Annotated in this window: 48 protein-coding genes and 1 pseudogene (1 of these 49 only partly in view); 18 read left to right on the forward strand and 31 right to left on the reverse strand. The window is 70.3% G+C overall.

Annotated features, from left to right (window positions below):
• Positions 1-126 precede the first annotated feature (126 nt).
• From AC07CM_RS36130 to AC07CM_RS36185, 12 genes and pseudogenes are all read right to left on the reverse strand, one after another.
• Positions 127-1,491 carry a carotenoid oxygenase family protein gene (locus AC07CM_RS36130; protein ID WP_478880718.1) on the reverse strand — a complete coding sequence of 455 codons (1,365 nt, stop codon included), beginning with the start codon at positions 1,489-1,491 and terminating at the stop codon, positions 127-129.
• Between the two features lie 34 nt (positions 1,492-1,525).
• Entirely contained in the window at positions 1,526-1,966 is a 441-nt protein-coding gene (locus tag AC07CM_RS36135; protein ID WP_478880719.1) for an SRPBCC family protein, read from the reverse strand.
• Positions 1,967-2,020: 54 nt separating this feature from the next.
• Positions 2,021-3,508, reverse strand: coding sequence for an MFS transporter (locus AC07CM_RS36140; RefSeq protein ID WP_478880720.1), 1,488 nt, complete (start codon positions 3,506-3,508; stop codon positions 2,021-2,023).
• A gap of 176 nt (positions 3,509-3,684) precedes the next feature.
• On the reverse strand, positions 3,685-5,676 hold the full coding sequence (locus AC07CM_RS36145; protein ID WP_478880721.1) for an AAA family ATPase: 1,992 nt from the start codon (positions 5,674-5,676) through the stop codon (positions 3,685-3,687).
• Positions 5,677-5,817: 141 nt separating this feature from the next.
• Positions 5,818-6,210: a nuclear transport factor 2 family protein gene (locus AC07CM_RS36150; protein WP_478880722.1), complete on the reverse strand. Its 393-nt coding sequence runs from the start codon at positions 6,208-6,210 to the stop codon at positions 5,818-5,820.
• 108 nt (positions 6,211-6,318) lie between these two features.
• Positions 6,319-7,710 (reverse strand): cytochrome P450, cyclodipeptide synthase-associated, encoded by a 1,392-nt coding sequence (locus tag AC07CM_RS36155; protein ID WP_478880723.1) that lies wholly within the window; start codon positions 7,708-7,710, stop codon positions 6,319-6,321.
• 100 nt (positions 7,711-7,810) lie between these two features.
• Positions 7,811-8,578: a SpoIIAA family protein gene (locus AC07CM_RS36160; protein ID WP_478880724.1), complete on the reverse strand. Its 768-nt coding sequence runs from the start codon at positions 8,576-8,578 to the stop codon at positions 7,811-7,813.
• 586 nt (positions 8,579-9,164) lie between these two features.
• On the reverse strand, positions 9,165-9,584 hold the full coding sequence (locus AC07CM_RS36165) for a CBS domain-containing protein (protein WP_478880725.1): 420 nt from the start codon (positions 9,582-9,584) through the stop codon (positions 9,165-9,167).
• A gap of 93 nt (positions 9,585-9,677) precedes the next feature.
• Entirely contained in the window at positions 9,678-9,965 is a 288-nt protein-coding gene (locus tag AC07CM_RS36170; protein ID WP_478880726.1) for a DUF1876 domain-containing protein, read from the reverse strand.
• Positions 9,966-10,647: 682 nt separating this feature from the next.
• Complete coding sequence (locus tag AC07CM_RS36175) at positions 10,648-10,944, reverse strand: hypothetical protein (protein WP_478880727.1); 297 nt, start codon at positions 10,942-10,944, stop codon at positions 10,648-10,650.
• Positions 10,941-11,387: a hypothetical protein gene (locus tag AC07CM_RS36180; protein ID WP_478880786.1), complete on the reverse strand. Its 447-nt coding sequence runs from the start codon at positions 11,385-11,387 to the stop codon at positions 10,941-10,943. Before AC07CM_RS36180 ends, AC07CM_RS36175 begins: the two co-directional genes overlap by 4 nt.
• Before the next feature lie 208 nt (positions 11,388-11,595).
• Positions 11,596-11,821 (reverse strand): annotated as a pseudogene (locus AC07CM_RS36185) (heavy metal translocating P-type ATPase); the annotation flags it as partial.
• Between the two features lie 406 nt (positions 11,822-12,227).
• Here AC07CM_RS36185 and AC07CM_RS36190 point away from each other — a divergent pair.
• Positions 12,228-14,564: a molybdopterin cofactor-binding domain-containing protein gene (locus AC07CM_RS36190; protein ID WP_478880728.1), complete on the forward strand. Its 2,337-nt coding sequence runs from the start codon at positions 12,228-12,230 to the stop codon at positions 14,562-14,564.
• Positions 14,565-14,572: 8 nt separating this feature from the next.
• Positions 14,573-15,049 (forward strand): (2Fe-2S)-binding protein, encoded by a 477-nt coding sequence (locus AC07CM_RS36195; protein ID WP_478880729.1) that lies wholly within the window; start codon positions 14,573-14,575, stop codon positions 15,047-15,049.
• Positions 15,050-15,107: 58 nt separating this feature from the next.
• Here the strand turns inward: AC07CM_RS36195 and AC07CM_RS36200 are convergent, their stop codons facing one another.
• Entirely contained in the window at positions 15,108-16,034 is a 927-nt protein-coding gene (locus AC07CM_RS36200) for a DUF2867 domain-containing protein (protein ID WP_478880730.1), read from the reverse strand.
• A gap of 53 nt (positions 16,035-16,087) precedes the next feature.
• Between AC07CM_RS36200 and AC07CM_RS36205 the strand changes: the two genes are divergently transcribed.
• Complete coding sequence (locus AC07CM_RS36205) at positions 16,088-16,711, forward strand: TetR/AcrR family transcriptional regulator (protein ID WP_478880731.1); 624 nt, start codon at positions 16,088-16,090, stop codon at positions 16,709-16,711.
• Here the strand turns inward: AC07CM_RS36205 and purU are convergent.
• Genes purU through glyA form a run of 6 tightly spaced genes read right to left on the reverse strand, consistent with a single transcriptional unit; the run spans position 16,704 to position 23,943 of the window.
• Positions 16,704-17,558 carry a formyltetrahydrofolate deformylase gene (gene purU / locus AC07CM_RS36210; RefSeq protein ID WP_478880732.1) on the reverse strand — a complete coding sequence of 285 codons (855 nt, stop codon included), beginning with the start codon at positions 17,556-17,558 and terminating at the stop codon, positions 16,704-16,706. The genes AC07CM_RS36205 and purU overlap by 8 nt on opposite strands.
• A 10-nt stretch (positions 17,559-17,568) precedes the next feature.
• Positions 17,569-18,180 carry a sarcosine oxidase subunit gamma gene (locus AC07CM_RS36215; protein ID WP_478880733.1) on the reverse strand — a complete coding sequence of 204 codons (612 nt, stop codon included), beginning with the start codon at positions 18,178-18,180 and terminating at the stop codon, positions 17,569-17,571.
• Positions 18,170-21,031: a 2Fe-2S iron-sulfur cluster-binding protein gene (locus tag AC07CM_RS36220; RefSeq protein ID WP_478880734.1), complete on the reverse strand. Its 2,862-nt coding sequence runs from the start codon at positions 21,029-21,031 to the stop codon at positions 18,170-18,172. The genes AC07CM_RS36215 and AC07CM_RS36220 overlap by 11 nt, the downstream gene beginning before the upstream one ends.
• Positions 21,028-21,354 (reverse strand): sarcosine oxidase subunit delta, encoded by a 327-nt coding sequence (locus tag AC07CM_RS36225; protein ID WP_478880735.1) that lies wholly within the window; start codon positions 21,352-21,354, stop codon positions 21,028-21,030. Before AC07CM_RS36225 ends, AC07CM_RS36220 begins: the two co-directional genes overlap by 4 nt.
• A 10-nt stretch (positions 21,355-21,364) precedes the next feature.
• Positions 21,365-22,612 carry a sarcosine oxidase subunit beta family protein gene (locus AC07CM_RS36230; protein WP_478880736.1) on the reverse strand — a complete coding sequence of 416 codons (1,248 nt, stop codon included), beginning with the start codon at positions 22,610-22,612 and terminating at the stop codon, positions 21,365-21,367.
• Positions 22,612-23,943 (reverse strand): serine hydroxymethyltransferase, encoded by a 1,332-nt coding sequence (gene glyA / locus AC07CM_RS36235; protein ID WP_478880737.1) that lies wholly within the window; start codon positions 23,941-23,943, stop codon positions 22,612-22,614. Before glyA ends, AC07CM_RS36230 begins: the two co-directional genes overlap by 1 nt.
• 100 nt (positions 23,944-24,043) lie before the next feature.
• Between glyA and AC07CM_RS36240 the strand changes: the two genes are divergently transcribed.
• Both AC07CM_RS36240 and AC07CM_RS36245 read left to right on the forward strand, forming a co-directional pair.
• Positions 24,044-24,697, forward strand: a complete 654-nt coding sequence (locus AC07CM_RS36240) for a GntR family transcriptional regulator (protein ID WP_478880738.1) — start codon at positions 24,044-24,046, stop codon at positions 24,695-24,697.
• A gap of 438 nt (positions 24,698-25,135) precedes the next feature.
• Positions 25,136-26,080, forward strand: coding sequence for a chitinase (locus AC07CM_RS36245; RefSeq protein ID WP_478880739.1), 945 nt, complete (start codon positions 25,136-25,138; stop codon positions 26,078-26,080).
• 112 nt (positions 26,081-26,192) lie between these two features.
• Here the strand turns inward: AC07CM_RS36245 and AC07CM_RS36250 are convergent, their stop codons facing one another.
• A complete protein-coding gene (locus tag AC07CM_RS36250; protein WP_478880740.1) occupies positions 26,193-26,630 on the reverse strand; it encodes a MarR family winged helix-turn-helix transcriptional regulator in 438 nt (145 codons plus the stop codon).
• Positions 26,631-26,761: 131 nt separating this feature from the next.
• Between AC07CM_RS36250 and AC07CM_RS36255 the strand changes: the two genes are divergently transcribed.
• Positions 26,762-28,279 (forward strand): MFS transporter, encoded by a 1,518-nt coding sequence (locus tag AC07CM_RS36255; RefSeq protein WP_478880741.1) that lies wholly within the window; start codon positions 26,762-26,764, stop codon positions 28,277-28,279.
• Between the two features lie 83 nt (positions 28,280-28,362).
• The gene (locus AC07CM_RS36260) at positions 28,363-29,160 is read left to right on the forward strand and encodes a maleylpyruvate isomerase family mycothiol-dependent enzyme (protein ID WP_478880742.1); all 798 of its coding nucleotides are present in this window, start codon (positions 28,363-28,365) and stop codon (positions 29,158-29,160) included.
• A gap of 87 nt (positions 29,161-29,247) precedes the next feature.
• On the opposite strand, the gene AC07CM_RS36265 is transcribed toward AC07CM_RS36260, so the two are convergent.
• Complete coding sequence (locus AC07CM_RS36265) at positions 29,248-29,727, reverse strand: SRPBCC family protein (RefSeq protein WP_478880743.1); 480 nt, start codon at positions 29,725-29,727, stop codon at positions 29,248-29,250.
• Between the two features lie 221 nt (positions 29,728-29,948).
• A complete protein-coding gene (locus tag AC07CM_RS36270) occupies positions 29,949-30,164 on the reverse strand; it encodes a hypothetical protein (protein WP_478880744.1) in 216 nt (71 codons plus the stop codon).
• Positions 30,165-30,351: 187 nt separating this feature from the next.
• Here AC07CM_RS36270 and AC07CM_RS36275 point away from each other — a divergent pair, with 187 nt between their 5' ends.
• Together AC07CM_RS36275 and AC07CM_RS36280 are read left to right on the forward strand one after the other, a co-directional pair.
• The gene (locus tag AC07CM_RS36275; RefSeq protein WP_478880745.1) at positions 30,352-31,128 is read left to right on the forward strand and encodes a hypothetical protein; all 777 of its coding nucleotides are present in this window, start codon (positions 30,352-30,354) and stop codon (positions 31,126-31,128) included.
• Between the two features lie 219 nt (positions 31,129-31,347).
• Positions 31,348-31,863, forward strand: coding sequence for a class I SAM-dependent methyltransferase (locus AC07CM_RS36280; protein WP_478880746.1), 516 nt, complete (start codon positions 31,348-31,350; stop codon positions 31,861-31,863).
• Between the two features lie 57 nt (positions 31,864-31,920).
• On the opposite strand, the gene AC07CM_RS36285 is transcribed toward AC07CM_RS36280, so the two are convergent.
• Positions 31,921-32,772 (reverse strand): class I SAM-dependent methyltransferase, encoded by an 852-nt coding sequence (locus AC07CM_RS36285; protein WP_478880747.1) that lies wholly within the window; start codon positions 32,770-32,772, stop codon positions 31,921-31,923.
• Between the two features lie 219 nt (positions 32,773-32,991).
• On the opposite strand from AC07CM_RS36285, the gene AC07CM_RS36290 reads away from it, so the two are divergent.
• Positions 32,992-33,813: an alpha/beta hydrolase family protein gene (locus AC07CM_RS36290; protein ID WP_478880748.1), complete on the forward strand. Its 822-nt coding sequence runs from the start codon at positions 32,992-32,994 to the stop codon at positions 33,811-33,813.
• Between the two features lie 119 nt (positions 33,814-33,932).
• Positions 33,933-34,550, forward strand: coding sequence for a TOPRIM nucleotidyl transferase/hydrolase domain-containing protein (locus tag AC07CM_RS36295; protein ID WP_478880749.1), 618 nt, complete (start codon positions 33,933-33,935; stop codon positions 34,548-34,550).
• A 93-nt stretch (positions 34,551-34,643) separates the two neighbouring features.
• Here the strand turns inward: AC07CM_RS36295 and AC07CM_RS36300 are convergent, their stop codons facing one another.
• Genes AC07CM_RS36300 through AC07CM_RS36310 form a run of 3 tightly spaced genes read right to left on the reverse strand, consistent with a single transcriptional unit; the run spans position 34,644 to position 39,635 of the window.
• A complete protein-coding gene (locus AC07CM_RS36300; protein ID WP_478880750.1) occupies positions 34,644-36,767 on the reverse strand; it encodes a SpoIIE family protein phosphatase in 2,124 nt (707 codons plus the stop codon).
• Positions 36,768-36,770: 3 nt separating this feature from the next.
• Positions 36,771-37,196, reverse strand: coding sequence for a hypothetical protein (locus AC07CM_RS36305; protein ID WP_478880751.1), 426 nt, complete (start codon positions 37,194-37,196; stop codon positions 36,771-36,773).
• Positions 37,197-37,238: 42 nt separating this feature from the next.
• Positions 37,239-39,635, reverse strand: a complete 2,397-nt coding sequence (locus AC07CM_RS36310) for a SpoIIE family protein phosphatase (RefSeq protein ID WP_478880752.1) — start codon at positions 39,633-39,635, stop codon at positions 37,239-37,241.
• A gap of 614 nt (positions 39,636-40,249) precedes the next feature.
• On the opposite strand from AC07CM_RS36310, the gene AC07CM_RS36315 reads away from it, so the two are divergent.
• The 3 genes from AC07CM_RS36315 (at position 40,250) to AC07CM_RS36325 (ending at position 43,294) form a co-directional block, all read left to right on the forward strand.
• On the forward strand, positions 40,250-41,701 hold the full coding sequence (locus AC07CM_RS36315) for a WGR domain-containing protein (RefSeq protein ID WP_478880753.1): 1,452 nt from the start codon (positions 40,250-40,252) through the stop codon (positions 41,699-41,701).
• Positions 41,702-41,842: 141 nt separating this feature from the next.
• Positions 41,843-42,487, forward strand: coding sequence for a dihydrofolate reductase family protein (locus AC07CM_RS36320; RefSeq protein ID WP_478880754.1), 645 nt, complete (start codon positions 41,843-41,845; stop codon positions 42,485-42,487).
• 18 nt (positions 42,488-42,505) lie between these two features.
• Complete coding sequence (locus AC07CM_RS36325) at positions 42,506-43,294, forward strand: YqjF family protein (protein ID WP_478880755.1); 789 nt, start codon at positions 42,506-42,508, stop codon at positions 43,292-43,294.
• A 50-nt stretch (positions 43,295-43,344) separates the two neighbouring features.
• Here AC07CM_RS36325 and AC07CM_RS36330 read toward each other — a convergent pair whose 3' ends face one another.
• Together AC07CM_RS36330 and AC07CM_RS36335 are read right to left on the reverse strand one after the other, a co-directional pair.
• Complete coding sequence (locus AC07CM_RS36330; protein ID WP_478880756.1) at positions 43,345-43,989, reverse strand: LysE family translocator; 645 nt, start codon at positions 43,987-43,989, stop codon at positions 43,345-43,347.
• A 267-nt stretch (positions 43,990-44,256) separates the two neighbouring features.
• Entirely contained in the window at positions 44,257-46,272 is a 2,016-nt protein-coding gene (locus AC07CM_RS36335) for a galactose-binding domain-containing protein (protein ID WP_478880783.1), read from the reverse strand.
• 351 nt (positions 46,273-46,623) lie between these two features.
• Between AC07CM_RS36335 and AC07CM_RS36340 the strand changes: the two genes are divergently transcribed.
• Both AC07CM_RS36340 and AC07CM_RS36345 read left to right on the forward strand, forming a co-directional pair.
• Positions 46,624-47,754 (forward strand): sulfite oxidase, encoded by a 1,131-nt coding sequence (locus AC07CM_RS36340; RefSeq protein ID WP_478880757.1) that lies wholly within the window; start codon positions 46,624-46,626, stop codon positions 47,752-47,754.
• 86 nt (positions 47,755-47,840) lie between these two features.
• Positions 47,841-50,888 carry an NACHT domain-containing protein gene (locus AC07CM_RS36345; protein ID WP_478880758.1) on the forward strand — a complete coding sequence of 1,016 codons (3,048 nt, stop codon included), beginning with the start codon at positions 47,841-47,843 and terminating at the stop codon, positions 50,886-50,888.
• Positions 50,889-50,895: 7 nt separating this feature from the next.
• Here the strand turns inward: AC07CM_RS36345 and AC07CM_RS36350 are convergent, their stop codons facing one another.
• The 3 genes from AC07CM_RS36350 to AC07CM_RS36360 form a co-directional block, all read right to left on the reverse strand.
• Complete coding sequence (locus tag AC07CM_RS36350) at positions 50,896-51,810, reverse strand: GNAT family N-acetyltransferase (protein WP_478880759.1); 915 nt, start codon at positions 51,808-51,810, stop codon at positions 50,896-50,898.
• A 68-nt stretch (positions 51,811-51,878) separates the two neighbouring features.
• Positions 51,879-52,472 carry a DUF4291 domain-containing protein gene (locus tag AC07CM_RS36355; RefSeq protein WP_478880760.1) on the reverse strand — a complete coding sequence of 198 codons (594 nt, stop codon included), beginning with the start codon at positions 52,470-52,472 and terminating at the stop codon, positions 51,879-51,881.
• A gap of 69 nt (positions 52,473-52,541) precedes the next feature.
• Positions 52,542-53,057: a putative immunity protein gene (locus tag AC07CM_RS36360; RefSeq protein WP_478880761.1), complete on the reverse strand. Its 516-nt coding sequence runs from the start codon at positions 53,055-53,057 to the stop codon at positions 52,542-52,544.
• Between the two features lie 899 nt (positions 53,058-53,956).
• On the opposite strand from AC07CM_RS36360, the gene AC07CM_RS36365 reads away from it, so the two are divergent.
• Both AC07CM_RS36365 and AC07CM_RS36370 read left to right on the forward strand, forming a co-directional pair.
• Positions 53,957-54,715: a DUF4344 domain-containing metallopeptidase gene (locus tag AC07CM_RS36365; protein WP_478880762.1), complete on the forward strand. Its 759-nt coding sequence runs from the start codon at positions 53,957-53,959 to the stop codon at positions 54,713-54,715.
• A 157-nt stretch (positions 54,716-54,872) separates the two neighbouring features.
• Positions 54,873-56,707 carry the 5' portion of an FUSC family protein gene (locus AC07CM_RS36370; protein WP_478880763.1) on the forward strand. It continues 298 nt past the right edge of the window, so 1,835 of the gene's 2,133 nt are visible here — the first part of the coding sequence; it begins with the start codon at positions 54,873-54,875; its stop codon lies off the right edge, out of view.

Raw genomic sequence — 56,707 nt, forward strand, 5'->3', positions numbered from 1 at the left:
ACCCGACCTTGGTTGCCGTCAAAAACAACCGAGTTCTCCGCCCTCCCCCTCGGGGGTGGTGTTTCTGGGGCCCCCCCCCCCCCCCGCCCTCCCCCCCCCCCCCCCCCCCCAGGGCGGCTGGTGTGGTCAGCCCCGGTTCCCGTCTGGGGTGCTGTCGGGGATCCAGGAGCCGTGGATTCCGGCGGTCACCCGGCGGGGCAGGTGGACGGTGGCGATCCGGTCGAGACCCGAGGCGTCGAGGACCAGCAGTTGGGAGGCGTCCTGCTTGAGGTCGGAGACGACGGTGAGCAGATAGCCGTCGTCCTCGCCGGTCGCGCCGGCGGCGGGTACGAAGACGGCTTCGCTCGGCATACGGGCGTCACCGGCCTGGTGAATACGGCGGGCGCCGGTGACACGGTCGTACTTGACCACGCCGTAGCCGCCGAAGCCGTTCTCGTCGGGGAAGGAGATGGCGTACTGGTAGCGGTGCTCGGCGCCCAGGTACTCCTCGTTGAGGGTCGGGAACTCCACCGGCAGGTCGTCGATGATCTGCTCGTCGACCGTTCCGGCCGCCGTGTCGATGACCCAACGGCGGGTGTAGGAGCGGGCGCCGGGCTCGGAGCCGCGCCCGGGTGCGCCGATCCACCAGTTCCAGGAGAGCCGGAATCCCTCACGGTCCACGGTCGGGCCTTCCAGGACGATGCGGCCCTGGCCGTCCTCGTACGCGTTGGCGACGTGCAGCATGTTGCCCGGTTCGATGGAGAACCAGCGGATGTGCTGGGTGCCGTCCGTCCCGCGGGGCATGACACCGATGCGGGAGGGCTGCCGGTCGCTCCAGCCGTAGGGGATGCCGGAGTGGTCGGCGGGGTCGAAGGTGACGTTGCCCTCGACGAAGACCACGTGCCGGCGGGTGATGGCGAAGTCGTGCTTGAGCGAGGCGGTCGCCCCCGGGATCTCGGCCTGGTGGACGACCTCGCCCTTGGCGTCGGCGACGTAGTAGACCAGGTACGGCGGGAACGGCGAGGACCCGAAGAAGTGGAGTTCGCCCGTCACCGGGTCCTCCTTGGGGTGCGCGGTCATGGCGGTGCGCAGCTTGCCGTCGAAGTCGTAGGCGCCGACCGTTTCCAGGGCCGGGGTGAGTTCGAAGGGGTAGTTGGCCTCGCACAGAGCGAGCAGCCGCCCGGCGTGCTCGATGACGTGGGTGCCGGCGGTGCTGGCGGTCAGATCCGGTCCGTGCTCGGTCATGTAGGGAGCGCCGTCCAGGGCGGGGGTGTGCACCCAGCGGTTGCGGTACCACTCGGCGCGTCCCTCGCGCAGCCGGATGCCGTGGACCATGCCGCTGCCCTTGAACCAGTGGGTGGGCGTGACGCCGGGCTTGGGGTTGTGGCCGTTGCGGAGCAGCCGGCCGGTCAGCTCGGGGGGCAGGGCGCCCTCCACGGTCAGTTCGGTGGCGGTGATCTCGTCGGCGACGGGGGTGTAGTGGCCGGTCAGGTAAGGCTTGTCGGCAGTCATGGCAGAAACCTCTTTCGGTGGATGTGATGTTCCGTCAGGCATGCCGCTCGGCACGGGCCTTGAGGTGGGAGAGCCAGTTCTCCAGGGATGCGTGGAGGGCCTTGCCGAGGTCGTCGGCCGCGGCCTCGACCGGGGCGCCGCTCCAGGACTCCTCGGTGCGCACGGTGACGTGGTCGCCGGTCTGCTCGAACGTCCATACGTGGACGCCGGTGATGCCGGCGGCGGGGCCGCCCCACACGATCCGTTCGCCGGGGACCAGTTCGCGGATCGTGGAGGTGATCTCCAGTCCGTGGGTCCGCCAGCTGAAGGTACTGCCGGGCCGCAGCGGGTGGTTGAGGGCGGTCTGTTCGATGTCCGGGTTCCAGTTGGGCCAGGCCGCGATGTCGGTGTGCAGGTCCCACACCGTCGCGAGCGGGGCGTGGATCGCGGTGCTCAGGCGGACGATGACGGGGGCGGTCTCGTCGATGGTGATCATGGATGTGCTGCCTTTCTTGTCGGCATGTCTCGGTGGTGTGGCTGGTCTCTCGGCTCAGCCGACGCAGGAAGTCGGTGAGGGGTGCGGGTCGGGAGCCCGGCGCGTGGGGGTGGTCGCGGTGCCCGCACGGGTACGGCGGGTGAGGAGCAGCGCGAGGAGAGCTGTGGCGGCGAGGATCGCGGCCGAGACGGTGAACGCGACCCGGTAGCCCGCGGTGAGCGCCTCCAGGTGCGACCGGTGGACCGTGGCGTGCGCGGTGACCGATCCGGCGAGAGTGGCGAGGGCGGCGAGTCCGATCGCGCCGCCGACCTGGCGGGTGGTGTTCACCAGTCCTCCGGCCAGGCCCGCGTCCTGCGGCGGGACGCCGTCCACGGCGAGTGCGGTGAGCTGGACGAACGCGACGCTCAGGCCGAGGCCGACGACGATGCTCGGGCCGAGGACGTCGGCGAAGTACTGTCCGTCGGCGCTGATCCGTGACAGCCACAGCAGGCCGGCGGCCTCGGTGAGCAGGGCCGCGGTCACGGTCGCGGTGGCGCCGATGCGCCGGGACAGCCGCGGGGCCAGGACGGATCCGATCATGTTGGCGGCGGCGAGCGGGAGTTGGCCCGCGCCGGTGGCCAGGGGGCTGGATCCGAGCACCTGTTGCTGGTAGAGCGGCAGGAAGAAGAAGAGGGCGATCCACACGGACCCCAGCAGGGCCATCAGCAGGTTGCCCGCGGCCACCCGGCCCGTGGTGAGCAGGCGAGGCGGTAGCAGGGCGTTCGGCCGGCGCAGCTCGATCACGGCGAAGGTCGCGAGCAGCGTGGCGGCTCCGCCGAGGGAGCCGAGCACCCGTCCGTCCGTCCAGCCGGCGCCGCGTGCGGTGGTCAGCCCCCAGACCAGGCAGGTCAGAGCGAGGGTGACGGTGGCGGTGCCCAGCAGGTCGAACCGTCCGGCCCCACGGACGGCCGTCCGTGGGACGAGGGCCGACACGGCGGCCAGGACCACCACCGTCCCGAGCGCGACGGAATGGAAGATCCATGCCCAGCCCCACGCCTGGGTGAGGACCCCACCCAGCAGGACGCCGCACGCGCCGCCCGCCCCGGACACCGCGCCCCACACCGCCAGCGCCCTGCCGCGTCCGGGACCGGACGGGAACAGGTCCATGGCCAGGGCGAGCGCGGCCGGGGCGATGGCGGCGGCACCGAGGCCCTGAACGGCGCGGGCCGCGATGAGAACACCCGGGGAGGTGGCTGCACCCGCTGCCAGCGAGGCAGCCGCGAACAGAGCGAGGCCGACGGTCAGCACCCGGCGGCGACCGAGCAGGTCGGCCGTCCGCCCGCCTGCCAGGAGCAGTGCTCCGAACGCCAGACCGTAGGCGTTGACCACCCAGGTGGTGCCGCTGTCCGACAGGCCGACACCGGCGCGGATCTGCGGCAGCGCGACGTTGACGATCGAGGTGGCGAGCATGACGGTGAACTGGGCCGCGGCGAGCACCGCGAGCACGGCCGACGGCCGAGGGGTGGGCGGTGTCCGCCCCGGTTGTGTGCGTGGGAGGTTCATGGCGCACAGACTCGTGCGGCGCGGTGTCCACTATCCAGGCCTGTCAGGGGCGATGACTGTCCACTCCTGTCCGCACCTGTCCACCCGGTCCCGCCGACGACGGGCGTGTGCCGTCGCCATGGATCCGGGGCGGGCGCCTGTCGTTGTCCTCGCTCCCGGGCAGGCGCCCGCTGTCACTATCGGGGTCCGTGCAGCTCCTGCTGCCACAGGGCCTCGCAGAGCAGGTCCATGCCCTGGCGCAGGTGGCGCCGGTAGGTGCCGTACGGAAGGCCGAGGCGGCGGGCGGCGGCCTCCTGGGTGGGCGCGCCGGAGAAGTAGCCCGCCGTCAGGGCCTCGCGGGCGCGCACGCCTCGCGGGTCACCGGCGAGGTCGTCGACGGTTTGGCGCAGCAGGGCGCGCAGCTCCGGGCCGGGCTCGGAGAGGTCGGCCGCCAGGCGGGTACGCGTCAGGGCGCAGGCGGCGAAGGCGGCCGGGTCGCGCCAGTGTGTCAGGGCCTCGCGTACGGCCTGGTCGAAGGCGGTGCGCGAGAAACCCGACGGCCCGGCCGGGGCGGGGTCCTCAGCGGCCGAGATGAAGCGGCCGAGCCAGGCCTCGACGGACACTTGGCGCCAATCGACGCCGAACAGGCCGTAGGTGTGCTCACCCACACGCGGTCGTGCACCGGTGTCGCTGAGGGTGCCCTTGACGCGCTCGGCCCAGGTCTCGGCGTCACGCCAGACGGCGAAGCCGTAGGCGCGGCCCCGGGCGCGGGCGGCCTCCGCCTGGGCGCGGGAACTGCTCAAGTCGATGACGCGTGAGGGGACTTGGTACCGCTCGGGGTAGACCGAGAAGCGGCTGACGCCGATGTGTTCGCCGGGGCGCACCGGCGCGGTGGCGTCGGTGTGCTCCCAGGCCGCGGCGACGACGGGATCGGTGGCCAGGTCCTCGGGGTCGGGAGGGGCCGGCAGAGCGAGCCGGGTCGTGAACGCCACGATCCGGCCCGTGCTGACGAGCCGGTAGACGCTGAAGGCCTGCGGCTGGCGCTGCGCCCAGTAGCGGACCAGTTCCGCAGAGGCGGGCCCCTCGGTCTCCTCCGTCATCGACAGCACCACATCCATGTCGTCCGGGTGCAGTGGGCGGTCGTGCACCTCGTCCTCGCGGGACCAGGTGCGGAGCCGTGCCAGGATCTTCCCCTCCCGGAAGAGGTAGAAGAGCTCGTCGGTGACGGTCCAGACCCGTTCCTCGGGTGCCTCGCGCAGTAGGCGCAGGTACTCCTCGGCCAGTCGCCGGCGCATCGTCACGAAAGCGTGCGGAGCCCGCCAGCGCAGGTCGGCGGCCAGCGTCTCGCGTGCCGCGTCGTGCGGGTGGAGCCCTCGGTGCGTGGACTCCATGAAGGGCAGGTCCCGCAGCCAGGAGAAGAGGAGATGGGCGTCCTCCTCGGGCAGCACCGCGGTGAGCAGCTCCTCGGACGTCGAGTGAGCCTGCGCCGCCACCTCCAGGGCGCGGCGGTGGGCCGCCGAGGGCACGTCACCGACCAGCCCCGCCAGCAGGGTTCGCAGGACGTCCGCCGAAGGGGCCCAGATCTCCTCCCTGCCGCAGCCCGTCGATCCCGCGGCGGCCGCGAGTGACAGGGCCAGTGGATTGCCTCCGGCGAAGCGGAGCACCCGATCCCGCAGTTCCGGCCGGATGCGCGCCGCGGCCAGCAGGCTACGTGCCTGTTCCTCGGAGAACGGCTGGAGCTCGCTCGCGTGCAGGAGCCCGGCCCAGGCGGGGTCGGCGGTCCACTGCGGCTGGGGAGTGAGCCGACCCGCCAGGACGACCAGGGTGCCGTCGGCGGCGCGAGGCAGAAAGTGCTGCCACAGCCAGCTCTCCAGCCACTGGCAGTGCTCGAAGGAGTCCACGAACAGCACCGTGCCGGGAACGTCCAGGAAAGGACCGGCCGCGCGCTCGAAGTCGGCCGGGTCCCGGCTGACGAAACGGCCGTCGAGTTCGACGAGCAGCCGGCCCGCGGCCCGGGCCTGGTCCGCCAGGCACCGCAGCAGCGTCGACTTCCCTATGCCGCCCGGCCCGGACACGTAGAACGCGAACGGCGCCTGCGGATCGCCGGTCAAGGCCCTTTCGAAGCGGCCGAGTTCATCGTCCCGGCCGACGAAGGCCCGTACGCGCGCACTGCTCAGTCTCTCCCCCACGGACACCATGGCCGCTCCCATCCCATGTCTCAGTGAGACCCCGCCACGGACTCGCTCGAATAGACGGTTTTCGGACCCCGGAGGTTCGCACGGGCCCCATGGGGACCTTCGGGCGGCAGTACGCCCGAAGGCCCGTGCGCGTCACTTGACGAGCCCCAGGTTCCCGTCGTCGGGGTGGCCGGTGACCAGGAGGGTGGTCTCCTCGACGCGCTGGAAGCGACCGTCGGGGGCGAACTGGGCGAAGAGGTAGACCTCGGTGCGGGAGGTGCGGCCGTTGTGCTGGGTGAGGGTGACGGTGTGGCGGTCGGCGTAGCGCAGCCCGTCGCGGAGTTCGTCGTGGACCTCTATGCGGCCGCTGCGGACCAGGGAGCGGAGGCGTGTCATGTGCTGGGCGAAGGAGGCCCGGTCGCTCCACACGCCGTCGGTGCGCTGGCGGTAGTCGGGTGCGAAGTGCCGGTCGATTGCCTCGGCGAGGCCGAGGTCGGGGCTGAACAGCAGGTCGTTGATGGCGCGGGTGATGTCGGTCGGTGTCATCGCTGTCGTCTCCTGAAGAGGATGGCGGAGGGCGGGAGGGCTCCGCGGTCGGGGGAAGGTGCCGCCCGCCCCCGCCTGGTCGGCGGGCGGGGCCGGGACGGGCCGATGTCAGTGAAGTACGGGGGTGAAGTCCACGGGGAGGGAGGCGGGGCCGCGGGTGTACAGGCCGGTCTCCCGGTAGCGGGCCCCGGGGGTGTGGCGGATCTGGTCGAGCAGGGACAGGAGCATCGCGGCGACGGTCTCGATCTCGGCGCGTGCGAAGGCCGCGCCGACGCACTGGTGGAGTCCCGTGCCGAAAGCCAGGTGCTGTGCGGCGGCGGTGAAGGAGCGGGCCGTACCCAGGTCCGGGCGATGGATGTCGAACGTGTCCGGGGCGGCGAAGGCGTCGGGGTCGCGGTTGGCCGCGCCGATCAGGCAGAAGATGGTGGCACCTGCGGGGACGGTGCTGCCGGCGAAGACGGCGTCCCGCTCCGCCTGGCGAGGGATGAGCTGGACAGGCGGGGTGTAGCGCAGTGTCTCGGCGATCGCGGCGGGCAGCAGGGCCGGGTCCCTGCGGACCTGCGCCAGTTGCTCGGGGTGGTCGATCAGGTGCTTGAAGAGGAGGGCGAGCGTCTTGTCGGCGGGCTCGGTGGCGGCGGCGAGGACATTGATGATCAGCGCCGTCACGTCGCGGTCGCTCATGGCGATGCCGTCGAACTCGGCGGTGCACAGCCTCGATATCAGGTCTTCGCCCGGGTGACGGCGGCGCTGTTCTATGACGGGGAGGAGGTAGGCCTCCAGTTGCTCGGCGCATTCCATGCAGTGCCGCCGGCGTTCGGGGGTGAGGTCCATGCTGGTGATGAACTCGGCGACCCCACTGTGCCAGGCGGCGACCTGCTGCCAGTCCCTCTTGTCCAGGCCGAGAACGTCGAGCGTCACGTGGACGGCCAAGGGCCTGCCGAAGTCGTTGACGAGGTCCATCCGTCCACGAGGAAGAAACGGGGCGATGAGCTCGGCGGCGTTGGCGTCGATGGCGCGTATCTGGTCCTGGAGGGCCTGCCCCGTGAAGCCGCGTACGACGATCTTTCGCTTGGCCGTGTGTTCGGCTCCGGTCATCTGCGCGAGGACAGGGCCGCGCATCACCGGCTCGGCACGTACCTGCAGTGTTTGGGTGGTGAACGACTCGTGGTCGGTCAGCACCCGCTTCACGTCCCGGTGGCGGGAGAGGAAATAGCTGTCGATCGCCGGCTCGTAGTGCACCGGTGCCTGCTCCCTCAACCCGGCGAAGTACCGGTAGGGGTCGGCGGCGAAGTCCTCGGACAGGACGCTGAAGCGGGGATCGACGAGGGGCACGGCGGACAGCCTCTCAGAGCGCGGGAGCCAGGTGGAAGCTGGGGCCGCGCGCAGGGAGAAGCCCTGCTCGGAGAGCGCCGTCAGAGGCACCGGGTCCAGCCACAGGGCGTCCTTGCGTGTCTCCCGGCCCGTCAGGCCGCGCTGAACCAGGTCCAGGGTCCCGGCCATGGCCCCGAGGTGGATGCCCTCGCCGGTCGTGCCCCCTGGATGTCGGCGATGTCCGCCTCCAGGGCCTCCTGGACGTACTGCCGTGCCTCGGTCTCCCCCCTCAACCGGCGTCGGCGGGGTCGCGGTCCGGTGGATTCGCGGCCCAGGCCACGGCATCGTCGAGTTCGTCGTACCCGAACCGTCGTACTTCGGCCTGGACGAAGTGGTTCGCGAGGTGCGGCACGAGTTCGGCCAGCTTGCTGTCGGCCGCCAGCGCGATCCTTCGGACCTTGCGATGATGGTCGCGGACGAAACGCACGTGCCGGATCAGGCTTCCCATGTTCTCCCATCCCGGGAAGGCGCGAGCGTGCACCACGACGCCGGCCAGCATCTCGTGGGTTGCGAGCCAACTGTCGGCGGTCTGTGCCAGCGCGTCGAAGTCCTGCACCCGCAAGGGCTGTTCGACTTCGACTACGAGAACCCTCGCGGCGGACAGCAGCCGGTGGGACACGCCGGGCCCTTCCGGCAGTGAGACGAGCCAGCGCAGGGCTTCCTCGCGATCCCCGCCGCCGTAGACGTGCACCGGACAGGGCATCAGAAAACGTGCCAGCCGGGTCGACTCCCGAATCCACCGGACGTCGCTGACGACGGCACATCCCTCGAACAGCCGCATGGCGCCCATCCCGACCTTGAGGTCCTCCCACCCGGCTGCCGGGGTGAACGCGCGGAAGTCGGTCCCGACCTCGTACAGGAGCCGGATGCGGCGGCCTTCCCTGCGCGCGTCGTCGATGAGTGGCTCGATCACCGCTTGGTAGTCGTCCTTCGACACCGTGCCGGTCGCTCTGACGGCGTCGACTCCCGAGGGCACGTCCTGGACTTTCTCGAGCATGGTCGTTCCTCTCTCGGCGCCGGCACCCCACGCACGGCGGCCACTCGCTCACTTCCCGCCTCACCCTCTGCGGTTGCCTGTTCGCCTGTGTCGCCGGCTGGACGAGCAGGACGAGGCCGCCATCCTCAATGCCCTAGAACCGTGCTGACTGCCGGATGACGAGCGGGCCCACAGTGAGGTGCGGATCGCTGAGTTCGCCAGCGGGGAGGCAGTGCTGAGCAGCCGGTGCATCAGGGGCAGGGAGCTGCCGCTGAGCAGGAGACGGGCCCGGCCGGGCCGTACGCCGTCGTGCCGCCGGTAGGCCATCGGCCGTCGGTCCCCGAGTGCCGGAAGCTCGTCGATGGCGTCCTGCCGGCCGTGCCGACGAGGCGGGGGGAGAAGCGTTCGTATGCCGGGCCGCGGCTCGTCGGCGAGATGGCTCAGCGACTCGGTCTCCGTGCCTTGCTGAGCACCGAAGAAGAAGCCTCCCCGGGCGCTGGTGAGCGCCTCCAGCAAGTAGCTCTTCCCCTGCCGGAGCCGCCCGCCCACCACTCCGAGGCGGGCCCCGCGGCGATCGTCACAGGCAACGCGACAAGTGCCTGTCGGGTCAGGGGGCTGCGCAGATGGCTTCGACGAAGTGGCCCACCTGATCCTCGGGCAGGTGACGGGCGAGGTCCGCCTCGCTGATCATGCCGACGAGGCGGTGGTCGTCGATCACGGGCAGTCGCCGGATCTTGTTGTCCTCCATGGCGTGGAGGACCCGGTCGGCGTCGGCCTCGGCGTCGATCGTGACCGGCTTTCCCTGCTCCAGCTGACCCGCGGTCATGGTCCTGGGGTCCTTGCCCCTGGCAATGCACTTCACCACGATGTCGCGGTCGGTGATGATCCCGTGGAGCCGGTTGTCGGGGCCGCAGATCGGTAGGGCTCCGACGTCCAGTTCCTTCATCCTGCGTGCGGCGGTCTCCAGCGTCTCGTCCTCCTGGACGCAGGTCGCACCGGTGTGCATGATCTCCCGGGCGGTGGTCATGACCGTCTCCTTCGAGCGTCGCTGTTCGCGCGGGGAGAGCCCGTGGAGACTGGGCCGCCCCGGCCGGTACTCCTCAGGAACAGTGTGGATTCCTCATCCGCGGTGCGCATGCGGGAGCCCGGTCCGAAGACTGGGTGCAGGCATGCCTTGGATGTCGCGTTCGGCGGTGTTCAGCAGTTGGTCGGCGAGGTCGTGCATGGCCCTGCCCGCCGCCAGTTCGTCGCCGATCTCCGGAACGTTCGTGTCCGCCGGATTGCGCTGTGCGGCTCCGCGTGCGGTGATCTCCGTGGTGCCGGTGTCCAGCACCAGGTGTGCCTTCGTCGTTCCGTCGTCGTCCTCGAAGAGATGGAGACGGATCTTCCACTCAGCTGTGTGCGACATCGTTCTCCTCCTCATCGCGCCTGCCGGTCCTGTGCCTGATCCCGCCCGTCACCGGCGAAGACGTGCGGACCATTCCGGCTCCACCAAGTCCCATTCGGCGCCCCATTGCGCGTACCTTCTGCGGTTCAGTACCAGACGCATGGCTCGTTGGGTCGCTCCGAGTCCGGCGGCCACACCGGCTCCCGCCTGCCGTTCTGTCGTCTGGGCTCGCACAGTGCGCATCGACGACGCGTGCGCCGCCCTTGCTTGCGCGGCGCAGGCGGTTCGGATGCGTACAGCGGACCCTGTGCGCTCAGGTGTCGGCCTCCAGCAGCTCGCTGGTCCGTTCTCCCACTCGTACAACCCTCGGACGACGGCGGGCTTCGGCCACAGGGCCGAAAGTCCCTGCGCGGCCGACGTCCGGCCCCGAGGCGTGCCTCCATCCCTCTTCCACAGGCGCCGGGGTGGAGGAGGGGGATCCTCGTATCGGAGTACTCACCACGCTCAGCATGCAGGGGAGATCCAGGCACTCGGCGTGTTCAGGCGGCGGAGGTTGCCACACTGCTCGTCGTGGGGCGACGCAGGCATCGTCCCGGTCTGGCGCCTCATGTCGGGCCGGTGGCGCAGGCCGCCATCCACCACGGGCGCCGCCCAGTCGCCGTCGTCCCTCACGACTGATCGGCCAAGGGCACACACCCGGTGTTCAAGGACGCGCCCGTACCTGTTCGAACCGCGGAACGGTGGTGCCGCCGCCGGCTCGCACGGCTTCCACCACCGCCTGGTGCAGGCGCCGGCTCTCCTGCCGGGACGGGCAGCGCACCGGGCTTCCGGTCAGCGTGAATCGCTGGGAGGTGCCGCTGTACTGAACCTCGACATCAGCCTGCCCGTGGTCCCAGGTGGTGTGCACCGTCAGCTCCCCGGTGACGATTCCGGCCTCGTCGGTACGGGCGCCTCCCTGCCCCGTGAAAACGCCTGTCGTCGTCCATGCTGTCCGGGTCATGTCCTCAGCCCTTCTGTGCCTGCGGGGGCCGCGGCACCCGAGTCCTTGCGGCCCTCGTTCCATGGTGGCTTCGTCGAACCGGGCACGGCGCGGGCCGCCCGTCCCGTCGACGGGGCCGATCGGCCCTGCGGCGGGTCTCGGCCGGTGCGAGTACCGGTCCTCAGGACGGCATCGGGTGCGAGACGGTCCGGCCGCTGCGCAGATCGCGCTCGACGCCCTCCGACGAGGACGCGCAGCAGATCGGCCTCGGACACCGGACCGATCACCCGGCCGTCGCCCTCCAGCACCGGCGGGGCGCTGACCGTCCCCGGCGCCATGCGCTCGACGATCTCCTTGGAACAGAGTGTCACGACCGACCGCGACGAGGCGCGCGTCATCACGTCACTCACGCGATGCGGGCTACTGCTGTGCATGGCGTCCTCCTCGCAGAGCCGGGTGGTCATGACAGGCCACCCCTGCTGCGGGGGGCGTAGGGGTCTGGCACCGCTGTCCATCGTCGGGCAACGGCCCGCGCTGCTGACGTTCCTCGGCTGCGTGGGAACGGTGACGGGCAGTCCGTACAGGCACCAGCGCGGGTCGTCGAGCCGGCCGGGGACCAGTCCGCCGTGGGCGTGGGCCAGTCGTAGACGGGTCTTGAGGCGGCGGGGCCGGTGTCCGGCGGCGCGCCGAGCGGGGCGCGTGCCCCAGCAGCGCTCGCAGGCCGTGCGGAGCCCGCCGCTGCGCTGCCGCCTCCAGGGTGCGGCCGGTGGCCGGCATCGGCGCTACGAGCGCACCGGCCAGGTATTCCTGGACGGCAAGGGTGCCACCGAGTGCGAAAGCCGCGATCAGGTCGACGCCCGCACGGCCGGGGGCGGAGCACGGCGAGTCCCCGGCCCACCGTCGGCAGTACCGCGGACAGGGTGCCCAGCCCCACAGCACGTCGACCGGCTCCGCGCCTCCTCACCGGCGAACCAGGCGGACCCGGAGGGCAGGGCTCGTGGCAGGGGACGAAGGGCTCTGGTGACAGGGCTGTACAGACACCGTTCATGCCCCCGCGCAGGCATCGCCGAGGGTCGGTACACGAGGACGCCGAGGCTGTCGCTCCGCCTCTGCGCACCCCACAAATGTGAAGCGCCGTGAGGCTTACGAGGAAATGCGCTGCAAAGATCTTCCGCTGCGTGTGCCGACCGTGCACAGTCAAGAACCGCCGTGAACGGACCGGTCGCGCTCATGCCGACGGGCGCCCCGTCCCTCGTTCCCGGCTCATCCGGGCGCACTCCACTTCGTGGTCGAGAGGACAGCTGATGGGAGCTCACCGCCGTCCGCAGCCGAAGCAGGCTGTCGGCGAGCCGGACGGGATCGGACGTCGAAGGTTCCTGGGGTACGTGGTTGCCGCCTCGACCCTGACCGTGGCGGCCCAGCTCGGCGAGAGCATCCTCGCCCCCGCGCAGGCGGAAGCGGTGGTGCCCTCCGTGCCCGGACCGGCCGAGATCTACGACCTCAACGACATGCTCACCCACGCCACGCTGCCGACGGCGAACCTGATCACGATCCGCCTCGAAGCGGACGGCACCGCCTCCTTCGCGCTGCCACGGGCCGAGGTCGGCCAGGGCATCACCACCTCCAGTGCGATGCTCATCGCGGAGGAGCTGGACCTGCCGCTGGACCGGATCCGCGTCTCGCTCGCCGACGCCCGGCCGGAGCTGGTCTTCAACCAGCTCACCGGCGGGTCCAACACGACGATCTCCACCTTCACCCCGATCCGCGTCGCGGCCGCCGTCGCGCGCGGCCGGCTTCTGAGGGCGGCGGCCCTGGAACTGGGGGAGGCGATCGACGCGCTGACCGCGAAGGCAGGGATCGTCACCTCCACCGTGACGGGCAAGAGCCTCGGCTACGGGGAACTCGCGGAGAAGGCGGCGGCGGTGTCGACCGCCCAGGTCTCCGTCACGCTCAAGGAGCCGTCCGAGTTCCACGTCATCGGCACTTCCCAGCGGCGCGTCGACGCGCTCGACGCGGTCACCGGACGCAAGCAGTACGCGATGGACCTGCAGGTGCCGGGCGCCCTGCCCACCATGGTGTGCAGGCCGCCGACGATCAACGGCACTGTCCGCTCGGTGGAGAATCTGGAGGAAGTACGGGCGTTGCCCGGCATCACCGACGTCGTACCGGTGTCCACCGGCGTCGCCGTACGCGGCCGAACCTTCGGGCAGTGCATCGACGCCGTCCGCGCCCTGAAGGTCACCTGGGGGCCGGGAACCGCGGACGGCAAGTCGGACACCACCGTGCGGGACGAGCTGCGCAAGGCCGAACTGCCCCTGCCCGCCCTCGATCTGCTCACCAAGTCCGTCGACGCCCGGTTCACCTTCCACTTCGCCTCCAACAGCGCGCTGGAGACCAACTGCGCCATCGCCGACGTCCGGAAGGACTCGGCCGAGATCTGGGGCAGCCTCAAGTCGCCGATCACCGCGCAGGAACAGATCGCGCTGAAGCTCGGCCTGCCGGCCACCGCGGTCAAGGTCCATGTCACCGAGGGGGGTGGCTCCTTCGGTCGGAAACTGTTCCACGACGCCGCCGCCGAGGCCGCCGAGATCTCCCGGGCGGTAGGCAAACCGGTGAAGCTCATGTGGCACCGCACCGACGACTTCCGCCAGGGCCGGACCCATCCCATGTCCACCTCACGGGCCCGGGCCACCTACGCGCTGGGCCAGGTGCTGACCTACGACCAGCGCCACACCTCCGTGGCCACCGACTTCGGCCACGGCGTCGGCGAGATCATCACCTCCGAAGCCGCGCGACTGCCCGTCGGGGACCTCACCTTCTCCGAGACGATCTTCACGCTGACGCAGCAGACTCCGTACGACTTCGGGGTCGTCACCCAGCTGCTCGGCGAGACGGACAAGGGCTTCAACACCGGCTCCATGCGCAACATCTACTCGCCCAACGTCCGGTGCGCGCAGGAACTGGTGGTGGACGAGCTGGCGAGAAGGATGGGCAAGGACGCCTACCGGTTCCGCCGCGACTTCCTGAAGGACGACCGGGCGCGGGCCGTCCTGGACAAGGTCGCCGAGGTCGGTGGCTGGGGGAGGAGCATGCCCGCCGGGACGGCACAGGGCATCGCGATCCACCCCGAGTACCACGCGTACGTCGCTGTCCTCGCCGAGATCGACTGCCGGCCGGAGACGACCGGCAGGAAGATCCGCGACGCGTACACCGGGCCCCGCGTCACCAGAGTGGTCTGCGCCGTCGACGTGGGCCTCGCCGTCAATCCCCGAGGACTGCAGGCCCAGATGATGGGCGGCATCACGGACGGCATCGCCATCACGCTCAGCTCCGGCCTCCACCTCGACAACGGGCACTTCGCGGAAGGCAGTTGGGACAACTACTTCTACACCCGCCAGTGGAACACACCGCCGGAACTGGAGATCGTCGTCATGCCGCCGACCACCGGAAAGCCCGGTGGCGCCGGGGAGCTGGCCGTCGCGGGCGCCATGGCTGCCGTGGCCTGCGCCTACGGCCGGGCCACCGGCACCATGCCGACGACCTTCCCGATCAACCACGGGGAACCGCTCGGCTTCGAACCGCTGCCCACCACCCCGCCCGTGCCCGCGTCGCCCACCGACGGCCTCGGCCGCGCCTACTAGGAGTCCACGTGCCCGAACACACCTTCATCCTCAACGGCAAGGCCGTGACGGTGGACATCGAGGACGACGTACGGCTGCTGTGGGTGCTCCGGGACGTCCTGGGCGTCACCGGACCGAAGTACGGCTGCGGGCTCGGTGTCTGCCAGGCCTGCACCAGCCACATCAACGGCAAGGCGTTCAACCCCTGTTCGGTACCGGTGAAGGACATCGGCCCCGACGACGAGGTCACCACCATCGAAGGCCTGCCCGCCACCGTCGGCAAGCCGTTGCACCCGATGCAGGAGGCCTGGCTGGAGTACGACGTCGCCCAGTGCGGCTACTGCCAGCCCGGCCAGATCATGACCGCCGTCGCCAAGGTCCGCCAGGCCCGCGAGGAAGGGCGGGAGATCAGCGAGGCCGACCTCGACGAGATCCGCAACGTCTGCCGCTGCGGAACGTACCACCGCATCCGGGAGGCGATCCTGGCCGGGGCGAAGAAGTACTGATCACCCGGGTGCCGGCCCAGGTGTCCGACGGATCCGGGGGAGTTGTGCCGACGCCGGCTCAACTCCCCTGTGGCACGGAGGGCATGGATGCCCTCCGTGCGCGTTCGGCCGCCGAGGGGGCCGACAGGGCCAGCCGGCGGTGGATGCGACGGAGCATGTGGCGGGCCATGAAGGGGTGGACGCGCTTGACCGCGGCCCAGTAGAGCCTGCCGCGCCAGTTGTGGAACCTCACGACCGTGCTGAGCGTGACCTGGCGGTCGTCGACGTGGATCGAGGCGCGGAAGTCCAGGTGTCCGGCGTCCTCGCCCAGCAGCAGCTCGCCGCCCTCGCGGCCCACCACCGGGAAGGACGCCCCGCGCAGGACGTCCCGCCAGGGCTCGGTGTCCCGGGGCATCCCGGGACGCAGGCTCAGCCGCCACGCGTCGCTGTAATGGGTCTCCTCGAAGGCGGCACGGGCCAGACGGGCGCCGTCCGGGAGATCGCCGCCGGTGGCCCTCTCCCAGGTCAGCCGGTGCAGCAGCCGGACCCACGGCGACCATCGGACCGGGCTGTGCACGGTCCCGGCGGTGGCCCGCTCGATGTTGTCGAAGAGCTCCTCGACAACCGTGTCGTGCATCCAGCGCACTGCCAGGGCCCAGACCGGCATCATCCGTCCGCGGCGCTCCAGTTCCAGTACGTGGCGCACCCGGCAGCGGTCTCGGCCCAGCGGCTCGACGACGAACTCGTGGTGTCCGTTCATGGGCGGATTGAAGTCGAAGCGGGCGCGGCGGCCGGGCTCGTACGCGGTGACGCGGTAGCGGACGAAGCCGTGGCCGCCGTCCGCGCCCACGCCCAAGGGGCGGTCGAAGCGCATCGGGTGCCAGGCCGGCGCGGGCCAGATCGGGTCGTCTGGCGAGCCGATCCGGTCGAGCAGGGCGCCGACGGCCTGTGCGGGAGCCTCGACGGTGCGCTCGTGGACGTTGCGGATCGTGCGGAACCTGCTCATGGCGGGCCTCCATACGGTGCCGTATGTTGTTGACCATACGGTAGCGTATGGTCATGGTTCGACGGCATGGCGGGGCTCCTGGCGAAGGCGGACGGAAGCGGCTCACCGCACAGGACTGGGCGGACGCGGCCCTGTCGGCGATGGGCGAGGGCGGTCTCCCGGCGGTCGCCGTCGAGCCGCTCGCCGCTCGACTGGGCACCACCAAGGGCAGCTTCTACTGGCACTTCGCCAACCGTGAGGCGCTGATCGAGGCCGCGCTCGACCGCTGGGAGCAGAAGTCCACCGAGGCGATCATCGCCGGTCTGGCGTCCGAGCCGGATCCGGAGACGAGGCTGCGCAGGCTCTTCACCGAGGCGCACGGACTGGGCGCCGAAGACACGCTGGAAGTCTCCCTGCCGGCCTCGGCCGGGCACCCCCGAGTGGCCGCCGTCCTGCGCCGGGTGACGGAGCGCCGGGTCGGCTACCTGGCGCAGCTCTTCGCCGAACTGGGCTTCCCGCCGGACGATGCGCACCGCCGTGGGCTGCTCGCCTACACCGGCTACCTCGGCCACACGCAGCTGGCGCACGCGGTGCCGGAGACCCTTCCGGCCGGCGAGGAAGGCAGGCGCTACATGGACTCGGTGCTCGACACGTTGCTGACGGCCGCCCCGGGGGCCGGGAGGGCCCGGCTCAGCTGAAGACCACGGTCCGGTTGCCGTGGATCAGGACACGGCCCTGGCAGTGCCAGTTGACGGCGCGGGCCAGAGCCAGGCGTTCGGCGTCGCGGCCGACGGTGACGAGCCGGTCGGGGCCGGCTCGGTGATCGACGCGGATGATCTCCTGCTCGATGATCGGTCCTTCGTCCAGGTCGGCGGTGACGTAGTGGGCGGTCGCGCCGACGAGTTTCACCCCGCGGCGGTGGGCCTGGTGATAGGGCTTGGCTCCGGCGAAGCTCGGCAGGAAGGAGTGGTGGATGTTGATGGCCCGGCCTTCCAGCCGCTTGCACAGGTCGTCCGAGAGCACCTGCATGTAGCGGGCGAGCACGACGAGATCGATGCGGTGTTCCTCCACCAGAGCCAGCAGCCGGGCTTCCGCCTGCGGCTTGGTGTCGGCCGAGACCGGAATGTGCTCGAACGGCACGCCCTCGGCCGCGGCCAGCGGCCGGAGGTCCGGATGGTTGGAGGCGACCAGGACGATCTCGGCGTCCAGAGCGTCGCTCCGCCAGCGGTAGAGCAGGTCGGCCAGGCAGTGGTCGAACCTCGACACCATCACCAGCACCCGGGGCCTGACCGCAGCGTCCCGGAGCTGCCACCCCATTCCGAACTCGGCGGCCACCGGTGCGAAGGTCTCCCGCAGACTCTCCACAGTGATTTCGGCGTCGGCCATGGCAAAGCCGGTGCGCAGGAACACGCTGCCGTGGTCGGCGTCGTCGAACTGCTGGTGCTCGGTGATGTCGCACCCGTGCCGGAGGAGGAACGACGTCACGGCGTGCAGGATGCCGGGGCGCTCGGGGCAGCTGAGGGTGAGGACGAACTCGTTCTTCATGGTGGGCTCCTCAGCACTCCACGACGTTGCGGGCGCTTTCCCGGTATTCCGTGCAGGCGTCGAGCAGCCAGGTGGCCAGGTAGGACGCGAACGAGGCGCGGACCAGCAGCCAGACGCCGGATGCTCCTTCCCCCCGCACCACCAGGGTGACCGGAGCCTGCGCGAGCAGTGTGGTCAGACAGGAGCCGACGGGTGTCACCCGCGGATCCAGGTCCATGGCACAGCCCTGGGCCAGCACGTTGCGGACGAGGTGCCCGGAGAGGGCCAGCGTGGTGCGCTGTGCCGAGACGTCCGTGACGGTCGCGAAGTCGTCGTCACCGATGGCGGACCGCAGCAGCGCGAGAAGTTCCTGCCGACGGCCGTCGGGAGCCACCAGCAGCCATTCGCCCGGGCCCGTCCACAACGCCTTGACGTCGCCCGACATCTCGGCACGCAGGGGGTCCGGCAGTGTGATGTCCAGTGCGGACTCGACGGCCCCGGCCACGGCACTGCCGGGCTCCAGCCGAAGGGCCAGCTGGGTCAGGAAGGGCAGTTCGCGCACCTGCAGCCCGGTCGGCAGCTGGGCGAAGCCGTCCTGCCACGCGGCCAGGGGACTGAAGCGAGCGGGCGTCTCAACCGTCACGGCGAGCTCCCTCCTTGTCGAAGAGCACGGGGTCGGTCACGGTCACCGGGACGGTACGGCCGTCCAGCGGGACGTAGAGGGTGTCACCGATGCGCTGGGTTCCCGAGCGCACCAGAGCTAGTGCGAACGTCCGCTGCAGGGCGTCACTTCGGTAGCTGGAGGTGACATGGCCCAGCATGGGTACCGGTGGCTCCGGAACGGTGCTGGTGGCGATGATCTGGGCGCCTTCGGGCAGCACGACCCGCTCGTCGGCCGGCAGCAGGCCCACCAGCTGCTTGCGGTCGGCGCGCTGGTTCTCAGCGCGGGTGAAGGACCGCTTGCCGATGAAGTCCGCCTTCTTCTTCGACACGACCCACGACATGCCGAGGTCCTGCGGGGTGACGGTGCCGTCGGTGTCCTGCCCGATGATCGGGTAGGCCTTCTCGGCGCGCAGCACGTGCATCGTCTCGGTGCCGTACGCGGTGATGCCGAACGTGTCGCCGGCGGCGAGGAGGGCCTGCCACACGGTGATGCCGTACCAGGCGGGCACGTTGATCTCGTAGGCGAGTTCACCGGAGAAGCTGATGCGGCACACGCGCGCCGATACGCCGGCGACCGTGGCGTCCTGCCAGGACATGAAGGGGAACGCGTCGTTGCCGACGTCCAGGCCCGGAGCCACCAGGGCCAGCACGTCGCGGGAGCGGGGGCCGACCAGGGGGATCGTCACCCAGTGCTCGGTGACGGAGGTGAGGTGCACGCGCAGGTCGGGCCACTCCGTCTGCAGCCACTCCTCCATCCATTCGAGGACCTTGGCCGCGTTGCCGGTGGTCGTGGTCAGCAGGAACTCCTGCTCGGCCACCCGGATCACGGTGCCGTCGTCGATGGCCATGCCGTCGACGCCGCACATCACGCCGTAGCGAATCCGTCCCACCTTGAGGGTGCTCATCATGTTCGTGTAGAGCCGGTCGAGCAGTGCACCGGCGTCCGGGCCCTGCACATCGATCTTGCCGAGCGTGGAGCCGTCCATCATCGCGACACCGGTGCGGGCGGCCCGGCACTCGCGCAGCACGGCCTCCTCCATGGACTCGCCCGCCCGGGGGTAGTACCAGGGGCGCTTCCACTGGCCGACGTTCTCGAACAGGGCGCCGTGCTCGACGTGCCACGGGTGCAGTGCGGTCACCCGGACCGGATCGAACAGTTCCCCGCGGTTGCGGCCCGCGAGTGCGGCGAACGCGACCGGCACGGCGGGCGGCCGGAAGCGCGTGGTGCCGAGGTCGGCCACGTCCACCCCGAGCGCCTCGGCGACGATGCCCGAGGTCATCACGCCCGATGTACGGCCCTGGTCGTGGGCGGTGCCGATCGTGGTGTAGCGCTTGACGTGCTCCACCGACCGCAGCCCCGCCCCGGTGGCCCGCAGCACGTCGGAGACGAGGGCGTCGCGCTGCAGGTCGACGAACTGGTGCGTACCGTCCTGGGTGTCCTGCGGGCTCGGGACCCGCCAGAGCACTCGGGTGGCCGCTGCGTCCGGAAGCGGGACGGTGGTCGGCAGGCTGATCATCCGGCCGGTCCTGCCGATGGCCGACAGGGCCTGCCAGGCGGCGTCCACGCCGTCGGCGAGACAGCCGGACAGGGTGAACGTGCCGCCGGCCGACCCCGCCGTACGGACGCTGTGCAGCGCCTGTGCGGGTACGAAGGCTCCGGCTCCGGGGTCGTAGCGCAGGGTGCCGCGGGCCTGGCTGAACAGAGCCACCGCGGGGTTCCAGCCGCCGGAGACCAGCAGCAGATCGCAGTCGATGCCGTGCCGGTCGCCGAGGCGCTCCTGGCCGAAGGCGGCGACGTGGGCGCGCGAGACGCGTCGGGTGCCGCTGGTGCCGGTGACGACATGGCCGGCGCGTACGCCGATCCCGCGTTCGGCGCATGCGGTGCGCCAGTGCTCCGGTACGTCCTCGCGAGCGTCGATCACCGCGGCGATCCGCACGCCCGCGTCGGCCAGTTCGAGTGCTGCCGGATAGGCGCTGTCGTTCGTGGTGAACACGACGGCCCGCTGCCCGGGCAGTACGCCGAAGCGGTTGAGGTAGGTGCGCGCCGAACCGGCCAGCATGATGCCGGGGCGGTCGTTGTCGTCGAAGGCGACCGGACGTTCGTAGGCGCCGGTGGCATGGACGACCTGCTTGGCCCGGATGCGCCAGATCCGCTGCCGCGAGATGTGGGCGGGCGCCGCGGCACCGAGGTGGTCCGTCCGCTTCTCCAGGGCCAGGACCAGTCCGTCGTCGTAGTGACCGAAGGCGGTGGTACGCCGCAGCACCTGTACGTCGTCGCAGCTGTCGAGTTCCGCGATGACATCGCCGACCCACGCGGTCGCCGGAGCGCCGTCGAGCAGTTCCCGGCTGCCGAGCAGCGATCCGCCGGGCTGCGGGAGCTCGTCGACGAGTATCACGCGGGCTCCGGCCCGGGCGGCCGCCAGGGTGGTGGCCAGTCCCGCCGGGCCCGCGCCGACGACCAGGAGGTCGCAGTGGGCGTGCATGGTGTCGTAGCGGGCCGAGTCCGGCTCGCTGCTCAGCCGGCCCTGGCCGGACAGACCCCGTGCGACGAGGCCCTCGTACAGCTCCACGGTGGTGGCCGTGAGCATGGGCTCGGGGAAGGGGGCCTCGATCTGCACGAGCGCGTTGGGCTCTTCGACGCCGGCGGCCAGAACGCCGCGCGGCCGCCCGTACTTGATGCTGTCGGCCACGTGGTGGACACCGTTGGCCAGCAGGGCCGAGGCGAGGGTGTCGCCGGGGTGCCCGGTGTAGGTGGTGCCGTCGAAGGTGAAGGAGAGCGTCGTGTCGCGGTCGATGTGACCGTGGCCGCGGGCACGGAACGGCTTGTTCATCGGCTGGTCTCCTGGCCTTCGCGCTGCCGCGCGGCGGGTGCGGTGCTCGTGAGGGAGGGCTGCTTGGCGCGGGTGCCGTAGACCGCGAGGAACTCGTGGGTGACGGTGTCGCGCAGGGCGTTGAACCAGCGCCGGCAGCCGGCCGCGTGTACCCACCGCTCGGCGAACGGGCCCTTGGGGTTGTCGCGGAAGAAGACGTACTGGGCCCACTGCTCGTCATCGAGCGCGTAGGCGTCGTCGGGGTAGGCGACATGTGCCTGACCGCCGTAGTGGAATTCGATTTCCTCGCGCTCACCGCACCAGGGGCAGGCTATGAGCTGCATGTCGATCTCCTCAGTGCGCGACGGCGGCCGCGCCGTGCTCGTCGACCAGGGCGCCGGTGACGAACCTGGACAGGGTGAAGGGCGCGTTGTAGGGGTGGGGTTCGCCGGTGGCGACGGTGTGCGCGTAGCACCAGCCGACGCCCGGTGTGGCCTTGAAACCGCCGGTGCCCCAGCCGGAGTTGAGGTAGAGGTTCTCGACGGGGGTGAGTCCCACGATGGGGGAGGCGTCCGGGGTGACATCGACGATCCCGGCCCAGGTGCGCAGCATGTGGGCGCGCGCGAAGACGGGGAAGAGTTCCAGCGCCGCGGCCATCTGGCGCTCCAGGATGTGGAACGCGCCGCGCTGACCGTAGCCGTTGTAGCTGTCGATGCCGGCGCCCATGACCAGCTCACCCTTGTGCGCCTGGGAGACGTACACGTGCACCGCGTTCGACATCACCACCGTCGGGTGCACCGGTTCGAGCAGTTCCGAGACCAGGGCCTGCAGGGGATGGCTCTGCAGTGGCAGCCGCAGGCCGGCCATGGAGGCCAGCACGGAGGAGTGCCCCGCGGCGGCGAGCGCGACCTTCCCGGCGGCGATGGGGCCGCGCGTGGTGCGCACGCCTCGCACGCGTCCGTCGTGGATGTCGAGGCCGGTGACCTCGCAGTCCTGGATCAGGTCGATGCCGTAGTCGTTGGCCCGGCGGGCGAAGCCCCAGGCCACGTAGTCGTGCTTGGCGATGCCCGCGCGCGGCTGGTAGGTGGCGCCGAGCACCGGATAGCGCACGTCGGGCGAGATGTTGACGATGGGGCAGACCTTGGCGACCTCGTCCGGCTCCAGCCACTCGGCGTCGATGCCGTTGAGCTGGTTGGCATAGACACGACGCTTGCTGTCGCGGATGTCCTGCAGGCTGTGGGCGAGGTTCAGCACGCCGCGCTGGCTGAAGAGGATGGGGTGGTCGAGGTCTTCCTCGAGGGTCTCCCACAGCTTCAGCGAGTGCTCGTAGATGCCGGAGCTCTCGTCCCAGAGGTAGTTGGAGCGGATGATGGTGGTGTTGCGGGCCATGTTGCCGCCCGCGAGCCATCCCTTCTCCAGGACCGCGACATTGGTGATGCCGTGATTCTTGGCCAGGTAGTAGGCGGTGGCCAGGCCGTGTCCGCCACCGCCGACGATGACGACGTCGTAGGACGGCTTGGGGTCCGGGTTGCGCCACAGGAAGTCGGGGTGGTCGGGCAGGACGTCTCCGGGCGTGGCCGGAGCGGTGTCGCGCGGGTGCATCACTGATCGGACTCCTGGGCCGCGAGCTGCGGATCGACGGGGTACAGCGGGAAGCGTTCGGTCAGGACCTCGACGCGTCGGCGCAGCTCGGCGGCGACCTGGTCGTCGAAGCCGGGCAGGAGAGCCGTGGCGATGATGTCGGCGACCTCCGTGAACTCCTCGGCGCCGAAGCCGCGGGCGGCCAGGGCCGGCGTGCCGATGCGGACACCGGAGCTGACCATGGGCGGGCGGGGGTCGAAGGGGACGGCATTGCGGTTGACCGTGATGCCGATCCGGTGCAGCCGGTCCTCGGCCTGTTGGCCGTCGAGTGCGGAGTGGCGCAGGTCCACCAGCACCAGGTGCACATCGGTGCCCCCGGTCAGCACGCTGACTCCGGCCGCCTTCGTGTCCTCGGCCAGCAGCCGCTCGGCCAGGATCGCCGCTCCTCGGAGGGTGCGGCGCTGACGGTCCGCGAACTCGGGCTGGGCGGCCATCTTGAAGGCCACGGCCTTCGCCGCGATGACGTGTTCGAGGGGGCCGCCCTGCTGGCCCGGGAAGACCGCGGAGTTGATCTTCTTGGCGAGTTCGGCGGTGGAAAGGATCACGCCACCGCGGGGGCCGCCGAGCGTCTTGTGGGTGGTGGTGGTCACCACATGCGCGTGAGGTACCGGGGACGGGTGGAGACCGGCGGCGACCAGGCCCGCGAAGTGGGCCATGTCGACCATCAGGTGAGCGCCGACCTCGTCCGCGATGCGGCGGAACTCCGCGAAGTCGAGGTGGCGGGGGTAGGCCGACCAGCCGGCCACGATCAGCTTCGGCCGGTGCTCGTGGGCGAGTTTGCGTACCTGCTCCATGTCGATGCGGTGGTCGTGTTCGCTCACGCGATAAGCGGCCACCTTGTACAGGCGCCCGGAGAAGTTGATCCGCATGCCGTGGGTGAGGTGGCCGCCGTGAGCCAGGTCCAGCCCGAGAATCGTGTCGCCGGGCTGCAGCAGGGCGGCCATGACAGCCGCGTTGGCCTGCGCGCCGGAGTGGGGCTGCACGTTGGCGGCTTCGGCTCCGAACAACTGCTTGACGCGGTCGATCGCGAGCTGCTCGACGGTGTCGACGTGCTCGCAGCCGCCGTAGTAGCGGCGCCCCGGGTAGCCCTCGGCGTACTTGTTGGTCAGTACCGAGCCCTGGGCCTGCATCACCGCGAGCGGCGCGAAGTTCTCGCTCGCGATCATCTCCAGGGTGTCGCGCTGCCGAGCCAGTTCCGCGTCGATCGCCGTGGCGATCTCCGGGTCGAAGTCGTTGAGCTGAGCGCTGAGAACCCCGTGTCGGGCCGCTCGCCGGCTGGTGGGGACAGTCATGAGAACTCCCTGGGGAGCGTCTGGAAGACGACTGATATATCAACCTGCTGTTGCGATACGCTAAGAGCACGGAACGGGCCGCGTCAAGGGAGGGTTGCGGATGACTGCGTCGACCGTCGCTGGTCAGGGGAGCGGAACGCTGGCCGACCAGGCCTATCGCTCCATCTCGGACCGTCTGGTGACCCTCCGGATCCGCCCTGGGGAGCCCATCAACGACGAGCGGATCGCCGCCGAGCTCGGCTTCGGGCGCACTCCCGTCCGTGAGGCCCTCAAGCGACTGGAGCACGAGCGTCTCATCGTCGCCTACCCGCGGCGCGGAACCTTCGCCACCGAGGTGCAGATCGCCGACCTCGGACACATCTCGGAAGTCCGCGAGCAGCTCGAACCCCTCGCCGCGAGCATCGCGGCGCAACGCGCCGGCGAGGGTGACCGAGCCGACCTCGACCGGCTGCTGGCGCAGCTGGCGGACGCCTCCGACGCCGGCACGGACCTGATCCGGCTCGACATGACCGTGCACCGCGCCATCTACGCCGCGACCCGGAACCCCTACCTCGAGGACACCCTGATCAGGTACGACAACCTGGCCACACGGATCTGGTGCCTGTTCCTCGACCGGCTGCCGGGCCTCGCCGGCCATGTGCACGAGCACGGGCCCTTGCTGCGCGCGATCATCGACGGCGACGCGGACAAGGCTTCGGACCTGGCCGCGGGACACGTGGCAGGGTTCGAAGCGGCGATCCGCGGCGTCATCTGATCTTCGGGCCGTTTGCAGAGGTGTTCGCCGACCGGTGCCTTGAGCGTATGGAGGAGATCGTGCGCGGCGTGTGTGTCGGCTTCGAGACGGACCTGTTGGTGAACTTCCCGCTCGGTGTTCCCGTCTGATGGCCGGTCAATAGCGTCGAGGGCCTCGTGGCGCTCTGCCGCACTCCCGCAACGACGGCGGCATCGCCACAACTCCCGGGTCAGTTAACCGTAAAGAACCTTGACAGGTAATTGGTCTAGTCCAACCATGGTCGCTGTTCGCCTCCGGCCGGAGGCCGATTTCGCCATGGGAGCGTCAATGAGACGGTCTGGGTCTCTGTATGCACTGCTGTCCGGCGCAACGGCAACTGCCTTGTCTGCCACACTGGTTGCTCTCGGGGCGGGCGGAGCGCACGCCTCGGAGCCGGCACGCTCGCACGCCACCGAGCCCATGCCCGCACACGTGACGGCGCCGTACGTCGAGACCTGGACCGGGGAGAGCCCCGCCGCCCTCGCCGCCGAGTCGGGGAACAAGTACCTCACGCTCGCCTTCCTGCAGACGCCCACGGCGGGATCGTGCACCGCGGACTGGAACGGCGACCCGACCCGGCCGATCTCCCGCGCGGCCTTCGGCGACGACATCGCCGCCATCCAGGCCCGCGGCGGCAACGCCATCCCGTCCTTCGGCGGCTACGGCGCCGACACCACCGGCACCGAACTGGCCGACAGTTGCGAGGACGTCGACGCCATCGCCGCGGTGTACGAGAGCCTCGTCAAGACATACGGCGTCACGCGCATCGACCTCGACGTGGAGGCCGACTCCATCAACAACACCGCCGGGATCGACCGCCGCAACAAGGCCATGGCGAAGGCCGAGCACTGGGCCGAACGCACCGGCCGCAGCCTGCAGTTCTCCTACACCCTCCCGACGACGAACACCGGCCTCGCGCCCAGCGGTGTGGCCCTGCTGCGGAACGCCGTCGACAACCACGCCCGGGTGGATGTCGTCAACATCATGACCTTCGACTACTGGGACGGCGTCACGCACGACATGGCGGCCGACACCGAGAGCGCCGCCGCGGGCCTGCACGACCAACTGGCCGCCCTCCACCCGAAGAAGAGCCAGGCGAGGCTGTGGGGCATGATCGGCGTCACCGAGATGCCCGGCATCGACGACTACGGCCCCGAGGAAACCTTCACCACACAGAACGCGGTCACGGTCGAGAAGTGGGCCGTCGCCAAGAAGATCGACACCCTCTCCTTCTGGGCACTCCAGCGCGACAACGGTGGCTGCGTCGGCACCGCCGGCGCCAACTCCTGCTCCGGGATCGCCCAGGACACCTGGTACTTCAGCCACGCCTTCGAACCGTTCGCACGGGGCCACCGCGACCACTGACGGCTGACGGCTGACGGCTGAACGGTGAGGTCCGGCGCCCCCAGGTCCCCGACCTGGGGGCGCAAGTCGTGGGGCGGGGAACTGCGCGGGGGAGAGGCCTGGTCTGCCGGGGTCAGGCGGCAGCGGGCGGCGCCGTGAAGGCGCGTTCCAGCAGGGCGTAGAGGGTGTCCCGCTCCTGCTCGGTGAGCCTGCTCAGGCCCGCGAGCGTGTTGTGCATCTTGCCGCGGATCACGTCGATGACCTGCTCGCCCTCGGCGGTGAGCAGGACGTTCTTCACGCGCCGATCGGAGGGGCTGGGCTCGCGGCGCACCAGGCCGCGCTTCTCCAGCCGGTCGACGATCCCGGTCATGTTGGAGGCGTCGCAGGTCAGCGTGGTGGCCAGCACGCTCATCGAGGCGGGCCCCCGGCGCAGCACGTTGAGTGTCTTGCCCTGGCTGGCCGTGAGGTTCTCACTCGCGGCGGCGACCGTGAAATCGCCGTAGTAGGCGGCCAGCGACACCGAGAGCAGCTCCATGAGCTGGGCGGGTTCGATGCGGGCGGGTGCGGTCATGAGCGTCACCCTACGCCAGAAAACTTGACGATCTCAAGTATTGGTCGCTACGGTCTCCGCCATTACTTGAAGTTCTCAAGCTTCGATGTACTGAAGTAGTTCGCCGAAGTCCCACTCAGGAGAGAGATTCCGTGTCTCACGAACAGCACACGGCGGCCCGACGGCACCCATCGGACACCGCGGTCGTCCTGGTGCTAGGGCTTGCCGCGATGGTCGTCTCGATGATGCAGACCCTGGTCGTCCCGATCCTGGGGATCATCCAGAGCGATCTGCATGCCACCACGGCGAATGTCAGCTGGGTGACCACCGCCACGCTCCTGTCGGCCGCCGTCTTCACCCCCCTGCTCGGCCGTTTCGGCGACCAGCACGGCAAGAAGCCCACCCTCGTCGGCGTGCTGCTCGTGATGATCGCCGGCTCGGTGCTCGCCGCCACCACCACCTCGCTGACCTGGCTGATCGTCGGCCGAGTGATGCAGGGAGCGGCGACCGCGATCTTCCCGCTCGCTCTCTCCATCCTGCGCGAGGAGATCAGGCCCGAGAGGCTGCACGGTGCCATGGCCCTGGTCAGCGGCACGCTCGCGTTCGGCAGCGGGCTCGCGCTGGTCGGCGCGGGTCTCCTCACCCGGGGCTCCGACCCCGACTATCACCGGGTCTTCTGGCTCGCCGTCGTGCTCGCGGTGGTGGCGCTGGCAGGTGTGCTCTTCGCGGTGCCCGCCACCCGGACCAAGACCGGAGGACGGACGGACTTGCTGGGTGCGCTCACCCTTGCTGCTCTGCTGGTGCTGCTGCTTCTGCCCGTCTCGCAGGGGCACGAGTGGGGCTGGACGTCCGGCCGCACGCTCGGCTCCTTCGCGGCGGCGGTCGTGATGGTGGGCGTGTGGGTCCTCACCGAGAGCCGGGTCAGGGAACCGATGGTCGACATGAAGATGTTCACCCACCGGCCCGTTCTCTTCACCAACCTGGCCGGCCTGCTGCTGGGCTTCGCGATGTTCGCCCAGTTCATCGGCGTCTCGTACCTCGTCCAGATGCCCGAGGCCATCGCCGGCTACGGCTTCGGCGCCTCCGTTCTCGAGGCGTCCGTCGTGTACCTGCTCCCGACCACCCTCGTTTCGCTCGTGGGTGCCCAGTTCGGCGGCGTCCTGGTGCGCAGGCTGGGCGCGCGCGTCACCCTGGCCGCCGGTGCCTGCTTCGGAGTGCTCGGCTTCACCTGGCTGAGCGTCGCGCACGACACGACCGCCTCGGTGATCGGCGCGGGGATGGTCATCGGTCTGGCGATCAGCTTCGGCTACGCCGCCATGCCCGCGCTCATCGTGGCCAGCGTCCCCGCCCACCAGTCCGGGATCGCCAACGGCATCAACTCCATCTCCCGCTCGGTCGGCAGCGCCGTCGCGAGCGCGGTGATCACCTCGCTGCTGGCGTCGAAGACCATTCCGCTTCCGGCGGGCATGCCCGCACTGCCGCAGGAGAGCCAGTTCACGCTGAGCTTCGTGATCGCCGGTGTGGCGTTCGCCCTGGTCGTCGCCGTTGCCCTCGTCGGAATCAGGCCGTCGCACGCACCGCGTACGCACGTCTTGAAGAAGGTCGCGGAGTCCGGCCCGGCGGAGCAGGATTCCGCCGCGAAGGCAGAATCCGGTGTCGAGCTCGTCTGACTGCCCCGGCAAGGTCGGCCACTCCCGGCCGTCCTTACCCACCCGCACAGCTGCCCCGCACCCCTTCCGAAAGGCAGGTCACGATGACGATCCCCGACTCCGACGGCCACGCGTCCGGCCGCCCCGCGGTCGACCACCGCGACCAGATCGCGGTGGAAACCGCGCGATTCGTCGCAGCGGTCAAGGACACCGACCTGGCGACACCGGTCCCCGGCTGCCCCGGCTGGACCCTGGCGGACCTGGTCAAACACACCGGCAGCGTCCAGCGCTGGTTCTCCGTCCTGCTGCGGACGCGCATCCAGGAACCCCCGCGCAGGCGTGAGGTCGACCTGCGGCTCCCGGACCACGAGGACGGATACGCCGACTGGCTGGCCGAGAGCGCGACCGTGGCCGCGGACGCCTTCGCTGCCACCGACCCGGACCTGCCGATGTGGGCGTGGGGCGTCGATCAGCACGCCCGCTTCTGGGCGCGCCGGATGCTCTTCGAAACCCTGCTGCACCGGGCCGACGCCGAGCTGGCCCTCGGCCTCAGCCCCACGTTCGACCGCCCGGTGGCAGTCGACGGGATCGACGAGTTCCTCGTCAATCTGCCCTTCGCCACCTTCTTCGCCCCCAAGGTTGCCGACCTGCGCGGTCCCGACCGGACCATTCGCTTCCGTGCCACCGACGGCGACGACGACTGGCTCGTGCGACTGCGACCCGACGGCTTCGGGCTCGACACGACCCACCCCGCGGGGGACACGGCGGACGCGACCGTCCGGGGCACCGCGGCCGACCTGCTCCTGCTCGTCTACGGCCGGCTGTCCCACGAGTCGGAGGCCTTCGCCCACGAAGGGGACGAACAACTGCTGACCCACTGGTTCGTGAACTCCGCCTTCTGAGTTCACGGGCCTGTCGGCACCGCGCCCATCCCGGGCCGGACACCGCGGCAGGATCTGCGGTGTCCGGCCCGTACGCCACGGGCTGGTTCAGAGGGCGGGGCCGCCGGGGTCTCCGGGCCGAATCCTGCCGCGCCACGCACCGGACTCGGCGCCGCGATCCTCGATGTACCGCTTGAACCGCTTCATGTCTCCCTTGACGCGCCGGTCGATCGTGCCGAGCATGTCCGCGGACTTCTCCGCGGCCCCACTGGGCTCGATGTCCATCACCAGCTCCACCCGGGTGTGGGTGTCATCCAGGGACTCGAAGCGGACCGAGCCCTTCTGGCTGGTGTCGCCGGTGGTCGTGCGCCATGTGATGCGTTCGTCGGGAAGCTGATCGACGATCTCGGTGTCGAACTCGCGCCGCACTCCGCCGATCTTGGTGGTCCAGTGGTTGTGCCGGTCGTCCAGCTGCCTGACCTCCTCGACCCCCTCCATGAAGTTCGGGAACTCCTCGAACTGCGTCCATTGGTTGTAGGCGGTGTGGACGGGGACGTCGACTTCCACCGCTTCCTTGACCGTGCTCATCTGCGCCTCCACTGTCGGCGATCGACTGCCGGAAGCCCGTCGACCCGCAGCCGAACCGGGCCCGTGGCGACGAGTACCCGTGCTGACGGCGGTTACGACCGCAGGTTCGCAGCCCACGAGGTCCCGTGGTTCAGCGCGGTCGGCAGCCGCCACAGGGCGGTGGGGAGCGGTCGGGGCAGTTCTTCATCCCAGCCCCTGCGAAACCGGCGAAGAGACAGGATCTAGTCGGTTTCGCGGTCCAGAACGCGGCGCGCCGCCTCGGCCTCCGCCGCGGGCGGGGACAGCTCGTCGAGGGTGTCGAGCTCGTCGTCCGCTTCCAGTTCCCGTTCCCAGGCCGCCGCGAGCCGTTCCTGTTCCTCGCGCGGCTTGGCGCCGATGGCCTGCCGGTGATCCGGGTCCAGGGCCGCCAGGAATCGTGCGACCGTGTCCGTCGGCATGCTGTGCTCCTTGTCGCCGAGAAGGGTGCAGCTCCGGGCCCAGCATGGCGAACTGTCCCCGCGCCGTCCTTACGACACGACCCGACACCACCCTGATGGCCCCATCCCCGGCACCACCCTCCAGCAGCGGTGGGCGCAGCCAGCCTCCGCCCACAACTGTCGGCGGAGGCTGGCATGATGCCCGGCCATGGGAAGGCGAGACGACAGTGACGAGGCCTACGTGGTCGGCCTGTGCAACCAGGTCCTCGGCGAGACCGCCCTGACCCAGCACAAGTTCGACTGGCTCCTGGGAGATCCCGGAAAGGGAGGCCGGCGTGCCAAGCTGCCGGTCGACGCCTACTGGCCGGGCCACCAGCTCGTGGTGGAGTACCGGGAACTCCAACACGACCGGCCGGTACCCCATTTCGACAAGCCGGACAGGCTCACCGTGAGCGGCGTACACCGGGGCGAGCAGCGGACGCTGTACGACGCCCGCCGGGAGACGGAGATCCCCGCACATGGGCTGCGGCTGATCGTGATCCGCCCGGCCGACCTGGACGCGAACGGCGGCGGTCGGCTGCGCCGCAACCAGGAGGCCGACCTGGCGGCACTCCGGAAGCTCCTGGCACGCGGCAGCGACGAGGACCGGGTCACCGACACCTTTCGTACCTGGCTGCTCGCCGATGGCTGGACAGTGGTCGATCCCACGGACCGCTGGACCGACCTCGAAGCCGTGCGCGGCGAGCAGCGACTGATCTGCGAGGCCAAGGGCCGCACGAGCGAGAAGGGCATCGACGCCGACATTGCCTACGGCCAGTTGTTGCGTCGCATGACGGGTCAGGAACCGCAGATACGGTACGCCCTCGTGGTCCCGTCCTCCTCCGTCAAGGCCGTCGAACGCGTCCCGGCCCACGTTCGTCGCCTGCTGCGCATCGATGTGTACGAGGTGACGGACGACGGCACGGTACGTCTGTTGCGGGCCTAGCTGCTTGCCGTCCAGGAGGGAGTCGGCGAGGTGTGCTACCTCAAATACCCATGCGATTGGGGGAATTGCGCGCCGGTAGCCTTCGGCCATGAACGATCACGTGATTCTGAAGGCGGAGAGCCGCGGCCCGGCCAGGGGAACCGAAGGATATGCGAAGTCGGCGGACGCGCTGGCCGTTCAGTACGAGGAAGCACCTTCGAGGCAGTTCACAGCGCTGGGTTGCACTTGGTTCCCACCGAGCCCGGCCGCATCCTGGACGTGGGCGCGGGAACCGGGCGCGATGCCGCCGCACTGGCGGCCCGCGGACACAGCGTTGTCGCTGTTGAGCCGACCGCGGAGCTGCGGGCGCACGGACAGCGGCTTCATCCGGGCAGCACCATCGACTGGGTCGACGACTGTCTTCCCGACCTGATGCTGAGCCAGGGCCGGTTCGACGCGGTCTTCGCCACAGCGGTATGGATGCACCTGGATGCCGAGGAACGCCGGCGAGCGATGGCCAGGATCGCCGGTCTCCTGGTGTCCGGTGGCCGCTTCTTCGTGAATCTTCGCCACGGCCCCGTCCCAGCAGGCCGCCGCATGTTCGACGTCTCCGCTCCCGAGACCGTCGAGTTGGGCAGCGCCTACGGCCTGCAGACGGTCCACCTCGACGAGCGCCCCGACCTTCACGGACGTGAGAGCGTCCGCTGGAGCTCGCTGGTGCTGCAGGCGGAGAGTGCCGAGAACACTTCCACGTGAGCGGGGCCTCTCGACCTAAGCACCGCGCGGGAAACGTACCCGAGCAGGCGCTCAGGGTCACCGACGCGCACGCGCGAGCAGGGCCGCGTGCGGGAGGGACAGCAGGCCGTCCTCGTCGGCGAACTCCGTGCTGAACAGATCGAAGTGGCGCTTGATCTCGGCACGGATCCCGGGGGTCTGGCTCTGCACCATCTGACCGCCGAACGCCACGCCCCCGGCAGGACCGCTCCACCACTCCTCGGCACTCGCGCGGTGATCCCAGCGCAGCGTCTCGCACACCGCATCCCGCAGCCCCGCCGCACGCATCACCTCCGTCAGACCGCTCTCGTCACGAGGAAAGTCGTCGTCGGGGTCCAGTCCCGCCGGCAGATGCGGGGGACGCACCGCTCCCGCGGCTTGGATGGCACGGCCGATCAGAGCCTGCCCCGCAGCCGGTGGCAACGCCCATATCGTCAGCGCGATCCAACCACCGGGCTTCACGACACGCCGCAGCTCGGCCAGGGCCACTCTCGGCCGACCCACGTGGTTCAACACGAAGTTCGCCACGGCGGCATCGAACTCCGCATCTGGGACCGGGAGTTCAGGCAGCGCGGCCAGGTGCGCCTCGGCCTCGGGTGCGGCCTGCCCGGCCAACTCGACCATGGTCGACTCCGCATCCACGGCCGACACCGTCGCACCACGGGCACACGCGGCAGCAGCGACGGTCCCCGGCCCGGTGCCGACGTCCAGCACGCGCGCGCCCGGCCCTGTCTCGGCGGCATCGAGCAACTGCGGTACCGGATGGGCGCACGGCTTCGCGAAGCTGCTCGCGTAGGCGGCACCCCGGCCGGCCCATATCAGCCGCTCACTCTCGTCGAACGTAGTCGTCGACACCGCCACTCTCCCTGTCGGTCGAGGTTCACCCGGCATCACACGCCAACCCACTGCCTGAACCGGTCCGGAACAAAGGGTTGGGCAGGACCGCAGTCGAGTTGGTAGCTTGCGGTGGACCGTGACACCGCCCGAGGAGGTGAGACCCATGAACGCTGGATCCATGTGGGTGCTCTCCCCTGTCGTCACGGTCGGGCGATCGACGTAGGTGTCGCCGGGAGCGCCTCGACAACAAGGCACTCCCGAAAGGCAACACTCATGCATTCCTTGCATTTCACCGCGCAGACATCGTCGAACGGCGTCGTCGAACGCGACTTCACCGTGGGCGAGGTCCCCGGTGTGCTCTGGTCCCCCGCATCCGGGCCCGATCGCGCGCCACTTGTGCTGATGGGGCACGGCGGCGGCAACCACAAGAAGTCACCCGCGATGGCGGGCCGCGCCCGCCTCCTCGTGACGGGCTGCGGCTTCCACGTCGCCGTCATCGACGCACCCGGTCACGGCGACCGGCCGCGCACGGCGCATGACGAGGAGGAAATCGCCGACCTGTTCCGGGCGAGAGCGGCGGGGGAGCCGGAAGGTCCGATCGTCGTCCGCTACAACGCCCACCTGGCAGAGCTCGCCGTGCCCGAGTGGCAGGCGACCCTGGACGCCCTCCAGGAACTTCCGGAGATCGGCACCGACGGGCCTGTCGGCTACTTCGGCATCAACATGGGAACCGCGATCGGAGTACCCCTCGTGGCGGTCGAACCCAGGATCACGGCCGCGGTCTTCGGTCAGCACTGGCCCGACGTCCTGGCCGAGAAGGCGAAGCAGATCACCATCCCGATCGAGTTCGACATGCAGTGGGACGACGAGCACATCCCGCGCGAGTCCGCAATCGCGCTGTTCGACGCCTTCGCCTCGAGAGAGAAGACGTTGCACGCCAACGCGGGACGGCACAAGGAGCTGCCCAGGTTCGAGGCGAACAGCGCGGTCAGCTTCTTCGCCCGGCATCTCGGCCGAGCGCGGCGAACTGAGCGAAGAATCAGTGAAGTCGACCCGGCCGCAGCCGGTACTCGTCGGGTCGGGCCGGTGATGTGACGGCGCGGCGGCCGCTCGTGAGCCTGATGCGGCCGTGCGCGCCCGGCCGCTCACCCACGACAGACACGCTGCGGAAAATCCCTGGCGCGGCTGCCGGAGAGGGGCGGAGACTCGGTCTCATGACTGACATGACGTCGTTCCGGGACGCGGTCACCGCGTGGGCGGCCGGTGGAACCGGTGACGCGGCGCGCGAGTTGGCCGCGCGGCTGCCCGTCCGGGCGGTCGTCCTGCTCGAAGGGCCCAGCGATGTCGCGGCCGTCGGCGCGCTGGCCGCGAGCCGCGGCCGGAACCTGGAGGCCGAAGGAGTCTGCGTCCTGTCGATGGGCGGAGCGATGAGCGTCGTCCGCTTCGCCCACCTCCTCGGGCCGACCGGCCTCGGCCTCCGCCTCACGGGACTGTGCGACGAGAGGGAGCGCCCCTACTACGCCCGCGGCTGGGAGCGCGCCGGTGCGGCACAGCAGCGGTTCTTCGTCTGCGCGGCGGATCTGGAAGACGAACTCATCCGCGCACTGGGTGTCACACGAGTGGAGGAACTCGTACGGTCGGAGGGAGACCTGCGCGCCCTGCAGACCTTCCTGCGCCAGCCCGCACAGCAGGGCCGATCCTCACAGCAACAGTTGCGGCGTTTTCTCGGCACCAAGAAAGGACGCAAGATCCACTACGGCCGCGTCCTCGTCGAGGCCCTCGACCCCGACCGCATACCCGCTCCGCTCGACGCCCTGCTCACCAGCCTCTGAGCGCCGCGTGGTTCGCCGGACCGCGATCCCGCCCGAAACCGCCGCCGGAAACATAGAGCATGCCCGCCGGAGCCGTTCGCCTCGCTCAGCCGCTCACAGCGGGTTGATGAGGAGCAGGGCGATGTCGTCGCTGCGGGGCGCGGACCGCTGGGCCTGGGCGATGAGGCTGTCGGCGAGGGCGTCCATGCTCTGGTACTCGGCGTGCGCGAGCTGGTCGGCGAGGGCGGCGATGGTGTCCTCGATGTCGATGCCCGGTGCTTCGACGAGTCCGTCGGTGTACAGGGCCAGGACGGCGCCGGGCGGTAGCGGGATCTCGGTCGCGGGATAGTCGGCCGTGGCGTCGATGCCGAGCAGGAGTCCCGGCGACGGGTCGAGGATCTCGGTGCGGCCGTCGGGGTGGCGCAGTATCGGCGGGGGGTGCCCGGCAGTGGCCAGGCACGCGTGGTGCTGGTCGAGGTCGAGGTCGACGTAGAGGCAGCTGGTGAACAGGCCCGGGTCGAGGTCGGTGAGCAGGCGGTTGGTGCGCGTGAGGACTTCGCCCGGGGGCGCGCCGGCGGTGGCGTGCACGGCTGTGCGCACCTGGCCCATGAGGGTGGCGGCCCGCACGTTGTGGCCCTGGACGTCACCGATGGCCGCGGCGGCGGTCGTGTCGGAGAGCCGGATGACGTCGTAGAAGTCGCCGCCGATGTCCATGCCGCGGCTCGCGGGGAGGTAGCGGGCGGCCACGTCGAGGCCGGGTACATGAGGCAGGGTGTGCGGCAGCAGGCCGGCCTGGAGGTCGTGGGCGAGCTGGTGTTTGGCGTCGTAGAGACGGGCCCGGTCCAGCGCCTGGGCGATCAGTCCGGCGGTCGACGTGAGGACGGAGCGCTCCTGCGGAGGGAAGACACGGGGCCGGTCGTAGGCGAGGACCAGCGAGCCGACGGGGTGCCTGGAGGCGATCAGCGGCAGGAACGCCCAGGCGGCCATGCCGTCCTGCAGGACCGCTGGGGGATAGGCCCGCTTCAGGTCGGTGAAGGTGGGGAAGAAACTCGCGACACCTGTCGTCAGGACGTGCACGGCGGGAGTCTCCGAGCTGAGCGGCGCGTTGTCGAAGCGGTCCATGAGGTCGGCCTCGTAGCCGCGGTAGCCGATGATCCGCAGCCGGCCCTCCTCCGCGGCCATCAGGGCAAGGGCCTGGGCGCCGAAGGCGGGCAAAATCTGGTCGGCGACCGTTTCGATCACGTCCCGCACGCCGACGGCCTCGGTGAGGGTCGTGGCCAGATGCATCACGTGGTAGAGAGCCGTGGTCCGGCCGGGCGCGGTGGCCGGCGCGGGGTGCAGCAGCCGTGGAGGGGGTGATTCCTGGGCCGAAGAGGCGGGCACGACGCGCACGCTGATGCCGGAGGCGTCCGGGTAGAGGTGGAAGGACAACCAGTGGTCCGGGGGGCGCCGGGCGGTGAAGGACGTGGGCTGGTGGCTGAGCGCCGCGGCCCGGTACCGGTCTTCGGCGAGGGGGCTGTCCAGCCACGGAAGCGCCTCCCAGGGCCGGGCGCCGAGCAGGTCGGGTACGCCGACGCCGAGGAGCTGCGCCGCGGCCGTGGTGATGAAGGTGATCCGCCCGTCCAGGTCGAGTGCGCAGCAGCCACTGGGCAGGCGCTCGGCGAAGTCGACCGCGGCCTGCGCCTCGGCCGGCTCGGCGGTACGGGTCCTCAGCGCGGGCAGGACATGCGGCTCCGGCCCGGCCAGCAGGGGGCGGCCGCTGCGGTCGGCCCGCCGCAGGACGAGGCCGAGGCGGTGACAGACGTCGGTGATGGCAGCCCGCTCGTCCGAGCTCAGTGTGGGCGGGTGTGTGCTGGGCCAGTGCAGTACCAGGCCGCCCCACAAGGTCCGGCCGGTGGTGATCGGGGCGGCGGCCGTGGCGAAGGGGTGGGGCAGGACGAGCGCCAGCTGCGGATAGCGGCGCGCCAGCTCCTCCTGGCTGCCGATCCACACCAGTTGCCGTTCCCGGACGGCGTCGCTCACGGGTGTCGCGGCCGCCAGCGCCACCCGAGCCCAGGGCGAGGCGATCTGCCACGAGATTCCGCCCAGCACCGCGAGCTGCAGTACCTGTTCTTCCGGCGACAGCAGGTAGACCGCGCCCACGTGAGCACCGGTGTCCTGGGCGAACTGGCTCAGGGCCGGGTCCAGCGGCTCCCGAGCAGCGCCCGCGCAGGGAGCGCCGGCGGCGCCGTTGCCCACGCTTCACCTCCAGGTGCGACGGTCGGTCGCCGGTCTCCGTACCCGCCCGAAACGACTGCGGGCGGTGTCTGCGCTGATCCCCAGGACGGCGCCGATCTGCGCCCAGCCGGCCCCGGCCCGCCGGTCGGCCGGCACCGCCCGGCGCAGCAACTGACCGGCGAGCTCGGACATCTGCGCCACCACGGCAGAGTGCGGAGCTCCGGCGGACGTCCACGACGCCGGGCCGGTGCTCTGCTGTTGCGCCACAGCCTGCACGCGGGTGAACAGCTCGGTCCCCGCCGGCAACAGCGCCTGCCGCTCCGCGGCGGCCGCCTGCCGGCGCCGCCGGGCCCGCCACGCGGCCTGCCGGTGCGCCGGACGGCAGTAACGGCGGCGGCTGGTCGGCTCCTGCGGCGCTGTGCCGCACCAGCCGCACGGAGCGTCACGCATATACGGACAATACGCCCACTCCGATGTGACGGCACCGCGTCGTCACGAAGGGCAGTCGGGGAGGGGCTGCTCGGTCCAGACGGTCTTGCCGTCGGTGGTGTAGCGGGTTCCCCAACGCTGGGTGAGCTGGGCGACGAGCAGCAGCCCGCGGCCGCCCTCGTCGGTGGGCCGGGCGCGGCGAAGGTGCGGTGAGGTGCTGCTGGGGTCGGAGACCTCGCAGATGAGCACGCGGTCCTTGATGAGCCGCAGGGTCACGGGACCGGTGGCATAGCGGTAGGCGTTGGTGACCAGTTCCGTGGCGATCAGAACAGTGGTGAAGGCGAGTTCGTTCAGCCCCCACAGACCCAGCTGCTCCTCGGTCAGCCTGCGGGCGCGACCGGCGGAGGCGGGTTCGGCAGGCAGCTGCCAGGTGGCGACGCGCTCGGCGGGCAGGGCGTGCGTGCGGGCGAGAAGCAGCAGCGCGTCGTCCCGGGGCGGGTGGGGGAGAAGGGCGTCGACCGCATCGGAGGCGAGTTCCGGCAGCGAGCGGCCGGGCGTGGTGAGGATGGCGCACAGCTGCGCAAGGTGGGTGTCGAGGTCACCGTCGCGCGCTTCGATGAGCCCGTCGGTGTAGAGGGCGAGCAGTGATCCCTCGGGAACGTCGAGCTCCTCGGTCTCGAACGGCAGCCCGCCCAGTCCGAGGGGAGGCCCGGCAGGGATGTCCGCCAGCGCGGCAGCCCCGCCCGACGTCGCCACGATCGGCGGCGGATGGGCGGCGCGGGCGGCAGAGCAGCGTCGCGTCACGGGATCGTAGATCGCGTACAGACAGGTGGCGCCGATCAGCTGTTCGCCGTAGCCGGGAGTGTTGGTGTCCGTTGCCAGGCGGTCGACGAGGTCGTCGAGGTGGGCGAGGACCTCCGCCGGGTCCAGGTCGAGGTCGGCCAGCGTGTGAACGGCCGTGCGAAGCCGGCCCATGGTGGCGGCGGCATTGATGCCGTGTCCCACCACGTCGCCCGCCACCAGAGCGACACGGGCGCCGGACAGGGGGATGACGTCGAACCAGTCGCCACCGACGCCCGTGGTGGAGCCGGCGGGCAGGTAGCGGTGGGCGACGTCCACCGCCGAGGGCTCGGGGAGCTGCTGAGGAAGCAGGCTGCGCTGAAGCGTCAGCGCCGTGTGCTGCTGCACGGCATAGCGGCGCGCGTTGTCGATGGAAAGCGCCGCGCGGCTCGCGAACTCGGCTGCGAGCGTCAGGTCGTCGTCCTCGAACGGCTCCGAGCGGGCGCGCCACAGGCTGACCAGTCCGAGGAGGTGTCCTCGGGCGGTCAGAGGTACGACCATCAGCGACCGGACGCCCTGCATGACGTCGGCCTCTTCGGTCACCTCCTCATGGAGGACCGGTTTCCGGTCGGCCAGGCACCGGCCCTGGGGGGAATCCGGGGAGAAGCGCATCGGTGTGCCCTCCGGAGCCGGCCCGTGCGGCGGCTGCGGCTCGACGGTCTTCACCGCGACCCTCCGCAGTCGCCCGTCAGCCGCCGCAGTGCCTTCAGCGTCGGGGCTGACCGGCGGTACCAGGTCGACACTGACGCCGTCGGCGAGACCGGGAACGGCGACGTCGGCCAGCTCCCGGGCGGTCGCAGCGACGTCCAAGGTGGTCCCGATCCGGGTGCTCGCCTCGTTCAGCATGGCCAGCCGACGCTCGGCACGATGCCGGTCGGTGACGTCCTCGACCAGCTGGGCGACTCCGAGGACCTTCCCGGCGCCGTCCTGCATCCGGAACGCCGAGACCGACACGAAGCGCTCCTGCTCGGGATCGTGGCGGGGTCGGCCCGACTGCTCCGTGAAGATCATCGGCTTGCCCGTGGCCACCACGCTCCGGAGTCCCGCTTCCACGGTTTCGGCGTCGGCGGGGTGCAGGAAGTCCCCGATCCGGTGACCGCGCGCCACCTCGGGTGACGGCAGCCCGCCCACCTTGGCGATGGCCCGGTTCACGCGCAGGATCCGCAGATCGGGATCATGAGTGGAGAATCCGACCGGTGAGCGCGAGAAGAGGCCGTCCAGCGCGGCGCGGTCGGTCTCCCACTGGATGACGTCCTCGCTCGGGGCGGCGACCACGAACCATTCACAGCCCGTTCCGGCGCGCAGCACGCAGTAGGCCCGGATCCCCAGCGACACCCTGTGGCCATCACGATGCCGGACCGGTAGTACACCGAACCAGCCATGTCCCTCCGTGCAGTCCGCCGCGGCACCCATGATCATTTCGCGGTCGAGCGAGTCGATGAGCAGGTCGGCGGCCGGCCTGCCGACCACCTCGTCCGGCCGGTGGCCCGTCAGCTGCTGTGCCCGCGCGCTCCAGCCGATCACCGTGCCCTTCTGGTCCAGCACCACCGTGGCCGCGGCACGCACCGCGAACGGGTCCTCCGGACTCTCAGTGAAGATCGTCGCTCTTGGGTACGTCACGATCCCGCCTCTCGCGGCCGTCCCAGCTTGTCGACTCCCGCAGCTTCCACAGTGGAGCCGGACGGGCCCCCGACCCGGGAGCACACGCACGCTTCACCCTGGTGGCCGCCGGCTGGAGTAAACAGCCCACCGGCGAATTGTGCACCTTTCCCGCCGCCGGCGGCAGCTTGGGAACATGGGCCACAAGCCGAGGGAAAGCGGCAAGGTCCGTCTGCGCGACTGCCCTTGTCGCCGACCGTGGCACTGCTGGCAGACGCAATCCACACTACCGGAACCAGCAGTGACCAGGCTTCCGCTGCGCAACCACCCAGGAGGGGCGCTGAGGGTCGGCGGTCGACGGCCATCGCGCGAGCAGGGCGCCGGGGTCGACCCTCTGTGGCCGCACGGGGACGTTCGGTGGTCCCTTGAAGCATGCAGAGACGAGCGACCCGCCGCGGGGGCAGACGCCTGCTCGACGCCTTCGCCGTTCGGGTCCGGGCCGGATGCGGCTTCCACGCCCGGCCTCGGCTCCCTGCAGGCGGCCGTCCCCGGTCGATTGTCAGTGGCTCCTTCTACGGTTTGATCAGTGGGCCTGCCGGACTAGCCGCAGGTCCGTCCTGGGGGAGGGGTCTGTCATGACCGTCGGGTCCGCGGTGTCCAAGACGTATCTGGAGCTGTCGCAAGACGGCGGCGGGGCGCACAAGTTCTACGAAGTCGCCGTCGACGGTCAGGTGGTGACAGTGCGGTACGGGCGGATAGGTGCCGACGGGCAGACCCAGACGACGACGTTCCCCACGCCCGAGAAGGCGCGGGAGGCCGCGGCGAAGAAGCTGGGGGAGAAGGTCCGCAAGGGTTATGTCCCGGCCGTGCCCGGGCAGCGCGCGCCGCGACCGGTGACCCGGCGTCAGGTCACCTCGGCGCCGTCCACCGCGCGCTCCCTGGCACCGGTGCTCTGGAGGTTCCGCACCGGCTCCGCGGCGTTCGGGATCCACGTCGACGACCAGCACTGCTGGGTCGGCAATCAGGCGGGTGACGTCTACACCCTTGACCACGACGGCCACGGCCTGGCCCGCTTCAACCTGCCGGACGGCGTGAAGTGCCTGGTGGCCGACGATTTCTGGATCTACGCCGGCTGTGACGACGGCAGGGTCTACGACCTGTCCTCCAAGCTGCCGTTCGCCGCCTACGACATCGCCACGGACGTCGACATCTTCTGGCTGGACATCCACGAGGGCGTCCTTAACGTCTCGGACCGCGACGGCCGGCTCACCGTCATCGACCACGAGGACGAGCACCAGTGGGCCCGCCGCAGCCAGGGCGAGCACGCCTGGATGGTCCGCGCCGACGACCGGGCCGTCTACCACGGCCACCATCAGGGGGTCACCGCCTACCGGCCGGGCGGTAGCGGGGAGTTGTGGCACACGCCCACCCGTGGCGGTGTGCTGTTCGGCTGGCAGGAGGCCGACGCCGTGTATGCCGGGACGGCACACCGCGTGGTGCAGCGGCTGTCCAAGGCGACCGGTGCCATCGAGGCCACCTATGCCTGCGACAGCGCGGTGTACTCGTGCGCCACCTCGCCCGGCGGACGGTTCGTCTTCGCCGGCGACGCCGCCTCGTCCGTCTACTGCTTCGACCGGAACGGCACGCGGCTGTGGAAGCTCGGCACGGGCGGTGGCTCGGCGCTGTCGATGCAGTACCACGACGAGCGGCTGTACCTGGTGACCACGGACGGCTCGCTGGTGTGCGTGGACGCGAGTGAGGCGGGCATTTCCGCGGCCCAGCAGGGCACGCTGCCGGTCCCTCGGGACATCAAGCTCGCCGCGGCCCTGCCGACCTATGCTCCGGCCACGGCCGTGAGCGCGGTGTCCACCGTGACAGGGGCTCCGGCAGGAGCGGTCGTGGTCGAATGCTTCCAGCAGAACGGCCGGTTGCGCGTGCACGTGGTGTCCGAGGGCTACGACTCCTCCTGGAACGTCCAGTTCCCGCGGGCGATACGGGAGCCCGGCGCCCGCTACGTGGTGGACGCCCTGCATCCGGCGGCAGGCGGCTTCTACCGCGTCCGCGGTGACATCCGTCGACTGCTCTGACCGCGACGACCACGGACCGAGCGCCTTGCCGGACCACGGTCACAGTGTCAGACGGCCCAACCACCGGCCGGTCATGGGCGCGGCGATGAGTTTCCGCGGCGTCGGCCGTCCTATCGTCAACGACCACGCGGGAGGAGCCACGTGAATCAGCTGCTGAGAGTCCAGAACTTCAACGTCTCGAGCGACGGATACGGCGCCGGTGAGAACCAGAGCCTGGAGCGACCGTTCGGCCACGCCGATCCCGCGGCCCTGTTCGCCTGGGCCGGAGCCACCGCGAGCTGGCCCATGCGCACCGACCCCGGCGGGAGCCGGGGTCTCGACGACTACCTGACGCGGGACTACGCCCGAAACATCGGCGCCGAGATCATGGGCCGCAACAAGTTCGGTCCTCAGCGTGGTCCCTGGCAGGACTACGAGTGGCAGGGCTGGTGGGGCGCCGAGCCTCCGTTCCACACGCCGGTGTTCGTCATGACTCACCACAAGCGTCCTTCGTTCACGCTCTCCGACACCACCTTCCACTTCGTGGACGGCAGTCCGGCCACGGTGCTCGCACAGGCGCGGGAGGCGGCACAGGGCAAAGACGTTCGGCTCGGCGGCGGGGCCACCACGATCAGACAGTTCCTCGACGCCGGACTCGTCGACACCCTGCACGTGGCGGTCTCGCCGATGAAGCTCGGATCCGGGGTACGGCTCTGGGAGTCACCCGATGAGCTGCTGGACCGCTTCCACTGCGACGTCGTGCCCAGTCCGAGCGGTGTGACGCACCACCTGTTCTGGCGCAAGTGACGGGTGTTCCTGGGCGTCATGGCGGGATCGGGCTGCTGCTGGGATGCTTGCCCCGTGCAGCAGCCGGCCCCCATCACGCCCGACGCCCCGACGGCGATAGCCGCTCCGCTTCTGACCCAGCAGTGGCTCGACCTGTGCTTCATCCACTGGGCCGCCGCCCCGGAGGCCGTCGCGGGGCTCTTGCCCGAGGGGGTCGTTCCCGATACTTACGAGGGGGTCACGTACGTCGGACTGGTCACCTTCCGGATGCATCGGGTCGGGTGGCTGCGGCTGCCCGGAGTGCCGTACCTCGGCTCCTTCCCGGAAACGAACGTCCGTCTGTACTCGATCGACTCGCACGGCCGCAGGGGCGTCGTCTTCCGGTCCATGGACGCCTCGCGGCTGATCCCCGTGGTGATGGGGCGCATCGGATTTCGGCTGCCCTACCTCTGGTCCCGGATGCGAGTGCGCTCTGCGGGCACCGCCGTCACCTATACGAGTTCACGCCGCTGGCCCGGGCCTCGCGGTGCGCACAGTCGCATCGCGATCCGCAGGGGTGAGCGCATTCGACAGCCGACCGACCTGGAGCACTTCCTCACCGCCCGCTGGGGCATGCACAACGCCTTCTTCGGCGGAGCGTCGTACCTGCCCAACCACCATCCTCGCTGGCCGCTGTACCGCGCCGAGCTGCTCGAGTGCGAGGAGAACCTGGTCGCGGCAGCCGGCCTGTCCGCGCCGCGCGAGGCACCGGTCAGCGTCCTGTACTCGCCCGGCGTACCGGTGCGCCTCGGTGGCCCACACCGCCCGGCAGGCATCCCCACCCCGTGAGTCCCGGACTCTCCGCAAGGGGAGGAAGCGGCGGGTTCGTCCGACAGCGCTCAGTCGGCGCGGCCCGTCGCTGCCACCGTCACGCCCAGACCGATCATCGCAAGGCCGCCCGCCCCGCCGACCATGGACAGGCGCCGTTCCGAACGCGCGAACCAGGAGCGGGCCGCAGAGGCACCGAGACCCCACAGGGTGTCCGTGATCAGGCCGATGGCGACCGGAACCAGGCCCAGCACCATCATCTGCAGCGGGACATGGCCCACCGTATGGTTCACGAACTGCGGCAGCACCGCCGCGAAGAAGACGATGCCCTTGGGATTGGTGGCTCCCACGAAGATCCCGTCCAGGACGGTGCGCAGATCGCCGCGCCGCTCACTTGCCGGCGCCTCCATGTCCGAGACACGTAGTGTCCTGCGGTGCCGGAAGGCGTGCACGCCCAGGTGGACGAGATACGCCGCGCCGGCCAGCTTCACGCCGAGGAACACCGCCGCCGAGGTCTCCACCAGCGCACCGAGGCCCCATGCCACGGCGATCACCAGGAGGTAGGAGCCGAGCAGGTTGCCGAGGACCGTCGCGAGCGCCGTGCGGCGGCCGTGGGCGAGGGCTCTGCCGATCACGAACAGGACGCTCGGCCCGGGAATCGCGATCACCAGCAGCGCCAGCGCCGCGAACGCGAGGATGTTCTCCGAGGACACCATGCGTCCGTCACCTCCTGGACCGGGGTCAGGAGTGCATACAAACACATGCGGGCCGTCGGCCCCAGGCCCTCGCCGTGTCACGTGACACCGTCGTCTTACGAGACTGTGACCCGGAGGGTGAATGCCTGGCCCGTCGGCGGTGTCGTGCGCGACGCTGCTTCTGCTCGACGCCGGACACGGAGGCGTCGCCGCGGCTCGGGAAGCGGCTGCCGCGGAAGGGCGCCCCGGGCCGATCCCGGGGCGCTCCGCCGCTGCGCGCGTATCCGCTCAGCCGCTGTGGACGCCGACCTCGTAGAGCGAGTAGCCCCACTGGGTTCCGCGTTCCGTGCCCGTGATGCGGACGTAGCGGGCCGGCGTACCGGTGAATCGTGCGGTGTCGAGGCCACCGTCACCGCTGGTGGTCGACCAGACGGTCTGCCAGTTCACTCCGTCGGTGGAGAGTTCGATGCGGTACGACTTCCCGTAGGCGCGCTCCCAGTCGAGCGTGACCCGTCCCACCAGGTGGGTCGAGCCCAGGTCGATGCGCAGCCACTGACCGTCGCTCCAGTCGCTGGCCCAGCGGGTGTCCCGGGTGCCGTCCACGGCCCGGCTCGGCGCGTAGCTGGTGAACGGGTTCCACTCGGAGGAACTGGCCGTGACCGGGGCTCCCTTGGCGAGGTTGACCCCGGCCTGGTGCCGCTCGGTCGCTCCCCAGGTGTCGAGGTAGGACTCGGCTCCCCGGTAGAGGTCGTCCACGACGTCCTGTCCGCCCACGAGCCGGATGTCCTCGATCCAGTCCGGCACCAGGCCGTAGTGCGCGGCTCCGTCGGTGTTGAGGTCCCAGGTGCGTTCGCCGGTGGTCTGCCGGTCGATGAGGGAGCCTCCGTCGACGCTGCGGAAGGGGTACTTCACCGGGTTGGCGGTGTCCGCCCCGCGCGGTGCCGGCCAGCCGCCGACGCCGTTCATGTCGGTACCGAAGCCATATCCGACGCCGTACTTGTCGCGGAGCGCCTCCGTACGCCTGGCCTCGGCGGTGAAGGCCTCGGAGCCGTGCATGTACTGGGCGATGAAGCCGCCGAGGCCATAGACGCGATCGGTCCAGTTCAGGTCCATCCAGCTGTGCGAGGAGATCACTCCGGGGTAGGACTCGGCCTGGAAGATGTCGAGCGCGCGGCCGACGGCCTTGACGCTCATGTGGTCGATCTCCAGCATCATGTGACGCCTCATCATGCCGCGTACGGCGTACTCACCGAGGTCGGTGAGCCCGCGGACGTTGCACTGGGCGTCCGCGGCGTACGAGGGGACCGTGACGCCCGTCGGGAGCTTCGCCTCCGCGCCGGGGGCCGCCGCGCTGCCGATGGGGTTGTCGTGCTCCGGTCCCGCGCACTTCTCCGTCTTCCAGAACGTGCCGGTCGACAGGAACTGACCGACGTTGATCGCCGTTCCGAGGCTGCCGGAGTCGAAGCGGACCCCGCACAACGCGTTGTCGAACTTGTGGCACAGGAACATGCTGCGCACACCGAGCGCGTACAACTCGTCCAGGCCCGCGTCGATGTCGTGCCTGTCGCACTGAGCGATGTCCAGGACCTGCTTGCAGCCGAACGGCTCGGAGGTCTCGACACCGAGGATGACGGCCAGCTTGCCCTGTTCGATGACATTGCGGGCCTGTGCGCTGTCGGTGACGATCCGGAACCAGCCCTTGCCGGGGCCGCCGTACATCTGGTCGACGTAGTCCTGCAGGTCGTACGTCATCTTCGCCTGCAGCCGGATGGACGTCATCTCGTCGCAGCTGCGGTCCTTGAAGAAGTAGACCGAGCAGATCACACCGTTGGTGACGAGGTCGTTGACGAGCACCCGTTGACCGCCGCGCCAGGCCCGTTCCACCCACGCGTAGTAGTTCTGCTGGTGGGTCAGCGAGTCGTGCGCGGGCCAGTCCTTGAACGTGGGCCAGCCCACCGGGTCGTGCCTGCCGTCACCGCCCTTGGTGATGAAGTCGAACACGGCCAGCGAGCCGTCCGGGTAATGCTCGGGACAGTCCTTGAGCGCGTCGGCGACGCCCGCCCGTGAGAACGTCTTGCCGCAGATGAGGCGCCCGCCGAAGCCCTCGTTGGCGAACAGGTGGTCGTGGGCGTCGACGAATCCCCGCACCTGGCCCTTGGCGTCGGTGCCCGTGAACGGCTCCCCGGTGACGTTGATCTGGGAGTCCGGGTTGGGGCGTGCGGTCGGGATCCACCAGTCGTTCCCCGACGCCGAACTCGGCGTGGGACTCAGGATGATGGCCAGCACCAGGAGCAGCAACGACATGACGGCGACGGCTCTGCGGCGGCGGTACGGTTCTCTGCGCACGGTCACAACCCACGTCCCTCGGTCGGCGGGATGGCGCAGTCGGCGGACCGGGATGCCCCGGGCCCGCAGACCCCTTGCGCCACGCACTGGACTGCCATGGTCGATTTGTCATGTACGACACAAAGTGTGGCCCACGAAGGATCGCTACTGCCGGCTGAGACGTCAAGACTCACGCCCCCGTTGATGACAGCGTGTCTCACACTGCCGCACGCCCGAGATCGATGATCGCCGCTCGCTCACGCCGCACTACGGCCGCTCGCGCCGACCAGTGACGATGCGCGAGCGAAGGCGGAGGCGAATAATCGGAGCATGGGGCGTCGACTCACCGACGTGAGCGCTCCTGCCCGGCTGGCCGCCGAGGGCGAGGGCCTGGGGCAGGACGAGCTGGCGCTGGCCGCCCGGAACCATGGCCTGCCGCTGGAGGCCATGCGCTACGACGTGACCCCGCCGGGCCTGCACTACGTCCTGACGCACTACGACATCCCCCACGTGCCGGACGAAGCAGACTGGCGGCTGACGGTGAGCGGACGAGTGCGGCGCGTGCTGACCCTGTCGACCGAGGACCTGCGCACCTTCCCCGCGGTCACTCAGCGCGTGACCCTGGAGTGCGCCGGCAACGGCAGGGCCCTGCTGTCGCCGAGGCCGGTGAGCCAACCCTGGCTGGTCGAGGCGGTGGGCACGGCGGAGTGGACGGGGGTGCCCCTGCGCCTGCTCCTCGATGAGGCCGGTGTCGATCCCGATGGGGTCGACGTCGTGTTCACCGGCGCCGATCACGGCACGGAGCGCGGTGTCGAGCAGGACTACGAGCGCGGTCTCCCCCTCGGCATCGCCACGGGCGGCGAGCCCCAGGTGCTCGTGGCCTACGCCATGAACGGCGCCCCTCTGCCGCCCCAGCACGGCAGGCCCCTGCGCCTGGTGGTGCCCGGCTGGTACGGGATGGCCCACGTGAAGTGGCTGCGCGAGATCACCGTCATCGACACCCCCTTCACCGGCTTCCAGCAGTCCGTCGCGTACCGGATCAGGCGGGAGCCCGAGGAAGCGGGGGAGCCGGTGACGCGCATCGCTCCCCGGGCGCTTCTGGTACCACCCGGCTTTCCCGACTTCATGTCGCGCACGCGCGTGGTCGCACCGGGCCCGGTCCTCCTCGAAGGACGGGCATGGTCGGGATGCGCCCCGGTGACGTCGGTGGAAGTCAGTTCGGACGGCGGCGCGACCTGGCACCCGGCCGAGCTCGAACCCGACCGCGGACACCACTGGGCCTGGCGCCACTGGTCCTATTCATGGTTCGCCGTACCCGGCGAGCACGTCCTCAGCGCCCGCGCCCACGACGGGGCGGGCAACACCCAGCCACTGCAGCAGCCCTGGAACCGCGGCGGCTTCGCCAACAACGTCGTCCAGCGCGTTCCGGTCTTCTGCCCGGACTCCGGCGACACCGCGTGACACCCCTTCATCGTGCCGGTGGGCGGAGGTCTTCACGCAGTCGCCGATCCAGGACAGAGTGGAGGCCGCACACGGGGGGTGAGGTCATGGCCGCGCGCACGCTGCTCAGGTTCACCGACGCGCTGGTACTGCTCGGTGCCGAGCCACCGAGACTCGCGGCGCTGGACCGGGCGCTCGGCGGGGCGCTCAATCTGGCCACCGGCGGAGTCAGCGGCACGGTCGTCGGCATGGCGGACGCGGGCGGTCGCGTTCTCGGCCTGGGGCGCGACGCCGTACAGCGCATCGGTGAACGCCTCGGACGGGCTCGGCGTCGGACGGAGCGGACGGACCTCCTGCGGGCCGCGCACACGGTGATCGTGGTCGTGGCGTTCTTCGAAGCCATGGAGGAGCTGGACCTGCCGTTCGGCCTGGACGAGGTTCAGCTGACGCGCAGCGAGCAACTCGCCCTCGTCGCAGGCGACACGGTCTCGGCGGCCTTACCGTCGGCCGGCACCGAACTGGTCGCGCAGCTGCTCGCCACCGACACACCACGACCGGCACCGCACGCCGCGCCGAGCACGGTCGCGGCCGACCTTCACCACTGGTACGGCCTCTTCGCCGTCCATTTCTCCCGCTTCGTCGAGGGCCTGGCGCTCTGGGACCGCATGGACCCGCGCGATCGCGAGGAGGCCCGGCGCGCGCTCACCGAAACACTCCCGACGGCGGCGCAGGCCCGCCACCAGAGCCTCTACGCACAACTGGCCAAAGAGGCACCGGAGTTCGCGTTCTGGGTGACGGACATGGCCCAGCAGGCGACCCACGCCGAGGTCGGCCGCGCCATGGCCGGGATCGAGACCCTCCTCGCCCGCACCGCCGAGGCGCTGCGCCCGCCGGCCGACGTGGCGGCCGCCCTCGCACGATCCCACGAGGCGGCGCTGAACCGCACGATCCTGGACGCCGAGTCCGCGCCCGACGGGATCCGCATCCCCACCCTCCGGGAGCTCTACCTCGACCCGGACTTCAGGGTGAGCCACCTGTCCGGAACCAGCGGGCCGGCCAGCGAGCAGTGGTGGGAGCCGATCCCGGTCCGCCGTGACCTGACCCGGTACCTGGCCGGCGCGCTCACCGCCCCGCACCTGGCCGAGGCGCCGCTGCTGGTCCTCGGCCAGCCCGGCGCGGGCAAGTCGGCGCTCACCCGCGTGCTCGCCGCCCGTCTGCCCTCGGTGGGCTTTCTCCCGGTGCGGGTTCCGCTGCGGGACGTGCGCGCGGAGGACGACCTCCAGGACCAGATCGAGCAGGCGATCCGGGCAGCCACGGGTGAACAGGTGACCTGGCCGGAGCTGGTGCGTTCAGCAGGCGGCAGTACACCGGTCCTGCTCCTCGACGGCTTCGACGAGTTGTTGCAGACCACCGGCGTGCACCAGACCAACTTCCTCGAGCGCGTCGCCCAGTTCCAGCAACGCGAGGCCGAACAGGGCCGCACCGTGCTGGCTCTGGTCACCAGCCGGAGCTCCGTCGCCGACCGGGCCCGCTGCCCCGCGGGTACGGTCGCGCTGCGTCTGGAGCCCTTGCGGCCCGAACAGATCCACCAGTGGCTGACGGTGTGGAACGCGGCCAACGCGGTCAGCTTCTCCGCGCGCGGGCTCGCGCCACTCGCCTGGCACCACGTCGAGCGGCACCGGGACCTGGCCGCGCAACCGCTGCTGTTGACCATGCTGGCCTTCTACGACGCATCGGACGGCGCCCTGCAACGTGCCGACGGCTCCTTCGACGTCACCGATCTGTACGAGCAGTTGCTCTCCTCCTTCGCACGGCGCGAGATCGCCAAGTCGACGCTCCACTCCGTACCGGACGACGAGATGACAGCCCTCGTCGAGCGGGAGTTGCAGCGCCTGTCCCTGGTCGCGTTCGCTCAGCTCAACCGTGGCCGCCAGTGGGTGTCGGCGGCGGAGCTGGAGCAGGATCTGGCCGCGGTGCTCGGTCAGCAGCCCGTGCAGTCACCGGGGTTCCGCACCCGGCTGACGGCCGCCGAGACGGCGCTCGGCCGGTTCTTCTTCGTCCAGCGCGCCCAGTCGGTGCGGGACGGGCAGGTGCTCGCCACTTACGAGTTCCTGCACGCGACCTTCGGCGAGTACCTGGCCGTACGACTCACGGTCCACCTGCTCACCGCTCTGCTCACCCCTCGACCGGCACTCTCCTTCGGCGACAGCCGCATCGACGACGACCTCGCCTATGCGTTGCTGTCGTACACCACCCTGGCATCCCGCCAAATGCCGCGATTCGCACGCGCCCTGACCGCCCGGATGCCCGCAGCCGAACGACAGCCGCTCGTCCACCTGCTCATCCAGGTGGTGACAGAACACGAGACGCGGACCGGCGACCAGCACCCCGGCTACCGACCGGCCCTCCGGCGCACGACGACCCGCCACGGCCTGTACAGCGCGAACCTGATCCTGATGATCGTCCTGCTCGCCGGCCGCTGCTCGGCAGCCGAGCTCTTCCCGGATTCCGCCGATCCGGCGGGCGCCTGGCACCGACACTGCCTGCTGTGGCGGTCGGCGATGGACGAAAGCCAATGGACGGACTTCGCGCTGTCACTCGACGTCCGCCCCTCCTGGGACGACAACGGGCGCACCCTGGACATCGCGTTCCCCGGCACGGTCGCCGGGCCGCCACGGCCGGCGGACATGAACTGGCACTTCCGATACCCGCAGGGACACGGCGGTCCCGGCTGGTCACGGCCGTACTGGGGCGAGCTGTGGCACAAGATGGCCGTCTCCGGAGGCACCAACGACTCGGTGACCCGGCACGCGCTGGACCCGGTGTTCCGCTGGCTCGGCCCCGCGGTGACCGTGTTCACCGCGGTGGAGGGGGCACCCGCGTCGTCGCTCGCCCATGACCTGCTCGAGTTGCTTCTCGCGGACCGGGAGAACGCGACCGGCGACGATCTCGGCCGCTTGTATCTGCGCGTTCTGCACGGCATCCCGCTGCTGCGCGATCCACACTCCCGCGTCGTGGCCCGCGCGGTCGGCGTCGTCCAGGCAGCCTTCGCCCGCGATGAACAGCACCTTCCCAGGAGTGTCGTGGCGGAGGTGATCCGCACGTGCGGTCCGGAGGGCGGCGGAGGGCTCGGTGCCCTGCCACCGCACGATTGAGTTCGAGTCAGCTCGCGCGGCGGGGAAGGTCGAGGGAACGAGTCTCCTCCACGACCAGGTAGCCGGCGCTCGTGTACAGATTCATGGCCACCTCGTTGCCGCCCCACACCGTGAACATCAGCGTCGAGTCGCCGGCCGCGAGCGTGGCCTGTTCGCCGGCTGCCATCGCGGCCCGCCCGTACCCTTTGCCGCGGTGCTCTTCCTGGATGTAGAGCGAGTAGCCGTACGTAACCCCCGGCAGGTACCCGTGCCTCAACCAGCCGGTGCCGATCCGCTCGCCCGCCGCCTCGAGCACCAGGAAGGTGTTGTCCGGCGTCGCCGGGCCCTCGGGAAGCAGCTTCGCGAAGTCGTGGTCCGACTTCCGTGCGGCCTCCTCGGGGCTCATGGCTCCCGCCCGGACGATGTCACCGACGTAGGCGACCTTCTCGGAGGCAAGCCACTCGGGGTATTCGGCCGATGTCATCGATCGTGCGGTGACGCCGCCGAGTGACTCCGGCGGTGAACTGACGGGCCGCATCCTTAGCTGGCCACGGACGCTGTAACCGCCGAACAGCTCGTCGGCCGGCTCGGTGAGCCGTACGGTCAGCCGGGGTGCGCCGCGCTGCGCGCACCACCCCTCGGCCCACTCACGCGCGGCCTGCTCGTGCCCGCGGCCGGCGTAACGCTCCTCGACGCGGAGATCGCCGATACGGCCCACGAGCGCGCCGTTGTTGTCGGCCACGACCACGGCGACGTGTCCCACCCGGGTCCCGGCGTCAGTGATCTCGGCGACGGTCCAGTCACCGATCCCGGCGCGTACGTCCACGAGCGTGCGCTCCGCCGCGGCCGCACCCAGCCCGGCCGCCGTGTACGAGTCGTACAGGCGCCGCTCGAAGTCCTTCTGCCATTGGGTGCTGTCACCAAGGACGCTGATATCTGTCATCCGGTCACATTAACCGCGTTGTCATGCACGGCACCAAGCCATTGCGTGCTGCGACCGGCCGGCCTTGCTCATCGGTGCAGATGGGACAGGAACCCGTCGTCCACGGTGTAGGGGCGTTCATCGGGCAGGAGTCGCCGGGCTGTGTCCAGGTCTCCGTCTCGTACATGGGCGTGGATCGTGTGGGCGAGCGGTGTGACGTCGGAGATGGAGACGATCCACTCGTCGGCGTAGAGACCCGCGGCTTCGTCGGCGAGGCCGAGCTGTAGCGACCGGTGGGGAAGCGGCTGAAGACGCAGGTCGCGTTCGGGGTCCCATTGCACGCGGGCGGGGGATCGTTTCAACTGACGCTTCCACGTGGCCTGGTCGGTGTGGAGTCCATGTTCGTAGTGGGACAGGCAGGCGTTTTCCAGCGCCCACTCGAAGCCGTCTCGGGTGATCTCGACGGCGAGGACGGTCTCCTGACCTTCCTTGGTGCCCCATCCGCAGCGGTACATCATCCACAGGAACGACGGCTTGATCCATGTCATCCGGTCCCGCCGCCACACCGCCGGGAAACGGCCCTCCCGGGCCGCCGGCAGGCCGATCTGCGGCGCGTACGCCTGGTAGACGGTGACTGTGGAGTCCGTGTGCAGGGCTCGAATCTGGTGCTTGGGTCGTTCCATGTGGACCAGGGTGGACACCCCGCTTCGCACGCGCCATCGAATTACCGCGCGGGGGCATCCGACGCGCCGTCAGCAGACGAACACCGACCAGCAGATGTCGTTCCGCAATCGCTGGTCGTCAAGTACGAGTTCGCGAATCGCTTCCGGAAGCCGGTCACGCTGCCATTGGCACTCGCGTCGCCCTGCGGCCTCACTCTCACCTTCTGGCGCGGCAGCACGTGCGGCCTTGATCGCGTAGGCGGCCGCACCGAGTTCGTGCGCGGCGACGTGTGCCACGACCCCGGCCTGGCCGGCGGCGTACGCGGCATGCCGTGCTGCGCCACGGAGGTCCCGGGCCGCGCCCATGGCGTGGCCGCCCGCCGCGCGAGCCCGCATCATCCTGACCTCGCCACGCACCCAGGCGCGGGCATGCGCGATCGCCTGGCGCGGCCGCGGGTCCTCGGGCTGAGCCGACTCGAAGAGGTCGAGGACGTGCTCCGCGCAAGCCGCCGCCCAGAGCGCGAGGAGATGGTGATCCGAATCGGTGAGGGTCCCACCACGGCGGATCGTCACGAAGCGAGGGTCCCTGACCTTCGGGAGGATCATGGTTGGCACTCCTTCCGTGGTTCTCCAACCTGCTGTCTACGTTGCGTCGGTGTCGTACGGCGGTGATGGATGGTTCCATACGGCGTCGAACCGGCTGATGACCCTGCGGAGCTCGCGGGCGCTTCCACGTGAAAGCGCCCGCATCACGGTGTCGAGGAGAGCACGTGCTTCGAGAGGGCTGTCGCAGCAGTACCAGTGCGCGTTGCCCCACTCATGGTCGCGCCACAGCTGGCGCTCGGGACGGTGGACGTAGCTCCTCCAGAGGCGCACGGCCGCGCTGACGTCTCCTGGCTGCAGATAGTTGCGGGTGTGCTCGAGGCGGAGAATCTCGGACAGTGCACGCGAGCACAGGCCGTCGATGGCCGGCCTCGTATCTGGTGTCCGGAGACGGGGGATGCCCGTCCGGAGATGTCCTGGCCGTCTACGCGGCATGGACCTTTCGGGTCGTCGTCATGCCGCACATGGTGCCACGATCTCCAACGATGTCTCGACCGGGTTCACCTCCTGGGGAGCGACCTGTCGGTCAATACGAATAGAGTGAGTGACAACTCCCTCTATACGGATGTTTGCTGACAGAGTGCCCGTCGGCCATGATCCGCATGTCTGGTTCGAGTCCTGCCTCCGGCATCGGGAAGTGGCTCGGAGGCCACGAGAGTGCGACCGCCCACCCCAACGCCTCGACCTGTGAAGAGAGCTGACAGGGTGCTGAGCAATGGTGCGTACTCGGCCATGTTGCGGACTGCTTTCGCGGGAGCGCTGCTCGTCGCCTGTTCGGCAGTCGCGTCGTGTGGCGCCTACACCTCGGAGGCCGAGGCGAACGGCAAGGTCACGGTCGTCTACAGGACAATGAGATCAGGCCGAAGGACCGGCATGCCGTAGAGGTGGTCCGGAAGTCCGGCGTGCTCGAGCAGACCGCCGACTGGGTGAACAACTCCGTCGCTCTCCCGCACGACCTGGTCGTGAAAGTGACCGACCAGGTCCCACCGGGGGTCACGGATGCGGTCACCCAGCCCGACGGCAGGACGATCTTCTTTCCCCCGCCGTTCCTGACCCGGATCGAGCGGGTCCTCAGCGACGTGGTCAAGACCATCAAGCGTCCCGCGCTGTTTCCCAGGGCGAGCTTCAACGCCGACGACCTGACGGCGCTCTCGACCCACTTCATCTTCGGACACGAGATGGGCCATGCCCTGCAGCGTCAGCTTCTCCTGGCGAACCTCGGCCTGGAGGAGGACGCCGCTGACGGGTTCGCGTCGTTCTACTCCCTGAACGAGGTGGGACCGAACCCGTCGCTGGCCACCGCCGTCCTCTTCGACGAGATCGCCCGCAAAGAGGGCAAGCTGACAATCGAGGGGCTCTCGAGCGATCACCCCGTCACTCAGCAACGGGTCTTCAACGTTCTTTGCAACCTCGAGGGAAGCGACCCCAGGAGGTTCGACGCACCCCTCGTCGGTGCGGGTTACCTGCCGAAGACCCGCGCCCCGTTGTGCCCGCAGGCATGGGCGATGCTGGACTTCGGCTGGTGGACCCAACTCCAGCCGCACTTCACCACGGGATTCAAGGATCAGGGAGACAAGGAGCAGGCGGCCGCACGCGAACAGCTCATCGCGGAGACGAAGGCCCTCGAGAAGGACATCGACAAGATCCGCACCGGGCAATGAACGTGGTGCGGGGCACGCGGCTGTCCCGTGCACGCGGCCGGCGGCGTGCCTCGAGTGTGCCAGGCACCCGATCGTGCGTGATCCTGTAGGGGTGTGGGGTGTCCCTGCCGGTCGGCTCCGGGCCACCTATGCGGCCTCGGGCCGCAGGGCGGTCCGCGTGACCCTGGTCGCGGCGACGAGCTTCTACCTCTTCCGCTACGGCCTCGACCGCCCGGTTGCGGCCACCTACGCCCTGTTCTCCACCGTGGCGCTGGGTGGCCTCTCCAAGATCCCCGGAACCGGCCGTCAGCGGGCCGCGCTGACGGCGCGCCTGTTGCCGGTGTGCTGGGTGCTGGTGGTTGTCGGCACCTATCTGTCGGTGCGGACCTGGAGCGCAGTCGTCGGCATGCTCGTGATCGGCTTCGCGCTGGCCTTCGCCGCCATAGGCGGGCCACGCCTGGCGGGGGCGGCACCGGGCGTGCAACTTCTCTACATCCTGCCGTCCTTCCCCCCGTACGATCCCGGCTCACTCGGCGACCGGCTGATGGGAACGACGACCGGGCTGGTCCTGTTCATCGCCGCCGAGGCCCTGATCCTCCCCGAGCCCGCCCCGACGCCGTACCGGGAGCGCGCTGCCCGGGCCGCGGAGACCGCCGCGCGCTGTGCGACACTCCTCGCGGCGCCTCCCTACGCCCTGAAGGACGCGGACATCCAGGCAGCCCATGACGCCGGGCACGCACTGCGCATGATGACCGTGCCGGAGGCGGAACGTCCCGCGGGACCCGGGATGCGCGATCGGGCCCTCGCCCACACGGGGATGGTCACCCGAACCCTGCTCAGCCGACTGGAGCAATGGTCCGCCGAGCCCGGCGAAGACCCCGGACCCGACGTGACCGCCGTACTGCACGCCGTAGCGCGACTGGCAACGGCGACCGCAGCCTCGCTGAGAGCGGGACCGTCACCGATGGCCGCGTACGAGGACCTGGTCGCGGCGCGCGCACGCCTGTCGGCTCTGTCCGCCTCCACGACCACCTCCGCCACCGTCCCCGCCGACGGGAACGCCCTCTCGGCACAGTTCCCGCCCGCAGCGTTGCGCCGGCACGCCGCCGTGCTGGAGATCGCCGACGCGGCGCTCGCCATGGGCACGGCGGCAGATCTGGCGGTACGAGGCCGACGGACCTCGCTGGATGTGTCGCCGAGTCGCTTCTGGTACGCCACGACGTCGGCCCCGGGGCTGTGGTGGCACCGGGTGCGCGGCCATGCCGAGCGCCGGTCGGTGTTCTTCCAGAACGCGGTGCGCATCGCCCTGGCCCTGGCGGCGGCCAGGACGGTGGCCGGGGTGGACACGCTGCCCCACGGGTTCTGGGCCATGCTGGCGACGCTCACCCTCACCCGGACGACCATGGACGAAACGCGGAGCACCATCCGGCTGGCGCTCACGGGCACCCTGGCCGGTGCCCTGGTGACCGCGGGGTTCCTGGACCTGGTGGGGGCCCACACCGTGGTGTACGCCGTCGTACTTCCCGTGTGGATGTTGTTCACCTTCACGGTGGGGCCGGTCAAAGGAGTCGGCTGGGCGCAGGGCCTGTTCACCGTGCTCGTCGCCCTCGTCTTCTCCCAGCTGGCGGCGCCGACGTGGCATCTGGCGGAGGTCCGGATGCTCGACGTCCTGGTCGGCAGCGTGATCGGCGCGGTCTTCGGCCTCCTGGCCTGGCCCCGCGGCGCCCATGACGAGTTGCGCAACGCGGAGGCGGAACTCCTCCGCAGGGCGGCCGAGATCGTGGTGGCGACCAGTGCCTCGGTGGCGGAGGGCGGTGCGGTGACCGCGCAGTCCGCGGTGCTGCCACGCCACCGGTCCCTGCAGCACGCGGTCATCCTCGCGGAGTCCGCGTATGCGCAGTTCCTGAGCGAGCCGACACTCTTCGGAGGAACGGGGCGGAGGGCGCCACTGCCCGGAGTGGACTGGCAAGCGACGCTGATGGCCGGCCACCACACTCTGTGGGGGGCGAAGCG

The sequence above is a fragment of the Streptomyces sp. NPDC044061 genome, assembly GCF_056434305.1.

Excerpts from the sequence above, each read along its gene's own strand:
- AC07CM_RS36130 (WP_478880718.1), bottom strand. The coding sequence starts at position 1,491 with ATGACTGCCGACAAGCCTTACCTGACCGGCCACTACACCCCCGTCGCC.
- AC07CM_RS36135 (WP_478880719.1), bottom strand. The coding sequence starts at position 1,966 with ATGATCACCATCGACGAGACCGCCCCCGTCATCGTCCGCCTGAGCACC.
- AC07CM_RS36140 (WP_478880720.1), bottom strand. The coding sequence starts at position 3,508 with ATGAACCTCCCACGCACACAACCGGGGCGGACACCGCCCACCCCTCGG.
- AC07CM_RS36150 (WP_478880722.1), bottom strand. The coding sequence starts at position 6,210 with ATGACACCGACCGACATCACCCGCGCCATCAACGACCTGCTGTTCAGC.
- AC07CM_RS36155 (WP_478880723.1), bottom strand. The coding sequence starts at position 7,710 with ATGGCCGGGACCCTGGACCTGGTTCAGCGCGGCCTGACGGGCCGGGAG.
- AC07CM_RS36160 (WP_478880724.1), bottom strand. The coding sequence starts at position 8,578 with ATGCTCGAGAAAGTCCAGGACGTGCCCTCGGGAGTCGACGCCGTCAGA.
- AC07CM_RS36165 (WP_478880725.1), bottom strand. The coding sequence starts at position 9,584 with ATGACCACCGCCCGGGAGATCATGCACACCGGTGCGACCTGCGTCCAG.
- AC07CM_RS36170 (WP_478880726.1), bottom strand. The coding sequence starts at position 9,965 with ATGTCGCACACAGCTGAGTGGAAGATCCGTCTCCATCTCTTCGAGGAC.
- AC07CM_RS36175 (WP_478880727.1), bottom strand. The coding sequence starts at position 10,944 with ATGACCCGGACAGCATGGACGACGACAGGCGTTTTCACGGGGCAGGGA.
- AC07CM_RS36180 (WP_478880786.1), bottom strand. The coding sequence starts at position 11,387 with ATGACCACCCGGCTCTGCGAGGAGGACGCCATGCACAGCAGTAGCCCG.
- AC07CM_RS36190 (WP_478880728.1), top strand. The coding sequence starts at position 12,228 with ATGGGAGCTCACCGCCGTCCGCAGCCGAAGCAGGCTGTCGGCGAGCCG.
- AC07CM_RS36200 (WP_478880730.1), bottom strand. The coding sequence starts at position 16,034 with ATGAGCAGGTTCCGCACGATCCGCAACGTCCACGAGCGCACCGTCGAG.
- AC07CM_RS36205 (WP_478880731.1), top strand. The coding sequence starts at position 16,088 with ATGGTTCGACGGCATGGCGGGGCTCCTGGCGAAGGCGGACGGAAGCGG.
- purU (WP_478880732.1), bottom strand. The coding sequence starts at position 17,558 with ATGAAGAACGAGTTCGTCCTCACCCTCAGCTGCCCCGAGCGCCCCGGC.
- AC07CM_RS36220 (WP_478880734.1), bottom strand. The coding sequence starts at position 21,031 with ATGAACAAGCCGTTCCGTGCCCGCGGCCACGGTCACATCGACCGCGAC.
- AC07CM_RS36225 (WP_478880735.1), bottom strand. The coding sequence starts at position 21,354 with ATGCAGCTCATAGCCTGCCCCTGGTGCGGTGAGCGCGAGGAAATCGAA.
- AC07CM_RS36230 (WP_478880736.1), bottom strand. The coding sequence starts at position 22,612 with ATGCACCCGCGCGACACCGCTCCGGCCACGCCCGGAGACGTCCTGCCC.
- glyA (WP_478880737.1), bottom strand. The coding sequence starts at position 23,943 with ATGACTGTCCCCACCAGCCGGCGAGCGGCCCGACACGGGGTTCTCAGC.
- AC07CM_RS36240 (WP_478880738.1), top strand. The coding sequence starts at position 24,044 with ATGACTGCGTCGACCGTCGCTGGTCAGGGGAGCGGAACGCTGGCCGAC.
- AC07CM_RS36245 (WP_478880739.1), top strand. The coding sequence starts at position 25,136 with ATGCCCGCACACGTGACGGCGCCGTACGTCGAGACCTGGACCGGGGAG.
- AC07CM_RS36250 (WP_478880740.1), bottom strand. The coding sequence starts at position 26,630 with ATGACCGCACCCGCCCGCATCGAACCCGCCCAGCTCATGGAGCTGCTC.
- AC07CM_RS36260 (WP_478880742.1), top strand. The coding sequence starts at position 28,363 with ATGACGATCCCCGACTCCGACGGCCACGCGTCCGGCCGCCCCGCGGTC.
- AC07CM_RS36265 (WP_478880743.1), bottom strand. The coding sequence starts at position 29,727 with ATGAGCACGGTCAAGGAAGCGGTGGAAGTCGACGTCCCCGTCCACACC.
- AC07CM_RS36270 (WP_478880744.1), bottom strand. The coding sequence starts at position 30,164 with ATGCCGACGGACACGGTCGCACGATTCCTGGCGGCCCTGGACCCGGAT.
- AC07CM_RS36275 (WP_478880745.1), top strand. The coding sequence starts at position 30,352 with ATGGGAAGGCGAGACGACAGTGACGAGGCCTACGTGGTCGGCCTGTGC.
- AC07CM_RS36285 (WP_478880747.1), bottom strand. The coding sequence starts at position 32,772 with ATGCCGGGTGAACCTCGACCGACAGGGAGAGTGGCGGTGTCGACGACT.
- AC07CM_RS36290 (WP_478880748.1), top strand. The coding sequence starts at position 32,992 with ATGCATTCCTTGCATTTCACCGCGCAGACATCGTCGAACGGCGTCGTC.
- AC07CM_RS36295 (WP_478880749.1), top strand. The coding sequence starts at position 33,933 with ATGACTGACATGACGTCGTTCCGGGACGCGGTCACCGCGTGGGCGGCC.
- AC07CM_RS36305 (WP_478880751.1), bottom strand. The coding sequence starts at position 37,196 with ATGCGTGACGCTCCGTGCGGCTGGTGCGGCACAGCGCCGCAGGAGCCG.
- AC07CM_RS36315 (WP_478880753.1), top strand. The coding sequence starts at position 40,250 with ATGACCGTCGGGTCCGCGGTGTCCAAGACGTATCTGGAGCTGTCGCAA.
- AC07CM_RS36325 (WP_478880755.1), top strand. The coding sequence starts at position 42,506 with ATGGCGGGATCGGGCTGCTGCTGGGATGCTTGCCCCGTGCAGCAGCCG.
- AC07CM_RS36330 (WP_478880756.1), bottom strand. The coding sequence starts at position 43,989 with ATGGTGTCCTCGGAGAACATCCTCGCGTTCGCGGCGCTGGCGCTGCTG.
- AC07CM_RS36335 (WP_478880783.1), bottom strand. The coding sequence starts at position 46,272 with ATGTCGTTGCTGCTCCTGGTGCTGGCCATCATCCTGAGTCCCACGCCG.
- AC07CM_RS36340 (WP_478880757.1), top strand. The coding sequence starts at position 46,624 with ATGGGGCGTCGACTCACCGACGTGAGCGCTCCTGCCCGGCTGGCCGCC.
- AC07CM_RS36345 (WP_478880758.1), top strand. The coding sequence starts at position 47,841 with ATGGCCGCGCGCACGCTGCTCAGGTTCACCGACGCGCTGGTACTGCTC.
- AC07CM_RS36350 (WP_478880759.1), bottom strand. The coding sequence starts at position 51,810 with ATGACAGATATCAGCGTCCTTGGTGACAGCACCCAATGGCAGAAGGAC.
- AC07CM_RS36355 (WP_478880760.1), bottom strand. The coding sequence starts at position 52,472 with ATGGAACGACCCAAGCACCAGATTCGAGCCCTGCACACGGACTCCACA.
- AC07CM_RS36360 (WP_478880761.1), bottom strand. The coding sequence starts at position 53,057 with ATGATCCTCCCGAAGGTCAGGGACCCTCGCTTCGTGACGATCCGCCGT.